This is a genomic window from Bradyrhizobium sp. ARR65 (assembly GCF_000472385.1).
In the GTDB taxonomy this organism is placed as follows: Bacteria; Pseudomonadota; Alphaproteobacteria; order Rhizobiales; family Xanthobacteraceae; genus Bradyrhizobium.
Genome location: NZ_AWZU01000028.1, coordinates 56,739 through 102,006 on the forward strand (window position 1 = coordinate 56,739; position 45,268 = coordinate 102,006).

The 45,268-nt window shown below is 62.9% G+C and carries 42 protein-coding genes (1 of these 42 running past the window's edge); 17 read left to right on the forward strand and 25 right to left on the reverse strand.

From position 1 onward, the window contains the following. From F758_RS0126760 to F758_RS0126775, 4 genes are all read right to left on the reverse strand, one after another. Window positions 1-596, reverse strand: partial view of a beta-ketoacyl-ACP synthase gene (locus tag F758_RS0126760; protein WP_024510761.1) — the 5' end (the start) only. 613 nt of this gene lie to the left of the window's left edge; the window shows 596 of its 1,209 coding nt (coding positions 1-596); the start codon lies at window positions 594-596; the stop codon falls past the left edge of the window. Then, window positions 593-1,063 (reverse strand): 3-hydroxyacyl-ACP dehydratase FabZ family protein, encoded by a 471-nt coding sequence (locus tag F758_RS0126765; RefSeq protein WP_024510762.1) that lies wholly within the window; start codon window positions 1,061-1,063, stop codon window positions 593-595. The genes F758_RS0126760 and F758_RS0126765 overlap by 4 nt, the downstream gene beginning before the upstream one ends. A 10-nt stretch (window positions 1,064-1,073) precedes the next feature. Continuing rightward, window positions 1,074-1,361 (reverse strand): acyl carrier protein, encoded by a 288-nt coding sequence (locus tag F758_RS0126770; RefSeq protein ID WP_024510763.1) that lies wholly within the window; start codon window positions 1,359-1,361, stop codon window positions 1,074-1,076. A gap of 207 nt (window positions 1,362-1,568) precedes the next feature. Next, complete coding sequence (locus tag F758_RS0126775; protein ID WP_024510764.1) at window positions 1,569-1,913, reverse strand: hypothetical protein; 345 nt, start codon at window positions 1,911-1,913, stop codon at window positions 1,569-1,571. A gap of 814 nt (window positions 1,914-2,727) precedes the next feature. Here F758_RS0126775 and F758_RS0126790 point away from each other — a divergent pair. Then, window positions 2,728-3,354, forward strand: a complete 627-nt coding sequence (locus tag F758_RS0126790) for a ParB-like protein (protein ID WP_024510766.1) — start codon at window positions 2,728-2,730, stop codon at window positions 3,352-3,354. Here the strand turns inward: F758_RS0126790 and F758_RS0126795 are convergent, their stop codons facing one another. From F758_RS0126795 to nagA, 6 genes are all read right to left on the reverse strand, one after another. Then, window positions 3,355-4,167, reverse strand: a complete 813-nt coding sequence (locus tag F758_RS0126795) for a carbohydrate ABC transporter permease (protein WP_035723161.1) — start codon at window positions 4,165-4,167, stop codon at window positions 3,355-3,357. 15 nt (window positions 4,168-4,182) lie between these two features. Further along, window positions 4,183-5,070: a carbohydrate ABC transporter permease gene (locus F758_RS0126800; protein WP_024510768.1), complete on the reverse strand. Its 888-nt coding sequence runs from the start codon at window positions 5,068-5,070 to the stop codon at window positions 4,183-4,185. Between the two features lie 56 nt (window positions 5,071-5,126). Further along, entirely contained in the window at window positions 5,127-6,407 is a 1,281-nt protein-coding gene (locus tag F758_RS0126805; RefSeq protein ID WP_024510769.1) for an ABC transporter substrate-binding protein, read from the reverse strand. After that, window positions 6,404-7,525, reverse strand: coding sequence for an ABC transporter ATP-binding protein (locus tag F758_RS0126810; protein WP_024510770.1), 1,122 nt, complete (start codon window positions 7,523-7,525; stop codon window positions 6,404-6,406). Before F758_RS0126810 ends, F758_RS0126805 begins: the two co-directional genes overlap by 4 nt. Window positions 7,526-7,733: 208 nt before the next feature. After that, complete coding sequence (locus F758_RS0126815; RefSeq protein WP_024510771.1) at window positions 7,734-8,096, reverse strand: VOC family protein; 363 nt, start codon at window positions 8,094-8,096, stop codon at window positions 7,734-7,736. Window positions 8,097-8,127: 31 nt separating this feature from the next. Continuing rightward, a complete protein-coding gene (gene nagA, locus F758_RS0126820) occupies window positions 8,128-9,288 on the reverse strand; it encodes an N-acetylglucosamine-6-phosphate deacetylase (protein WP_024510772.1) in 1,161 nt (386 codons plus the stop codon). Between the two features lie 146 nt (window positions 9,289-9,434). On the opposite strand from nagA, the gene F758_RS0126825 reads away from it, so the two are divergent. The 4 genes from F758_RS0126825 to F758_RS0126840 all read left to right on the forward strand — a co-directional run bounded on the left by F758_RS0126825 (window position 9,435) and on the right by F758_RS0126840 (window position 13,531). Then, window positions 9,435-10,367 (forward strand): glucosamine kinase nucleotide-binding domain-containing protein, encoded by a 933-nt coding sequence (locus F758_RS0126825; protein WP_024510773.1) that lies wholly within the window; start codon window positions 9,435-9,437, stop codon window positions 10,365-10,367. A 16-nt stretch (window positions 10,368-10,383) separates the two neighbouring features. Beyond that, window positions 10,384-11,280 carry an N-acetylmuramic acid 6-phosphate etherase gene (locus F758_RS0126830; RefSeq protein ID WP_024510774.1) on the forward strand — a complete coding sequence of 299 codons (897 nt, stop codon included), beginning with the start codon at window positions 10,384-10,386 and terminating at the stop codon, window positions 11,278-11,280. 42 nt (window positions 11,281-11,322) lie between these two features. Continuing rightward, window positions 11,323-12,345 carry an SIS domain-containing protein gene (locus F758_RS0126835; protein ID WP_024510775.1) on the forward strand — a complete coding sequence of 341 codons (1,023 nt, stop codon included), beginning with the start codon at window positions 11,323-11,325 and terminating at the stop codon, window positions 12,343-12,345. 145 nt (window positions 12,346-12,490) lie between these two features. Next, complete coding sequence (locus F758_RS0126840) at window positions 12,491-13,531, forward strand: MBL fold metallo-hydrolase (RefSeq protein ID WP_024510776.1); 1,041 nt, start codon at window positions 12,491-12,493, stop codon at window positions 13,529-13,531. A gap of 3 nt (window positions 13,532-13,534) precedes the next feature. Here the strand turns inward: F758_RS0126840 and F758_RS0126845 are convergent, their stop codons facing one another. From F758_RS0126845 to F758_RS0126860, 4 genes are all read right to left on the reverse strand, one after another. After that, window positions 13,535-14,113: a peroxidase-related enzyme gene (locus F758_RS0126845; protein WP_024510777.1), complete on the reverse strand. Its 579-nt coding sequence runs from the start codon at window positions 14,111-14,113 to the stop codon at window positions 13,535-13,537. Window positions 14,114-14,239: 126 nt separating this feature from the next. Continuing rightward, window positions 14,240-15,622 carry an MBL fold metallo-hydrolase gene (locus tag F758_RS0126850; RefSeq protein WP_024510778.1) on the reverse strand — a complete coding sequence of 461 codons (1,383 nt, stop codon included), beginning with the start codon at window positions 15,620-15,622 and terminating at the stop codon, window positions 14,240-14,242. 87 nt (window positions 15,623-15,709) lie between these two features. Continuing rightward, a complete protein-coding gene (locus tag F758_RS0126855; RefSeq protein WP_245286602.1) occupies window positions 15,710-16,663 on the reverse strand; it encodes a molybdopterin-dependent oxidoreductase in 954 nt (317 codons plus the stop codon). A gap of 237 nt (window positions 16,664-16,900) precedes the next feature. Next, window positions 16,901-18,640 carry an ATP-binding protein gene (locus F758_RS0126860; RefSeq protein WP_035723167.1) on the reverse strand — a complete coding sequence of 580 codons (1,740 nt, stop codon included), beginning with the start codon at window positions 18,638-18,640 and terminating at the stop codon, window positions 16,901-16,903. A 411-nt stretch (window positions 18,641-19,051) separates the two neighbouring features. Between F758_RS0126860 and F758_RS0126865 the strand changes: the two genes are divergently transcribed. Together F758_RS0126865 and F758_RS0126870 are read left to right on the forward strand one after the other, a co-directional pair. After that, window positions 19,052-20,677, forward strand: coding sequence for an FAD-binding dehydrogenase (locus F758_RS0126865; protein ID WP_024510781.1), 1,626 nt, complete (start codon window positions 19,052-19,054; stop codon window positions 20,675-20,677). A gap of 9 nt (window positions 20,678-20,686) precedes the next feature. Further along, entirely contained in the window at window positions 20,687-22,417 is a 1,731-nt protein-coding gene (locus F758_RS0126870) for a thiamine pyrophosphate-binding protein (protein ID WP_024510782.1), read from the forward strand. A gap of 292 nt (window positions 22,418-22,709) precedes the next feature. Here the strand turns inward: F758_RS0126870 and F758_RS0126875 are convergent, their stop codons facing one another. Next, window positions 22,710-23,372 (reverse strand): formyltransferase family protein, encoded by a 663-nt coding sequence (locus tag F758_RS0126875; protein WP_024510783.1) that lies wholly within the window; start codon window positions 23,370-23,372, stop codon window positions 22,710-22,712. Between the two features lie 131 nt (window positions 23,373-23,503). Continuing rightward, entirely contained in the window at window positions 23,504-24,073 is a 570-nt protein-coding gene (locus tag F758_RS0126880) for a TadE/TadG family type IV pilus assembly protein (RefSeq protein WP_024510784.1), read from the reverse strand. Between the two features lie 344 nt (window positions 24,074-24,417). Between F758_RS0126880 and F758_RS44635 the strand changes: the two genes are divergently transcribed. Then, window positions 24,418-25,773 (forward strand): TadE/TadG family type IV pilus assembly protein, encoded by a 1,356-nt coding sequence (locus F758_RS44635; protein WP_035723171.1) that lies wholly within the window; start codon window positions 24,418-24,420, stop codon window positions 25,771-25,773. Between the two features lie 315 nt (window positions 25,774-26,088). Here F758_RS44635 and F758_RS0126890 read toward each other — a convergent pair whose 3' ends face one another. Beyond that, on the reverse strand, window positions 26,089-26,709 hold the full coding sequence (locus tag F758_RS0126890; protein WP_024510785.1) for a TadE/TadG family type IV pilus assembly protein: 621 nt from the start codon (window positions 26,707-26,709) through the stop codon (window positions 26,089-26,091). 223 nt (window positions 26,710-26,932) lie between these two features. On the opposite strand from F758_RS0126890, the gene F758_RS0126895 reads away from it, so the two are divergent. Beyond that, on the forward strand, window positions 26,933-28,141 hold the full coding sequence (locus F758_RS0126895; protein ID WP_024510786.1) for a cytochrome P450: 1,209 nt from the start codon (window positions 26,933-26,935) through the stop codon (window positions 28,139-28,141). A 98-nt stretch (window positions 28,142-28,239) separates the two neighbouring features. Here the strand turns inward: F758_RS0126895 and F758_RS0126900 are convergent, their stop codons facing one another. The 4 genes from F758_RS0126900 to F758_RS0126915 form a co-directional block, all read right to left on the reverse strand. Next, window positions 28,240-28,968 (reverse strand): maleate cis-trans isomerase family protein, encoded by a 729-nt coding sequence (locus F758_RS0126900; protein ID WP_024510787.1) that lies wholly within the window; start codon window positions 28,966-28,968, stop codon window positions 28,240-28,242. Between the two features lie 244 nt (window positions 28,969-29,212). After that, entirely contained in the window at window positions 29,213-29,983 is a 771-nt protein-coding gene (locus F758_RS0126905; RefSeq protein ID WP_024510788.1) for an ABC transporter ATP-binding protein, read from the reverse strand. A 4-nt stretch (window positions 29,984-29,987) separates the two neighbouring features. Beyond that, window positions 29,988-30,833, reverse strand: a complete 846-nt coding sequence (locus tag F758_RS0126910; protein WP_035723174.1) for an ABC transporter permease — start codon at window positions 30,831-30,833, stop codon at window positions 29,988-29,990. Continuing rightward, complete coding sequence (locus F758_RS0126915) at window positions 30,817-31,770, reverse strand: ABC transporter substrate-binding protein (protein ID WP_051387057.1); 954 nt, start codon at window positions 31,768-31,770, stop codon at window positions 30,817-30,819. Before F758_RS0126915 ends, F758_RS0126910 begins: the two co-directional genes overlap by 17 nt. 335 nt (window positions 31,771-32,105) lie before the next feature. Between F758_RS0126915 and F758_RS0126920 the strand changes: the two genes are divergently transcribed. The 4 genes from F758_RS0126920 (at window position 32,106) to F758_RS0126935 (ending at window position 37,572) form a co-directional block, all read left to right on the forward strand. Beyond that, a complete protein-coding gene (locus F758_RS0126920; RefSeq protein ID WP_349543370.1) occupies window positions 32,106-32,780 on the forward strand; it encodes a GntR family transcriptional regulator in 675 nt (224 codons plus the stop codon). A gap of 11 nt (window positions 32,781-32,791) precedes the next feature. Then, window positions 32,792-33,556, forward strand: coding sequence for an aspartate/glutamate racemase family protein (locus F758_RS0126925; protein ID WP_024510792.1), 765 nt, complete (start codon window positions 32,792-32,794; stop codon window positions 33,554-33,556). Between the two features lie 33 nt (window positions 33,557-33,589). Next, window positions 33,590-34,996: a dihydropyrimidinase gene (gene hydA / locus F758_RS0126930; RefSeq protein WP_024510793.1), complete on the forward strand. Its 1,407-nt coding sequence runs from the start codon at window positions 33,590-33,592 to the stop codon at window positions 34,994-34,996. Between the two features lie 188 nt (window positions 34,997-35,184). After that, a complete protein-coding gene (locus tag F758_RS0126935) occupies window positions 35,185-37,572 on the forward strand; it encodes a membrane-bound PQQ-dependent dehydrogenase, glucose/quinate/shikimate family (RefSeq protein ID WP_024510794.1) in 2,388 nt (795 codons plus the stop codon). 98 nt (window positions 37,573-37,670) lie between these two features. On the opposite strand, the gene F758_RS0126940 is transcribed toward F758_RS0126935, so the two are convergent. The 3 genes from F758_RS0126940 to F758_RS0126950 all read right to left on the reverse strand — a co-directional run bounded on the left by F758_RS0126940 (window position 37,671) and on the right by F758_RS0126950 (window position 41,444). Further along, window positions 37,671-38,612, reverse strand: a complete 942-nt coding sequence (locus tag F758_RS0126940; protein WP_024510795.1) for an ABC transporter permease — start codon at window positions 38,610-38,612, stop codon at window positions 37,671-37,673. After that, complete coding sequence (locus F758_RS0126945; protein WP_024510796.1) at window positions 38,578-39,537, reverse strand: ABC transporter permease; 960 nt, start codon at window positions 39,535-39,537, stop codon at window positions 38,578-38,580. The genes F758_RS0126940 and F758_RS0126945 overlap by 35 nt, the downstream gene beginning before the upstream one ends. Before the next feature lie 113 nt (window positions 39,538-39,650). Beyond that, complete coding sequence (locus tag F758_RS0126950) at window positions 39,651-41,444, reverse strand: peptide ABC transporter substrate-binding protein (RefSeq protein WP_024510797.1); 1,794 nt, start codon at window positions 41,442-41,444, stop codon at window positions 39,651-39,653. 810 nt (window positions 41,445-42,254) lie between these two features. Between F758_RS0126950 and F758_RS0126955 the strand changes: the two genes are divergently transcribed. The 3 genes from F758_RS0126955 (at window position 42,255) to F758_RS0126965 (ending at window position 43,589) form a co-directional block, all read left to right on the forward strand. After that, the gene (locus tag F758_RS0126955) at window positions 42,255-42,749 is read left to right on the forward strand and encodes an Hsp20/alpha crystallin family protein (RefSeq protein ID WP_024510798.1); all 495 of its coding nucleotides are present in this window, start codon (window positions 42,255-42,257) and stop codon (window positions 42,747-42,749) included. A 107-nt stretch (window positions 42,750-42,856) separates the two neighbouring features. Next, window positions 42,857-43,096 (forward strand): hypothetical protein, encoded by a 240-nt coding sequence (locus tag F758_RS0126960; RefSeq protein WP_024510799.1) that lies wholly within the window; start codon window positions 42,857-42,859, stop codon window positions 43,094-43,096. A 193-nt stretch (window positions 43,097-43,289) separates the two neighbouring features. After that, window positions 43,290-43,589, forward strand: coding sequence for an HU family DNA-binding protein (locus tag F758_RS0126965; protein WP_024510800.1), 300 nt, complete (start codon window positions 43,290-43,292; stop codon window positions 43,587-43,589). Between the two features lie 79 nt (window positions 43,590-43,668). On the opposite strand, the gene F758_RS0126970 is transcribed toward F758_RS0126965, so the two are convergent. Further along, window positions 43,669-43,992: a YqfO family protein gene (locus F758_RS0126970; RefSeq protein ID WP_024510801.1), complete on the reverse strand. Its 324-nt coding sequence runs from the start codon at window positions 43,990-43,992 to the stop codon at window positions 43,669-43,671. 92 nt (window positions 43,993-44,084) lie between these two features. Between F758_RS0126970 and F758_RS0126975 the strand changes: the two genes are divergently transcribed. After that, on the forward strand, window positions 44,085-45,268 hold a 1,184-nt coding region (locus tag F758_RS0126975; RefSeq protein ID WP_024510802.1), incomplete at its 3' end, for an amidohydrolase family protein.

Genomic DNA, 45,268 nt, shown 5'->3' on the forward strand with positions numbered 1-45,268 from the left:
TCGCTCTGGCCGTCGACGATACGGGCCAGTGCAATGCGCGCTGCATCGACCGCGGCGGTCTCTTCGCCCATGAAGGTCCGCGATGTCCCGGTGACGCCATGGACGATTGCGATGTTGCCGGCGAGCAGGTTGGACAGTTGCGCCAGGAACAGCGTCGGTCGCAAATCGCCCATCAGCCGTTCGTTGAGAAAGTTGGGCGCGACGTTGCCCTTGGCCTGGGCAGTGAGGATGCCCTCATCGACCGCGAGATCGCGCTCGCCGCCGCCGGCAGCCACGATCATGTCCATGCGGGAGAGGATCTCCTTGTTGCCCTTCACGCCCGCGGAGTCCAGCGCTAGCCCAGCGGCATAGGTCCCGATGCGCTGCCAGGCCTCCATCTGCCGTTGATCGCCCTTTTTCGGGATCTGGCTGTCGAAATTGACCGGCGCAAAGGGGTGAACGACATAAGGCGCGAACGTCCTTTCATCGACGTTGACGCGCCGCTCCTGCAAGGCCTGCCAATTGGCATCCAGCCCCTCGCCGAGCGAGGTGGCGAGGCCGATGCCGGTAATCCAGACTTCCGCTGGTCCCGACTTCGCAGAGTTGCTTTCAGTCATGACTGGAGGGCCTGTTGGGGAAAGCCGATCCGCTTAGCCACGGCATCCATGTGCCCGCGCAAATCCGGATTGGGGAAGGGGACGTGGCTGAAGGTGATCGTGGAATTGCACCTGAGTTTGCCGCCGACTTTGATCTTGGCATCCGTGATCGCGTAGCCCGAGCCCTCGTGCACGAGGTTGGCCTCGATCGTAAGCAATTCGCCGGGCGGCACGAAGCCGCGCATCTTGGCTTCCTTGACGGCTGCCAGGAACGGCATGCGCTCGAACTTGAACAGGGCGAGCAGGAGCCAGCCTGAGGTCTGTGCCATCGACTCGATCAGAAGCACGCCGGGCATGATCGGATAGCCCGGGAAGTGCCCCTCGAAGATCGTGCTCTGTTTGGGAACCTGGGCTTCGACCGTGATCGTCTTCTCGTCCAGATTGAGGTCGAGAATGCGATCGATGAGCTGGAAATATTCGAGTTGCATGGCGCCGCGGCTAGGCACCCGCATTCTTGGCGGCGACGAGCTCGTCGATCCGCGCACACAGGTTTTTCAACACAAAATACTGTTCGGTCGTTGCCTTGCCGTCGTTGACTTCCTGGGTCCATTTTTCCAGCGGCAGCTTGATCCCGAACGCCTTGTCGATGGCGAACGCGATGTCGAGAAAATCGAGGCTGTCGATGCCCAGATCGTCGATGGCGTGGCTGTCAGGCGTGATCGTGTCGCGCGGGATGTCGCAGGTTTCGGCGATAATCGTGGCGACCTGATCGAATGTTGAGGACATCACTAAGCCTTTGATATCGTGGAGATAATTTCTGGAACGGCGCGGCGGGCGGGGCGATCCGCGCCTAAAGGGGCCCTGTACTCACCTGCCGACCGGGAGTCGAGAGCCCGTATATCGGAGCGCCGCCGTTAGTTCAATGGAGGCGGAAACGGCCCGATCCGCTGAAATCGGGGGCTGTTTCGGCCCTCGTCGGCCGGCAGGCTCGTCCTAGTTGGGGGAAATGCGGATGCAGTCGTGGCGTCCCATCAGCACGCAATCCTGGGTTTTGCGCAGATCGGCGATGCTCATCGCGAGCCAGATGCCGACCGCGGTCAGCGCCACGGTAAAGGCAAAGGCGGCGATGTTGGCGAGCATGCGATGGCGGAAATCGTCGGGTTGTGGCCGCGGCCGTTCGTAGCGCGACAGGTCCAGCGGCTCGGGCGGGTTGTCCTGATGCCGCGGCTGGACGGCCATGGACTGGTTCCGCAACTGGGGCGAGTGCAGCGCGCTACGCGGCCGGAATGGGAGCACGCGGTGCTCGTCATCTGCTGGGATCGGCCGCTGGGTCTTCACGGCTTCCGGCTCCTAAAATCTAACCAACTATTTAGCACGTGCGCCGCGCCGCTGACAAAAAATGTTGCGAGCGGCACGTCAAATCCAGTGAACCAGCCTTCGAAAGTACCGCGGAACCGGCTGTAGTCGATGCGGACCTGCCCCATCCTCCGTGACGCCAAGGAGATCGACATAGCGATGACCGAGCGGATGGTATGATGCTCGCAAGACTTTCGCGCATGGACCGTTTGCGCCGCAACACATCGTGGCGCGAGGCTACCACCGCCAGCGACGCGTCGGTGGCCTTAAGATCCTCGGCACTCACGCCGTAAAGCGGGCTGTTCTCGCCGAGCGCCCGATGAGCGTCCGGCTCAGGGCAAGCGCAGGGCTCTCATTGCGCAAGAGCGGCAGCTCATCGAAGCGCCGAAACGGCTGGCCCTCGGCGAGGAGACGACATTCTTAAGCATCTATAGCCGCGCGTGGCATTGCCGATGATGCTGTGGCGTTCGTTTGCGAAGCCGATCATCAGGATCGGCATGCCCTCATGATTCGAAATCGCCGGATTCCTGGCGAACAACAGCCGCGCGCTCGCCCGGGGAGGAGGGGAGCGAAGATCAGGCCGGCCATCAATCGAGAGGATGCCGGTAAAGAGTTCGATGGTCGTGATGAATGGCCGGCCCTTAACTGTACGTTCGCTGCGGCCGTTCACCATTATTCGCGTAGCTCTCACAAGTTGCAGGGCCGTCCTGACGTCTTGGCCTTGCGTCAGCCATCATGTCATAATCACTGCATTTTCAAACAAGCAATTTCGCCAGGCAGACACAGAGGTAAAGTCATGCACAGCACGCGCGAACCCAGAGTCCATCCGATCCCTATTCTGTCGCTGCGTCCGACGCAGATGACGGTTGGCATGCGTGAGGTCAAAGAAAAGCGCAAACGCTTCCGCGAGCAGAAATCCGCGAAGAAGCAGCAGGAGATGATCGGCAAGCACATGATCCCGGTGGTGTTCGGGCCGGACGAGCGATACTACGTGGTCGACCATCACCATCTGGCGCGCGCCCTGCACGATGAAGGGATCAAGGATATTCTGGTGACCGTGATCGGCGACTTGAGGATGGTCGAAAAGGACGCCTTCTGGGGCGTGATGGACAACAAGCGATGGGTCTATCCATATGACGCCAAGGGCGAACGGCGGCATTTTAAGGATCTGCCGAAATCGATCGGTGATCTAAAGGACGATCCGTTCCGCAGTCTCGCCGGCGAATTGCGCCGTGCCGGTGGCTTTGCCAAGGATACGACGCCATTCTCCGAATTTTTGTGGGCGGATTTTTTGCGTCGCCACGTGCCGCGCAAGCTTATCGAACAGGATTTTGATCACGCGATGGAAAAGGCGTTGCAAGCCGCGAAGAGCCACGACGCCATCTATTTGCCGGGTTGGTGCGGACCCGCCGGAGACGATTGATCAACGGATGCCGGCGCGCAGAAAACTCTGGATGAAGGCGCGTTGGAAGAGCAGGAAGGCGATCATCAGAGGCGCGGAGGTCATCAGCGCGGCGGCACAGATCACCGACCAATCGATGCCCTGGTCGACGGAGGCGAACACCTGCAACCCGACCGTTAAGGGACGGGTCTCGACCGAATTGGTCACGATCAGCGGCCACAGGAAATTATTCCAGTGATAGCTGACCGAGACCAGGCCATAGGCGACGTAGACGGGCCGTGCGAGCGGCAGATAGAGCCGCCAGATCGTCTGCAGCGTGTTCGCGCCTTCCACGCGCGCGGCATCGTCGAGCTCCTTCGGGATCGACTTGAAGTTCTGTCGCAGCAGGAAAATGCCGAAGGCCGAGGCGACGTAAGGAAGCCCGACACCCGTCAGCGTGTCGATCAGATTGAGATTCTGCAGCGTGCGGTAGTTCTCCAGGATCAGCACGTCGGGCGTGACCATCAACTGCACCAGGATTAGCGCGAACAGGAGCTCGGCGCCGAAGAATTTCCAGCGCGACAGTCCAAAGGCCGCCAGCGTGCAAATCACGAATTGCGCTGCCATGATGCCGAGTACGAGCAGCACCGTGTTGAGGAAATAGCGGGCAAACGGCGCGGCGGTCCAGGCGCGCTCGAAATTCTTCCATGTCAGCGGCGCAAAGAGATCGAAATTGGTCGCGAATGCGGATGGATGAAATGCGGCCCAGATGCCGTAGAGAAGCGGCAAGGCCCAAATGAGCGCGAACAGCCAGACGGTGATCGTCGAGATGAGTTTTGTCAGGCGGCCGGACATGGGCTGAAAATCTCGTCAGCGATAGTGAATTTTGCGGTCGAGCATGAAGAACTGCAGAATCGCGATGATCGCGAGCACCGATAGCAGCACGGTCGAAAGCGCGGCCGCATAGGCCGTGTCCCAGAAGCTGAACGCAACCTGATAAACGTAGAACAGCAAGAGTGTGGTCGCGTTGTTCGGTCCGCCGCCGGTCATCGCGATCACTTGGTCGACCACGCGAAACGCGTTGATCAGGGCATTGATGGCCACAAACAGCGTCGTCGGCATGATAAGCGGCCAGGTGATGCGGCGAAACGTGAGCCAGCGTCTCGCATTCTCCATCCGCGCGGCTTCATAAAGCACCGGCGGGACCTGCTGCAGGGCCGCGAGGAAGAAGATCATAAAGAAGCCGGCCTCCTTCCAGATCGTCACCGCCATCAGCGCGGGCAGGGCGGTTGCGGAGCTGCCGAGCCAATTGACGCTGGCAAACCCGAACAGTCGGCCGATCTGATTGAGTAGGCCATAATCGGGCGTGTAGAAAAACAGCCAGATATTGGCGGCCGCGACCATCGGCAGAATGGTGGGGGTGAAGAAGGCGAGCCGTAGCGCGGCGCGGCCCTTGATCCGACCGTTGACCCAAAGCGCCATCGCCAGCGCCAGCCCAATCGCGATCGGCACGGTGATCAGCGCATAGAGCAGGTTGTTCTTGAGCGCCAGCCAGAAGATCGGGTCGGCCAGCATGGTGCGGTACTGGTCGAGGCCGATAAAGACGGCCGGACGCCGCCCATGCGGGGTCGAAAAGAAGCTGTCGATGATGGTCGAGACCGCGGGCACATGCGTGAACGTCGCCAGCAAGACGACGGCCGGCAACGCCAGGAGCCAGCCTTGCACGTGAATGTTGAGTTGCGGTTTCGTCCGTTCCATCGCTGCATGGCGAGCCGCCCGGTCGAAGAAAGAGGGCGACCGGCCGGCTGCATTTGTTAGTGCTGATAGCTGGCGAGGATGCGGTTGGCTTCCGCCTGCGCCTCGTCGAGCGCCGCTTGCGCCGGCTTGGCGCCGGTCAGGATCGCCTGCAAGGCATCGTTGAGCGCCTTGGTGACGCGCTGGTTCTCATGCGTCGACAGTTCGGCGACAGCATCCTTGAGCTGGTCACGCGCGACCACCGCCGGCGGGAAGTCCGCGGCGTATTTCTTCATCGCCTCGATCTCCCAGGCATCCGGGCGTGTTGCGACATAGCCGGTGGCGATACCCCAGTCGGCCGCGCGCTCCGGCGTTGAGAGGAAGCGGGCGAACTCCAGCGCAGCCGCCACCTTGGCCTTATCGCTGTTCTTGAAGATGTAAATGTTGCCGCCGCCCGTTGGCGAGCCGCCGCGGACCTTCGAGGGCATCGCCGCCACGCCGAAGGCGAATTTGGCATTGTTGCGAACGTTGGTCAGGTTGCCCGTGGTGGTCCACATCATCGCGGTCTTGCCCTCGAAGAAGTCCTTTGGCGTCGTGCCCCAATCGATGATGCCCTTCGGCATGACCTCGTATTTTTGGCTGAGGTCGGCAAAGAATTGCGCCGCCTCGACCACCTTGGGGTCGTTATAGGCGACCTTGGTGCCGGCCTGATTGGCGAGGATGGCGCCGTTCTGAGTCGTCAGCGCCTGAAACAGCCAATAGGGAAATCCGGAGGAGGGAATTTCCAGGCCCCATTGGGTCACCGCGCCGGAGGCATCGTGCTTGGTCAGCTTCTTGCCGAACGCGACCATCTCGTCCCAGGTGGTCGGCGGCTTCTCGGGATCGAGGCCCGCGGCCTTGAACGCGTCCTTGTTCCAGTATTGCACGATGGTGGAGCGCTGGAACGGAATGCCCCAGGTGTGGCCCTCGGCCTGGCTGTTCTCCATGAAGGCGGGATAGAACGACTTGATCCAGGCCTGATCGCCGTCCGATTTGGCGATCGCGTCATACGGCTCGATCAGATCATTATCGATCAGGGTGAACATGTCGGTGGACAAGAGCACCGCGACATCAGGCGCGTTGCCGGCCTTGGCCGCGGTCATCGCCTTGACGATGGAGTCCTGATAGCTGCCGGTGTAGACCGGCTTCACGGTGATATCCGGATGCGCCTTGCTGAATTCGGCGGCATAGCCGTCGACAACCTTGGTGATCGGGCCGCCGACCGCGATCGGATAATAAAACGTGATCTCGGTCGCGGACGCTCCGCCAAGAAAACTGGCCGCCAGTGTTGCAGCAAGTGTAAGCCGGGCAAATCTGTTCATGCGCGAATGCTTCCCTGATTGGAAACGGTGTGTAATTGTGGCGACAGTGATCCGGCGCCGGTTTCGCTGAGACGTCTCCCGCTTGCGGCGTCGAACAGATGACCCGCCGCGGCGTCCCAGACGAGGCCGACTGCGGCGCCAAGGGGTGGGGCGCTATCGCCACGTGTGCGGGCTAGTATCGCGCGCTCTCCGAGCATGCAGGTGACAAGGGCCTCGGCGCCCAGATATTCGACCGCGGTGACAGTTGCATGAAGGCGGCTGCGTCCGCTCACGCTGTCCACGGTCACGTCCTCCGGCCGCAAACCCAGCACACGGCCGCGCCCCGACGCCGTGAGCAACGCAGGTCCCGTCGTCCCAGCNATCACAGCGCCGTGCGGCCCGTCATCGAGGTCGAGGAAATTCATCGGCGCGCCGCCGATGAAGCGGGCGGTGAACAAGGTCGCCGGACGTTCGTAGAGCTCTGCGGGGCGGCCGTTCTGCTCGATGCGGCCGCTGCGCATCAGTATGACGCGGTCGGCCATGCTCATGGCCTCGGTCTGATCGTGCGTCACGTAGATCATGGTGATGCCGAGACGCTGCTGAAGTGCGCGGATCTCGCGGCGCAGATCTTGCCGGAGCTGCGCGTCGAGGTTCGACAGCGGTTCGTCGAGCAGGCAGACCGGCGCCTCGGCGATCAGGGCGCGGCCGAGTGCGACGCGTTGCTGCTGCCCGCCGGACAACTGCGCCGGCTTGCGCTTGAGCAGCGCCTTCAGCTCGAGCAGGCCTGCGATCTTCTCGAGCCGTCGCGCCATCTCCGCCCGTGCAATGCCGCGCACCGAGAGACCGAAAGTGATGTTGTCGGCGACGGTCAAATGTGGAAACAGCGCGTAAGATTGAAACACCATCGCGACGCCGCGCGCGGCGCCGGTCAGGCCGCGGACATCGCGCCCCTCGATTGCAATCGCTCCTCCTGTCGGCTCCTCGAGCCCCGCGATCAGGCGCAGCATGGTCGATTTACCGCAACCCGATGGTCCGAGCAGCACGACGAGTTCGCCCTTGTTGACGGCGAAAGAGACGTCATTGACCGCGAGCGTGTCGCCCCACGCCTTGCTCACCGATCGGACGTCGACGCTGACCATGATTTGAATCCAATAGGCCGACAAACGTCGGCGCTTCCAAATAAAAATGCTGTATGAATGTTATGTGACGCTCGACCTCACTCCTCACAGCGGCGCGGCAAGAGGCAAGAGTATGTTCGCCAACCCCGTCTGCAAAATCTAGCAGAGATCTTTCGACCCCACACTGGAGCTCTGATCCGCTCCGGATCGCCTTGATCCGCCTGCAGCCCTATGCCGCAGGCGACAATGGCCGCGCAAAGCTGAGCTCGTGGCCATCCGGATCGGTCAGGTGAAAGTAGCGTTCGCCCCACCGGGCATCGCACGGCCTGGTCGTGGGCTGGCATCCGGCCGCCAATGCGCGATCGTAAAATGCATCAACGTCGGCCACGTAGAAAATGATGCGCCCCCACCAGGACCACTCCCGCTGCTCAGGCTGGGCAATCAGGTTGAGATAGCCGGAGCCCGCCCGAAAGCTGGTGAATGAAGCGGTTTCGCCGCCGTACCGCATTTCGAAGCCGAGTGAGCGGTAAAATACTACTGCATGCCGCATATCGTGGGTAGCGAGCGTGACTGCGCTGATCCCTTCGATCATCACCGCACCTCCTTCGCGAACTGAAGCGGCCTCACGCCAATAGCGTCGACCGGCCGCCGATCCACGTTTCGACGACCTCAAACCTGCTGTTGAGGGCGACGAGGTCGGCGCGGTAGCCGGGGGCGACGGAGCCAAGCTCCGATGCTAGGCCCAGGAACGTGGCCGGCGTGCGCGAGGCCATGATCAGCGCGTCGGCAATTCCAACGCCGAGCAGTGCGACGGCGTTGCGCACGGCATCGATCATGGTCAGATGGGCGCCGGCGAGCGTGCCTTCGGGACCCGTCAGGCGATCTCGTTCAAGCGTAATCTCCCGGCCTTGCAGCAGGAATCTCCGCTGATGCGTGCCGACCAACGGCATCGCGTCTGTAACCAGCATCAGGCGATCACGTCCCTTGCAGCGGAGCGCGATGCGCAAGCTTGCGGGTTCGACGTGAAGGCCGTCGCAAATGATCCCGGCAAACAGCCTGTCGTCATCGAGCGCGGCGCCGACCACGCCCGGCGCCCGAGCCGTAAGCTGCGACATCGCATTGAACAAGTGGGTGATACCAGTGACCCCATGATCGGCAGCCTGCCTGAGCTGGCTTGCCGCTGCGTCGGTATGCCCTGCCGAAACTCGCAATCCGGCGACGACGAGTTCATCAATCAGCGGCTGCGGCACGCATTCCGGCGCCAGCGTCACAAGCGAGCGACCGCAATTGCCAAATCGCTTCATCGCGGCAAGATCGCGCGGGTCGGGCACCCGAATCTCGGATTCCAGGTGAATGCCCTTGCGTGCCTTGTTGATCGCGGGGCCTTCCAGGTGAAAGCCGAGCACGCCTGGAATCTGCGATGCGCCGGGCGCAATGGCGGCGAGACGCTCCATCACATCAATGCGATCGGTGATCAGCGTCGGCAGACACCCCGTCGTTCCTGCCTTACGGTGCGCTTCGACGATACGGCGTACGCCGGCCGCGGTCGGCTCGTCATTGAGGAGAACGCCGCCGCCACCGTTGACCTGGACATCGATAAATCCCGGCGCCAGGATCGCGTCGGCGGGCAGTGTGATGGCGTCGGGCCGCGCCTGAGTTGCGAATCTGACATCCTCGATTCGTTCGCCGGAGATGGTGACCAGCGCCGGCCCTCGCAGCGCCGCTCCGTCGAAGAGCTGCGGCGTGGCAATCGTGAAGGTTGTGGGAGCACGGGAATGATCCATGATGTTCGTCCGCGCGAAGCCAATGTGCCACAGTTAAATCGCTGCCCATGAACCCTATATCGACTGAACCCGCCAGGTAAGATTTGAACTGAGCTCTGCCGGCGGGTGCCCATGGACCCGGAACCAGGTTCCTGCGTTGGAACGGCATGATGACGAGAGGTGCGCTGTACCTTGGGATTGATGGCGGCGGCAGCCGCTGCCGCGCCCGCATTGAGGATGAAGATGGTGCGGTGTTGGGCGAAGGCGGGTCGGGACCGGCCACGACGCGGCTTGGCATCGATAACGCCTGGCGCTCGATCATGCGTGCGAGCGAAGCCGCAGCCGAGCAGGCGGGATTGCCGCGCGAGGATTTTGCGCGAATGCACGCAGGCATCGGCCTCGCGGGCCTCGGACGTCGCGGGGCCGAAGCGGCCTTGAAGGAGATTGTTCACCCGTTCGCGTCCGTCCGCTTCATCAGTGATGGTGTTGCCGCCTGTCTCGGCGCTCACAGCGGGGCCGACGGCGCCATCGTCGTCGCTGGGACCGGATCGATCGGTGTTGGGCTGATGGGAGGACGCGAGCTCCGCTTCGGCGGCTACGGCTTTCCCATTTCGGACGAAGGCAGCGGCGCCGATATCGGGCTGCAGGCGATCAGGCTCGCGCTCCTCGCTGCCGACGCGCGCGGCGAGCTCTCGCCGCTGCTTGCCGAAGTGCTCGGCGCCTTCGACCACGATCCCAGCCAGGCAGTGGCCTGGTCCGAACAGGCGACTGCGACGGATTATGCAACCTTCGCGCCGATGGTGCTGCGGCATGCCGGCCAGGGCGATCCGATCGGCCGACGCATCGTCGAACGGGCTGCGGACGCCATCGGCGATCTCCTCGACATGTTCTTGCGAAAGGGCATCGAGCGGCTGTCGCTGGTCGGCGGGCTGTCCGAGCCGATCGCGCCCTGGTTGACGCCGGATCTGCGCGACCGCCTCAAACCTCCCGATGGCGACGGTGTTTCCGGCGCGCTGCTGGTGGCGCGGCGGGGCCTGGGCGAGGGGGAGAATGCGCCTGAACGCGCGGCGGCTTCCGGCTGCCCGGTTCCAAATCTCTGACAGGAGCGGATCGCGCATGGCCACAGAAGAAGTCGATCCTCGCTTTGCGGACCTCGACGCCTGGTCACTCGCTTCCGCAATGGACGCGATGTGGGAGGGCCAGCTCGCCGCGGTCGCGGCGATCGGCCACGCGCTGTCCGCCATGACCGCCGCGACACATGCAGCCTACGAAGCGCTGGGGGATCGCGGACGCCTGGTGTATGTCGGCGCCGGCACCTCGGGCCGGGTGGCGGTGCAGGACGGCGCCGAGCTGACGCCAACCTTCGCCTGGCCGCGCGAGCGGCTTCGCTTCATCATCGCCGGCGGAGAGAGTGCATTGGCCACCAGCGTCGAGGGCGCCGAGGACGATGTCGCCGATGCCGTCAAGCAGGTCGATGCGGCAGCGCTCTCGCCGCATGACGTGGTCATTGCCGTTTCGGCCTCGGGCACGACGCCGTTCACGGTGGCAGCGCTGCAGCAGGCCGGCAGCTACCGCGCCGTCACCATCGGCCTTGCCAACAATCCCGGCACGGCGCTGCTTACGTCCGCAAACTATCCGGTCCTGGTCGAGACCGGACGCGAGCTGATCGCCGGCTCGACGCGGATGAAGGCGGGCACTGCGCAAAAGGTCGTGCTCAACCTGATATCCACCGGCATCATGCTGCGCCTGGGCCGCGTCTATCGCGGCATGATGGTCAACATGCCGCCTACCAACGCGAAACTCAAACGTCGCGCCGAGATCATGGTCGCCCGCATCGCCGGTTGCAGTGAGGCGCAGGCGGCGAAAGCGCTCGATCAGGCCGAGGGCGACATCAAGATGGCCGCGCTGGTCGTGCTCGGCTACGACAAGGCGGAAGCCGAAAGCATTCTTGCAGGCCACAAGGGCAATCTTCGGCGTGTGTTTGCCGAGCTCGCCGAGGGCCGCGGCGAGTGATGCGGCGTTCTGGCCGTGCAGGAAAGATGGAGCCCGTGAGCCATGGCTGACGTCGCTTACTCCGCGATGGCGCGCGAGACCTGTGAAAGCGCGGACGTCGTCTCGCGGATCGTGCGCAACCGCGATGGCATTGCCGAGATCGCAAAATGCCTGGACATCGGTACCGCGCCGCTTGCCGTACTATGCGGCCGCGGCAGCTCCGGCCACGCCGGCGTGTTCATGCGCTATCTGATCGAAACGCGGCTGCATTTGCCGGTATCGGCCAGCGCTCCCTCCGTGATCACCGCTTTTCGCAAGCCGCTGACGCTACGCGACGCGTTGTTCATCGTGGTCTCGCAGTCGGGACGCAGCCCCGATCTGGTCGCCGCGACGCAGTCCGCGCGGGCCTCAGGGGCGCGAACGATTGCCATTGTCAATACCGTGCCGTCGCCGGTCGCGGATGCCGCTGAATTCGTCATTCCGATCGAAGCCGGGCCCGAGCATTCCGTCGCCGCCACCAAGACCGTGGTCGGCTCGATGGCCGCAGGGGCTGAACTCGTCTCCGAGCTGGCCGAGGATGCGGCGCTGAGGTCGGCCCTTGGCAGACTACCGGAGCGGCTTTTTCGCGCGGCGACGCTCGATTGGTCCAAGATATCGGATGATCTCGCCCGAGCCTCCGCCGTGTTTGTCGCCTCGCGCGGGCTGGGTCTCGGCTCGGCGCGGGAAATCGCACTCAAGCTCGGAGAGATCCTGCGGCTACCGGCGCTCGGCTTCAGCGCCGCCGAGCTGCAACACGGGCCGCGCGCCGCGGTCTCCACGAAAACGCCTGTTATTCTTATGCGTTTGATGGATGAGACGGCTGCCACAGTGGATCAGGTTGCGGCCGAACTGTCCGAAAGCGGGGCGGCGTTGCATCTGTGCGGTGGCCCCAAGAGCACGCTGCCCTGGCTCGGCGACGATGATCCCGCAACCGACGCCATCACCATGCTCGTTCCGGCCTACCGCTTGATCGAACGCACCGCGCGCGCCTGGGGCTTCGACCCGGATCGTCCGCCGCAGCTTTCAAAAGTGACGGAGACGTTCTGAACGGCTCGGGCGTACTTAGTCTGCAGCCCCGTGAACGGGTTCAACGCGACCGCTCAAATTGTCGGCTTGCGAGACCCTTTCTCCTGGAGGAAGTTGCGCTTTGCTGCCTCCGTCCGGCTCAGTTGCAGACACGGGAGGAATTTCCATGAAACCGATAGGGAGCGTTTTCGCTGCAGCGGCATTTGCGGGCATATTAGCGACGTCAACTCCGGTCGCGAGCGCTGCGGCCGAACCCGGCAACCAAATCACGATCCTCTACGACGCGTTTGGCACCGACGCCACGATGACCAAGGACTGGGGCTTCTCGGCCCTGGTGGAAATCGCCGGAAAGCGCATACTGTTCGACACCGGCGACAACGCCGAAATCTTCGCGGCGAATGTCAACGCGAAAGGCGTCGACCTCACCAAGCTCGACTTTGTCGTTCTTTCGCACCGGCATTCCGACCACATGGCAGGCTTGAGCCATGTCCTGAGCGTCAATCCGACCGTCAAGATCTATGCTCCGAAAGAGGGATTTGGCATCTATGGCTCGTCGCTGCCGTCCAGCTTCTATCGCAAGGACGAGTCACTGCCACCAGATATGCGGTATTACGGCGGCAAGCCGCCGGAGGTCATGAAATTCGGCTCCGCGTGGCCCGACGCTCACTTTGAGCTGATCGATCAGACGACCGAAATCGCGCCCGGCATCACCTTGCTGGCGCTGGTGTCCGATGCGCCCGGGACGAAGGAGCTCAAGGAACTCTCGCTTGCCGTCAACACGTCTGACGGGATGATTCTTGTAGTTGGCTGTTCGCATCCTGGAATCGAGCGGATAGTGGAGGCGGCTGCCGCCATCAACCCGAAAATTCACCTGATCGTGGGCGGCTTCCATTTGGTCGTTGCACCTGACGATGTGATTGCAAAAGTCGTGGACGCACTCAAGGAGCGCTTCAAGGTCGAAACCATTGCGCCAGGTCACTGCACGGGCGAGCCGACCTTCGCGGCCCTGAAGAAGGCCTTTGGCAAGAACTATCTCTACGCCGGGCTCGGTACGTCAATTCCGCTCGGAGCAACTGCGGGCTCTGACGTGAGGCGCGGCGAGGGGCCTGCGCAAGATGACCTCGCCACCTATCGCAAACTTGCCGCTCGCGAAGATCCTTTTGGCATCATGCGGGCGCAACAGGCGCGGTTGGGCGGGAATCTCTGAACGCTATTTCGGCACGCGGCCCATCAAATAGAACTCGTCGTTGGGCCGCATGCCCGTGACGTTTGCCATGCGGTTGGACAGAGCGAAGAAGGCGGCGATCGCCGCGATATCCCAGATATCGTCATCGGAAAAGCCATGGCCGGAGAGCGACGCAAAATCCGTCTCCGACAGCACATGCGCCTCCAGCGCAACCTTCATCGCAAAATCGAGCATCGCCTTCTGGCGCGGCGTGATGTCCGCTTTTCGGTAGTTGACGGCAATCTGATCCGCGATCAGCGGGTTCTTGGCGCGGATGCGCAAGATCGCGCCGTGGGCGATCACGCAATACTGGCATTGGTTGGCGGCGGATGTCGCCACCACGATCATCTCACGCTCGGCCTTGGAGAGCCCGCCTTCCTTGTCCATCAGCGCATCGTGATAGGCAAAGAATGCACGAAACTCGTCGGGCCGGCAGGCAAGCGTCAGGAACACGTTCGGAATGAAGCCGGACTTTTCCTGCACGGCGAGCAGGCGGGTGCGAATGTCCTCCGGCAATTTGTCGATCGGCGGCACGGGAAAGCGTTTTGCGGGCGGCTGGGTCATGGACAGGATTCCGGGTCAGGTCGTGCGAAGGCGTTGCACGAAACCATAATCGATCGCGGCATCGGCGCAACCGGGATCGCTTGCGCCGGCCCTCCGCTCCGGCGGGGTGACCTCCGCGCCTGCGCTTCAATTTTCAACCGGCAGGCCGGCGGCTTTCCACGCCGTCCACGATCCCGGCACATTGGCCACGTGTTCGAAGCCATGTCGCTGCAACAGGCTCGCCGCGATGGAGGCGCGATATCCGGTGCCGCAATAGGTCACGATACATTTGTCGCGAGCAAGCCTGCCGGCTTGCCGCTCCAGATGTGGCACAAAGATGTGCCGCGCGCCCGGCACATGACCGCGCTGCCACTCCTCCTCGCTGCGAACGTCGAGGACGAGCACGTCATCGTCGCGCCGGCGCGCCTCCAGTTCGTGCACGGTCCATTGTGGGGTGCGCGCGAGAGCAAGACCCGCATTTTGCCAGCTCGTCATGCCGTCGTGCAGATAGCCCTCGACCTTGTCAATCCCGATGCGGAAGAGATGAGCCGCCACGGCCTCCAGGTCGCGGACATGCTCGACCACCACCGCAACCCCTGTTTCAGGGTCGAGTACGCGGCCCGCCCAGGTGGGGAATTCCGGTCGCAGCGCCACGTTGAGTGCACCTGGAATGTGGCCGCCCCCGAACGCCAGGATCGAGCGGCAGTCGAGAATCGTTGTTCCTCCTGCCTGCCGCCGCTGCAGCTCCGCCGGTGGCAGCGGCGGGACCGGCGGCACTCCGCCCCGGATCGGCGCGCCCGCCGCATTGAGGTTCTTCAGCCGGGCATAATGAGCCGGCGGCTCCGGCATTCCACTCAAGAGCCAGGTCACGAACTCCGACTGCGAACGATCCTGAAGCGCGGGATTGAACAGACGCTCGTTTCCGATCGTGCTTTGCAGGCGGTCGCCAATGGACTTTCCGCAAGCGGATCCGGCACCGTGGCACGGAAACACCTCGATCCGGTCGCCGAGCGGAAGCAGTTTGCGAAACAGCGAATGGTGGAGATCGGCGGCCAGCTTCTTGTCTGTTCCATGACCCATAAGGTCGGGCCGACCCACGTCCATGTTGAACAGCGTGTCGCCGGTGAAAACACCAAAGGGCTGGTCGCCCTGGTTGCTGTCGAACGCGAGCAGGCTGACATGTTCGGGCGTGTGGCCGGGTGTATGCAGGACGTGCAGGCTTACGCCGCCGAGGCCGATCCGGTCGCCCTCGCGGAGCCGGCGTAGCTTGAACGCGTAATCCCCATCGCCGCCGGCGATGTCCGCGCCCGTGCGGGTGGTCAGCTCATGGGCCCCGGAAACAAAATCAGCGTGGATATGCGTTTCGATGATATGGGCAAGACGCAGCCGCCGGTCCCTCAAGGTCGACAGATACACGTCCACGTCCCGTCGCGGATCGATGACGGCGCCAACACCTGCGGCATTGTCGCCGATGATGTAGGACAGTTGGGCCAATCCGTCGGTTTGAACGCGTTCCAGAACCAATCCCATCCGGGGCCTCCTACCGCAAAACGCGTGGGTGGTCAGGAGGTTCTTCTGTCGCCTGGCAGGAACAAGGCTCGCTGTGAACGTTCACGTTCAGGGGCCGGCGACGGTCACCTTGGTCCTATGCCAGGCGTTATTGACGTATCCCTTGAAGTTCCAGATATCTTCCAGGCGCGCCGGCTGGGTTTGCGCGGCGCTATCCCAGGCGCGGACGACGATTTCATGCTCGCCCGGCGGGAGTTCGAGCTGCGCGTGCCAGATCGTCCAGCTCCAGTGCTGCGAGCTTTTAAGCTCCGCGATCTTCCAGCTTCGTCCATCGTCTCCGGATACTTCCACCCGATCGATCGAACGGCCACCGCTGCTGATGGCGTAGCCGACGACGTTTACATCCCGCGACGCCAGGCGTGAGTGGTCGCTTGGGATGCATATCACGGAATTGACCGGCAACTCCCCCAGCATAAGTCCGGCATGCCAGTCGAGATTCGACTGATCCATGTCGTCGGGGAGCAGCTTGTACGCTTTTTGTTGAAAGAAGTTCGATGACGGCTCCTTCTGAACCGAGATCGTCTGCAGCCACTTGACGCTGCGCGCGCCGATATAGCCGGGGACCACGAGCCTGATCGGGTGGCCATGCTCCCTGGCGAGAGCCGTCCCGTTCATCTCGTACGCGAGCAGCACTTCCCGACTTTTCGCCTTGGATAGCGGAATTGAACCGCCAAAGTTGATACGCTTGCCTTCCTTCTGAACCTCGTCGGCTCCCTCAAACGCGACATGCAGGTCGTCGCCGTTACAGCCTGCCTGCAGCAGAACGTCTGCAAGCCTGGTGCCGCGCCAAACCGCGGTGCCGATCGCGCCCTGTCGCCAGGCCGTTCCCTCCACTTCGTCCACAAAGCTCAGTTCGTCGCGCCGGTTTCCCGCGCATTCGAGCGTTGCGGTGATAACATGCGGTTCGAAGTCGCGGCGGAGGTCTTCAAGCCCCAGTTCCAGCTCCCGTGAGACGAGACCGCAAACCCGAACGCGGTGTTTTGAAGTATCGAGCTCCGGCATCGTCCCATGAGTGCGGACGTAGAATGCTTCCGCGGGTGTCACGAAGGACGAGATCAGGAGATCCAACGGAGGCTCGGCGTTCAGCGGCTCTTGCTTGCGGACGATCAGCCGCGAACCATATGCGATCGGCTTCGGCATGTCCGACACCCCGGCTGCAATGCTCACGACGAGGCAACGTGCGTGGCGGCGCGGGGTTTCAACCCGCTGTCAGACGGAGCACTTCGCCCGGTTGTGGGATCAGCGCAGCGGCTTTTTCAGAAGCGAGAAGCGCTCGGGATCCAGCCCCATCGAGGGCTGCAGCAATGGCGCCTCCGCCGCGGACAGCGAGCGCGCAACGGGGCGTTCCGCGAAACCGGGATCACCGGGCGCGTCGCGATTGGAGGTGGCGCCGCGCCAACGCTCCAGAACCGCGCTGACGAAATGTGTGTCGTGCCCGGCGGCGACCGAGGGCACGGTCGCGATGGTGGCCTCACTGCGCGGCAATTGATGCGGCGGCACCTCCTTGAAGCGCAACCGCGTGGGCAGCGCCACGCCTTCGCCGAAGGCCAGCACCTCGCGGGTGCCGAGCGAGGGCACGAACGACAGCAGATTGGCGGCGGCGTCCGACACCGCCGAGCGCATCAGAGCCTGGTCGCGCTCGTTGGCAAGACGCATCGAAAACAGCGTGTTGCACTGGGAGATGATGGTGGCATCGAGCTCGGCCGGCCGTTGCGTCACCAGCCCCAGATAGACGCCGTATTTGCGTCCCTCCTTGGCGATGCGCGAGATGGCTTTTCGGGTGGGCCCGAACCCGATGTTGCGGTCGGCGGAGGCATAGCGGTGAGCCTCCTCGCAGACGAACAGCATCGGCGAGACCCCGTCGCTCCAGAGGCCGAAGTCGAACGCCATGCGGCAGAGCACCGACACAACGGAGTCTACCACCTCGGCGGGGAAGCCGGCGAGCTGCATCACCGTCATCGGCTTGCCGTTGGCCGGCAGGCGGAAGAGATGGCTGATGACTTCCGCCATGGTGTCGCCGCCGACATTGGCGTTGTCGAACATGAATCCGTAGCGCGGGTCGTTGCGCACGGTTTCGATGCGCGAGATCAGCTTGTGATAGATGATGCGCGAGGAGCGGTTCTCCAGCTTGCCCATCCGCTCGTCGATCAGCGAGATGAGATCGACCAGGCGGTACGGCACCGGCGTGTCGACTGTGTAGCCGACCGCCTTGGGATCGGTGCGCTTCAGGCCCAGCCGGTCGCTGTTCTGATACTGCGTATAGATCGCTTTCGCCTGCGGGATCACTTCCGCGAGGATGTCGAGCTCCTCCGGCACGCCGGGGCGGCCGCCGAACAGCACGTCGACGATCTCCTCGAAATTGAACAGCCAAAACGGCAGCTTCAGATTCCGCGGGTTGAGCACGAGGGAGCGGTTGCCGAAGCAGCGACCATATTCGTTGTGTACGTCGAGCAAGAAGATGCGCAGGTTCGGCCGCGCCAAGAGAATTTCATTGAGCAGCAGCGACACGCCGGTCGACTTGCCGACGCCGGTCGAGCCGAGCACCGCGAAGTGCTTGGAGAGCATCTCCTCGACATCGACGTAGGCGATGACCGAGCGGTCCTGCTGCAGCGTGCCGACGTTGATCTGGTCCGAGCCGGTCGGTGCGTAGATCGTGCGAAGCTCCTGCGCGCTGATCAGTTCGACCGCGTCGCCAATGGTCGGGTAATTGGTCACGCCACGCTGGAACTTCGGCCGGTCGCCAGAAAGAATTTCGCCCAAGAGGTCGACGCCGGCGGTCGCGATATAGGTGTCCGAGACCGGCAGGTCCTCGCAGGAGACGTCGGTGATCATGGCGACGATGGTCGATGAGCCGGACCGGAGGCTGACGAAGCGGCCGACGGTTGCCCGCACTTCACCAAGCGGCATTTGGCTGGCGGTCAATATGCCGACCCGGGCGAAGGAGCCGCGCACCGAAATCACACGTCCAAGAGATGTCACGGCAATCGAACCCGGTATGTCCTTGAGATGAGGTGGGACCACGACTATGCCGGGCTCCGCTGGAGAAACGGTTAAGCCGCCTTAGTAAAATCTCCAGCAATGTTGGTGGTTTATGCTCTCATCCGGCCTATTGGACGAGCCGTTGGCGGCAAAGGGCACGGAAAAACCTGCGAGATTTATTGCTGCGGGCATGCGGGCAGGCGCGTGCCGATTAACCTCGCCTTTACCAATCCTTTCAAACCAGGCCGGTCGGTCCTCCGGCCTGCCGTGGGACAGCGGCCGTGCGATTGATCCGGGCCAATCCACAGCCGGCCCAAAGCGTGCTACGCGCAAGGCGGCGAAGCCGAAGTGCCGGAAGAGTGCTTAAGGCGAGGCCGAGGGAAGCGCAAAGCAGGGGGAGCGGGGCCGGGCATGCCTCATTATCGGAGCGATGTCTTGATTATCGGCGGCGGGATCGCGGGCATCACATGCGCGCTCGACCTGCTCGATGGCGGCAAGACGGTGACGCTGCTCGACCGCGACGAGGAGGGCAGCTTCGGCGGGCTTGCGCGCGAAAGCTTTGGCGGCATGTTCTTCGTCGATTCGCCCGAGCAGCGCCGTCAGGGCATTCGGGATTCCCGCGACCTGGCGCTGCGCGACTGGTGCAGCTTTGCGGAATTTTCGCCTGACGATCACTGGCCGCGCGCCTGGGCCGAGGCATATGTCGAGCGTTGTACCGCTGATGTCTATCGGTGGGTGCGCCGCCATGGCGTGAGCTTCCTGCCCGTCGTCAATTGGGTCGAGCGCGGCGAATTCGCCCCGGGCAATTCGGTGCCGCGCTTTCACATCGCCTGGGGCACCGGCAAGGGCATCGCCGATGCGCTGATCGCGGCCTTGCGGACGCACCCGAACGCCGGCCGGCTCACGCTTTGCTTCAACCACCGCGCCGAGCGGCTCGCCTTGCGGGCCGGCCGTATCCAGGGCGCGGCAGGCATCGACGAGAGGAGCGGCGCGGCGTTCGAGGCCGAGGCCGAACACGTCGTGGTGGCTTCGGGCGGCATCAACGGCGATCTGGAACGAGTGCGCCAGAACTGGAATCGTGATTGGGGCGCGCCGCCGGCCGAGCTCTTGAACGGCTCGCATCGCTTTGCCGACGGGAGGCTGCATGACGCGACGGCGGCGATTGGAGGCGTGCTGACGCATCTGGACAGGATGTGGAACTATGCGGCCGGTGTGCACCATCCGCGGCCCCGCAAGCCCAATCATGGGCTATCGCTGGTGCCGCCCCGCTCGGCGCTATGGCTGAACTGGCGGGGCGAGCGGATCGGCCCGCAGCCGCTCGTGTCCGGTTTCGACACGCGCCGACTGGTAACCGCCATCTGCGGGCAGGAGCGCAAATACTCCTGGCAGCTCTTGAACCGGAAGATTGCACTCAAGGAGCTCGCGATTTCCGGCGCCGAGTTCAACCCGGCGATCCGGGACAAGAACCGGATCGGATTCTTGCGCGACATTCTGTTCGGCAATCATTGGCTGGTGAACGAGATGATCGGTCACTGCCAGGATTTCGTCACCGCGAACTCGCTGCCCGAACTCGTCGGCAAGATGAATGCGCTGCAGGGCGATCAGTCGGTCGAGCTCGGGGCGATCGAGGACGCCGTGCGTCAATATGATGCGACGATCGCGCGCGGCGAGAGCCTGATGAACGACGAACAGCTCCGCCGCATTGCTCATTTGCGCAACTATCGCGGCGACCGCATCCGCCTGTGCAAGTTCCAGCCAATCAATGACGCAAAAGCATTGCCGCTGATCGCGGTTCGTGAATTCATCATCAGCCGCAAGAGCCTCGGCGGCATCCAGACTGATCTGTCGAGCCGGGTGCTTGAAGGCATTGGGCGCCCGATCGAGGGACTGTATGCGATCGGCGAGGCCGCAGGCTTCGGCGGCGGCGGCATGCACGGCCTGCGCGCCCTCGAAGGCACCTTTCTCGGCGGCTGCATTCTCTCAGGCCGCATTGCGGCGGCCGCGATTGATGGCAGAATGTCTTTTCTGAAGGGATGAGGGGACAAGATGAAGAGAACGGGAGCGTGGCTCACGGTTTACGCGCTGGAGCAAATCGGCGCGCGCTTCACCTTCGGCATTCCCGGGGTGCACACCACCGAGCTCTACGACGCACTTAACAACTCCAACCGCATCACGCAGGTGCTGGTCACGCACGAAGGCGGTGCCTCGTTCATGGCGGATGCCATAGGCCGACTCACTGGTTCCGTCGGCGTGCTGACCGTAGTACCGGCCGCGGGGTTGACGCATGCCGCAAGCGGCATCGGCGAAGCCTTCCTCGACGGCGTGCCGATGCTGGTGCTCTCGGGCGGCCCGCGCACCGACACCTCCCATCGCTATCAGTTGCACCAGATGGACACTCACAAATTCATGGGCGGCCTGACCAAGGCGACCTTTCGGGTCACGCGCCATGACGAGGTCGTGCCGACGCTGTTTGAGGCCTACACGATCGCGACCTCCGGCGAGCCGGGCCCGGTGTTCGTGGAATTGCCGGTCAACATTCTTCTGATGACCGAGGACATCGGCGAGCTGCCGCAGTTTCAGCCGCCAAAGCCGCCGGCGATCGAGGCGGGCGCGGAGATCGCGCGGGCGGCGGAATTGCTGCTGGCCGCCAAACATCCCGGCATCTTTGCCGGGTGGGGCGCCCGCGACGCGACGGCCGAGCTGGTTGCATTGGCCGAATGGCTGGAGGCGCCGGTGGCGACGACATTGCAGGGTCTTTCGGTCTTCCCTGGAAACCATCCGCTGCACACGGGCTTTGGTTTCGGTGCGTCGGCTGTACCGGCCGCGCAAAATGCCTTCAAGGGCTGCGATGCCATGGTTGCAATCGGCACCCGTTTTGCCGAGATCGCAACCGGCAGCTATGGCGCTAGCGTGCCGGAGAACCTGATCCATATCGACATCAACCCTGACGTCTTCAACGCCAATTATCCGGCCAAGGTCGCGCTCGCCGGCGATGCATGCGCCGTGTTGAGGCAGCTCTTGGAGGCGCTGCAGGGAAAAGGGGCCGGGCGCGCTCAGGGCGCGCTGCGCGAGCAGATCAGGAAGCACAAGGCCGCCTATCGCGAGAGCTGGTATCGCCACGATGCGAATGGCCTCGTCAATCCCGTGCGCTTCTTTGACGAATTGCGGCGCCAGATGTCCGACGACGGCATTCTCGCCATCGATGACGGCAATCACACCTTTCTCACGGCCGAGCTGATGCCTATCCACGCTCCGAAAAGCGTGATCCTGCCGACCGACTTCAACTGCATGGGCTATGCGGTGCCAGCGGCGATCGGCGCCAAGCTCGCATTCCCTGACCGCTCCGTGCAGGCGATCGTGGGCGATGGCGCGTTCATGATGACCTGCATGGAGATCCTGACTGCCGTCTCCAACGGCCTCGGCATCGTCTATTACGTCTTCAACGACGGCGAGCTCGCGCAGATCGGGCAGGCCCAGGCCATTCCCTATGGGCGCAAGCCCTGCACGACCATCGGCAAGCTGAACATCGAGGGCGTCGCGCTCGCAACCGGCGCGGCCTATGTGCCGATGAACGATAACAACGAAATTGTGGGCGCCATCGCCAAGGCACGGGAAATTGCCAACGCGGGCCGTCCCGTGATTGTTGCAGTCCGCATCGATTATTCCAAGCGCACCGCCTTTACGCTGGGTGCAGTGAAGACCAATTTCGGGCGCTTCCCCCTGAACGAGAAGCTCCGCTTCCTGGCGCGGGCGGCGGTGCGGCACGTGGTGGGTTAGAACGTGATCGCTCGGGACTGAAGCGGAACGTCAATCCCGATCCGTCATCTTGAGGTGCGAGCCGGCGGGTCCGCGCGAAGCGCGGCCCGATGACAGGCTCCACGAGCTGGGATGAACGGCCCCGCTGCAACAGCCGGGCCGTCGCCCTTCGAGGCTGGCTGTCGCGAGCATCTCAGGGTGACGGTCATTGTTGGGAGTTCGTGTCGGGCCGACACAGTCAAGCTCCGGCTAATGACAGAACGATTGTCCATCATCTGGGCCGCCGGCTTAAGGCCGGGGTGGTGAATCGCGATCACATCACGGCGCGAAATTCCACGCCGTGCAGGCGAATGGTCGGTGCCATGCCGAAATGATTGCCGCCGAACACGCGCAGGCGCCGCTCGAGGTCCTCCTTGGTGATGTCGAGCGGGATATCGCAGATCGAGCGGTAGACGCGTCGCGAATATTTGGTGCCGTTCCACTGCAGCTCGGAGACCGGCAACGGCGCGGGATCGCAGGCCAGCCGCTCCGCCAGATTCCAGAACAGCCGCGCCAGGTGCGCATAAGCGAGTCCTTCGAGGCCGAGCACGTCGATGTCCGAAGGGATCGGAAACCGCACCACGTTCAAAATCGGACCCGAGTCCACGCGCTCCGCCATCTCATGCACGGTCACGCCGAATTCGCTGGCTTCTTCGTACAGCGCGAAATGGGCCGGCGCCCATCCGGGATAGCGCGGCGGGCCGGGATGGAAGTTATAGGCGCCAAAGCCGAGACCGTTGAGCACGTGCGCCGGCACGATCACCGTCGTCGCGAAAGCAAGCAGGCGGCTTCGCGCCAGGGTCGCTTCATCGAATTCCGCGAATTGGTCCGGTGTTGCTACGGCATGAATGGTGAGCACGGGATTGTGCTCGCGCAACACGGCCTCCAGCGCCATTTGCTCGGGCGGCTCCGTGACGAGAATGATGCTGTCGAACATCGGCACTCCGGGCGCGCAGAACTCATCTTCGAGTCAAAATGTCGCACGCGGGTGTAAAGATCGCGTCAACCATGGGCCGCAAGACGCGACCAAGCTGTCCCTTTCAAGGCGCCTCGTTTAAAAAAGAGGCTTCAAATTGTGGCGCAAGCCGATCCGCTGTATGGCTCGTTTCTGAAAGCGGCGGTCGCGGTCAGCAGTCTCTTGTTGCCGGCCAGATTTGAGGGATTCCAGCCAAGTCCGGTCACGAACAGCGGCCATTGATAGAACAACCGGACCACCACGATGTCGCAGGCGCCGCCGGGGTTGTATTGCATGTTGCCGCCCTGGAAATTGCCGCTGCTGTCGATCGGATTGTTGATCACGATGCTCGAGAATGAAGGATAGCTTTCGACGTCGATGGAGATGCCACCGCAAGTGAAGAGCGCCGGCACTTGGCTGCAGACGTAGGATGCGAATTGCGATTGTGTGTAGGATGCGGTCTGTGCCTGTCCCGTCTGGATCATCCGCGCTGAATCCTGTGTGATCGTCTCCAGCAACTGCCCTGCAAGAAACATGGTGCCGGCCTCGATGGTCGCAAACAGTAGCGCGAAGAACACCGGAGCGACCAGCGCGAACTCCAGTGCGGCCGATCCTCTGCGGCTGCGCCGAAAGCGGCGCAGTAGCTGGCGATGCGAAACGGCGCATGTGGCGGCTGATGGCATCGGCAATCCTCGGTTTGACGGGCGATCTTGCTCGCGCGAGCCATTGGATTAGCCGAAACTCATTGTCGAAATGTTTCACGTGATAGTTCGAATCCCAAGCATTGGGTTGTCAAAACATTAACCTGACTCATCCTGGCCGCCGGCCCGCGCGTTCAATGACGCTCGTGCACGGCCGCGGCGAATCTGAAACTTAGCGACTAATCCGAAAGAGCGCGTTTACCAGGGATTCTATTTCTGCACCCGCGGCGCAACCGGCCGCTCGCGACTCTCCGATACCATTAATATCCCTTCGACCATTCGTGGCCTATACCGCCCGGACGAAAACCCGACAGAGGTGACCCGCCATGTCCCGAATCCGATCGGCCTTCGTAGAGTTCGCACGCGCGGAGGAGGGCAATCTCGCCGTCATCTTCGCCATCGCGATCCTGCCAATGCTCGTCGCCGTCGGCGCTGCGGTCGACTATTCGCGCGCCTCTCTCGCGCGCACCCAGATGCAGAACGCGCTTGATTCCACCGCGCTGATGCTCGCCAGGGATCTCGCCTCGAACGTCATCACTACTTCCCAGATTCCCACCAAGGGACCAGCCTACTTCTCTGGCCTCTACACCAACAAAGATGCCCAGAACGTCTCGGTTACCGCGAGCTACACGCAAGGCAGCGGCACCACTAAATCGACCGTGCTGGTCACGGCAAAGGCGCAGATCAAGACCGATTTCATGCAGGTCGTCGGGTTTCCGCTAATGAGTTTCGACGCGAGCTCCACCGCTGTCTGGGGCTTCAACCTACTACGCGTCGCGCTGGTCCTCGACAACACCGGCTCGATGAACGACTACAACAAGATCGGCGCGCTCAAGACCGCCGCCAACAACCTCGTCACCCAACTGTCGGGGCTCGCACAGAACAATGGCGACGTCATGATCTCGGTGGTGCCCTTCGAGGTCGAAGTCAACATCGGCAAGTCCTACAAGAGTGCTACCTGGCTGCGGTGGGATCTCTGGGATGCAAACAACACCAATTCTTGGGGCGGGACCTATTGTAGCGGCGGCTCGTGGTTCACCAAGGCCGAGTGCCTTGGCCATGGCTACACCTGGGGCGACACTCAAAGCACTTCCGATACATCGCTGTGGAACGGCTGCGTCAGCGACCGCGACCAGAGCTACGACGTCTCCTCCACGGTGCCGAGTTCAACCGCGACGAACTTCCCCGCGGACCAGGAGCGGTACTGCCCAGTCGCAGCGCTCTTGCCGTTGACCTACAATTGGTCCAGCGTCACCAGCACCATCAACTCGATGACCGCTAACGGCGCCACCAACCAGACCATCGGCTTGCAGTGGGGCTGGCTATCGCTGCTGCAGCAGGCGCCGCTGAACGCGCCTGCCGAAGACCCCACCAAGGTCTATCAGCACGTCATCGTGCTGTTTACGGACGGATTGAACACCGCCGACCGCTGGTACGGCAACGGCTCCAGTACCTCCACTCAGGTCGACACGCGGATGAAAGCCCTGTGCGACGCGATCAAGCAGACCAACACGACGATCTACACCGTCCAGATCGATACCGATGGCGCCGGACAGTCGGCGGTGCTGCCGTACTGCGCGTCATCGGCCGGCAACTTCTATATGCTCACCAACCCGAACCAGATCGCGACGGCATTCGCGGCGATCGGCACCCAGATATCCCAGTTGCGCGTGGCCAAGTAGGCCGCGAACCGCGCGAACGGCGAGGCGCAGCCTGCACAAGTGAGGAGGTTGGCTGCCCGCATCTGTGCATAGCGGATCGCGCTTTTGCTAACTCAATCAAGTTTAGTAGCCGGTTCGTCAATGGTGGACCGCGCCCGAATGCCTCGTCAGGCGCGTAAAATGAACGGCTAGTGTTATGTCTCTGACGGTTCATCCCGTCATTCCGCGGCCCGAGCGGAGCGAAGGAGCGCGGAATCCAAATTACTGTGTAGTTATGTATTCCGGGCTCGTCGTTTCCGCGGCACCCCGGAATGACAGGATGTCGAAGTCACGACCTTACTTCTGAGGGCAGGCTGAGTTCGCGGTCACGTTATATTGGACGCATAGCGACTGGCGCGGGCGCGTGTAACTAGAGTCGGTCAAGGTGACGCCGCTCTTGTTCATGACGTAGCCCACAGCCGGCACGTAGGTGTAGGTGACGCTCGAGTAGATGATGTAGGTATTGGCGACCTGGAGCGAGCTGGGAATGGATACGATCGTTCCAGCGGCGAGGGGCGTCGAGCCGTCACTGTTCTTGGCCCATTGCACGCGGGCCTGTAGCGACGAATTGACCCACAATTCGAGGATGGACTGTTTCACGGCGCTCGGTGAGGGAGGGCACGGGCTTGTCGGCGTAACAAAGGGGGACATAATCGCGCTCGAGGCGCAAAAGAAATTGTTCAGATCAGTATCGTTGAGCGATGACGATTGAGAAGTCAGGTCCGAGATCGCGTGCGCCGTGATCGAGACCTTGCGGTATGCGCTAATGCCGTTGGTGATTTCGACTAGCCCGAAGAACAGCACAAGCATGATCGGAGCGATAACGGCAAATTCTGTCGCGGCGATCCCGCTGCCGTCACGCACCAGACGCGTCACGAGAAGCGACATGCGCTGCCAGCTCTTCGTCTTGCCATTCATCGTAGTTGCCCCGGCTCAACCAAGATCTGGCCGGACTATGCAGCCTCGGGCTTAAGCAAGGTTTAACCCTTGCTCAGACTCTCGGGGTGATCCAGGCGTGAATCGTTTGGCATGGTTCAAGGCCTTTCGCTGGGCAACCCCGCAAAGCAGCGGTTCCGCCTCTTGCGTCGGCATCCGTGCATCCCATGTTCGCTGTGCGGGCTGGTGGTTCGGGAGCGGGCCGATGGAGAGCCGCGTCGATTTCGCAAGCGAGGCGTTTTTTCGTGATCCGGGCGCGGCCATTGCGCGGCTGCGTGCAACCGCCCCGGTGGTTGCGAGCTATTTTCCGATCACGGGCCGGGTCTGGGTCACCACGACCCACGAGGCAACCGCCAAGGTCCTGAAGGATTCGGCGAATTTTACCTTGCGCAAGGACGACGGCGCGGTCGCCGGGCTGCGCTGGTGGATGCCGTCGTCCATCACGGTGCTCGCCAACAACATGCTCACCACCGACGAGCCGGACCATACGCGGCTACGCGGCATCGTGGATGAAGCCTTTCGCCGTCGCGCGGTGCTAGACATGGAGCCGCACATCCGCGCCATTGCCGATCGGCTGGCCGATGGGCTGTTCGCAGACGGCGAGCCGGCGGATGTGGTGGCGCGCTTTGCGCGCATCCTGCCGCTGTCGGTGATTTGCGAGCTGCTCGGCCTGCCGCAAGAAGATCGGCCGCAATTCATTGCCTGGGCCAATGCGCGGTCGCGGCTCACCGGCCCGATCAGCTTCTTTCGTCTGATTTCGGTGGTCAAGAAGATGCGCCGCTATTTCGAGCAGCGGCTGGCATTTGCGCGCGCGCAAGGCGGCGAAGGGCTGATCGCCGAGCTGGTGCGGGTGGAAGGTGAGGGCGGCGGCATCAGCGCCAACGAGCTGGTGTCCATGCTGTTCCTGCTGCTCGTTGCGGGATCGGATACGACCGCGCATCTGATCAGCGGCTCCGTGTTCGAGCTCTTGAAGGATCCGTCGCGGCGGGATTGGCTCGCGGCCGATTGGAGCCGGCTGCATCTCGCCATCGAAGAATTCCTGCGTTTCGTCTCGCCGGTGCAATTCTCCAAGCCGCGCTACGTGCGCCAGGACCTCGAGCTCGAAGGCGTGCGCCTGAAGAAAGGCGACAAGGTCATGGCCATGATCGTCGCCGCGAACCTCGATCCGGCCGCGAACGAACATCCGGAGCAGCTTGACCTGTCGCGCCGGCCGAACCGGCATCTCGCGTTCGGCACTGGGATTCATTTTTGTCTCGGCCATCAGCTTGCGCGCATCGAGGCGCAGGCCGCCCTGCAGGCGCTGTTCACCCGCTGGCCGAAGCTGCGGCTGGCGGCAAAGCCGGCAGACATCCGCTGGCGCCGTCAGCCGGGCCTGCGGGCGATCGCTAAGTTGCCGGTCTCGGCAAGGGCGTGATCAGCGAGAGCATGATCCGGAAAAAGTGTGCAGCGGTTTTCCGTAAAGATCATGCTCAAACAAAAAGCTTAGATCGCGATGACGATTCAAACTTGATCTCATCGCGCTCTAGAAAACAGGCTGCCCCAGCCCTGGATGGCGCGCGGATCGCATCCGGCGAGGCGCAGGCTCTGATAGAGCGTCACAGCCACGGAGTCGTAGACGGGCACGCCGAGCTCGCTCTCCAGCCTGGGCACGATCGGCGCTCCGCGCATATTGGTGCAGACGATGGCGACCGCATCGCATCCCTCCGCTGCCACCGCGCGTGCCATCGCGGCAATCTCCTCAGGGGTCACGGTCGCAAAGGAGAAATTGTCCTGCAAGCCGAGATGCCGCTCCGCCGTGCAGGCAAAACCCGCGGCCGACCAATTGGCCATGATCTTGCTTTGCACGTCGTCCAGATAGGGCGTTACCAGGCCGACGCGCTTGGCGCCGGTTCGCTCAAACACATCGCGGAAAGCAAGGACCGAGGTGCAGGCGGTAATGCCGGTCGCGGCGCGGATGCGCTCGCATAAATGCTCGTCGCGATCAAAGCCGAGCCACGCGGCCGAGGTGCCGTTCCAGGCGATGACATCGACTTTGGCGTGGGCCAGCAGTTCGGCCGCACGGAGCAATTCGGTATCGTCGAACTGCTGCAGCGCCTGATGCGACAGCGCAATTTCGGTGACGCGAAAGCGGGAGAAATGCGCGGTCACGTCCGGAACACCCGCGAGCATCGCCGCCGTCATCGGCTCCAGCACGGTGTTGGACGACGGCGTCAGCATGCCAAGGCGCACGGGAGGGGGCATGGGAGCATCCTATCAGCAATTGTACAGCGTCGAAGCACGATGGTGTTGGGTCGAGCGGACTTCCCCTCTATCACCGTCACCTTGACGGTGCTCGCGAAGCGAGCCTCGAGGGACGACGGCCCAGATGCCGCAGTGGGGCCGTTCATGCTTCGAGGCTCGTGGAGCCTGTCATCGGGCCGCGCTTCGCGCGGACCGGTGGCTCGCGCCTCTGGATGACGGTTTGACACCGCGGCTTTACACGCCCTCACGCCGCTTCCTTGGTGGCGACCTCTTTGATCAGGTTCAGCACGTAGCGCTTCATATCGTTGAATTCCGCTCCCGTCACGTCGCGCGGACGCGGCAAGTCGAACTCGACGAGATCGCGGATGCGCCCGGGCCGTCGCGTCATCACCACGATCTTGTTGCCGAGCACCAGCGCCTCGTCGACGCTGTGAGTCACGAACACGATGGTGCCGCGGTGCCGCTGCCAGATGCCGACCAGCTCTTCCTGCATCTCACTCTTTGTTTGCGCATCGAGCGCAGCGAAGGGCTCGTCCATGAGGATGACCCGCGGATTCATGATCAGCGCACGAGCAATCCCGACCCGCTGGTTCATGCCGCCGGACAATTCGGCCGGGTAGTGCGCCTCAAATCCCTTCAGCCCGACGAGGTCGATGAACGCTTGTGCCCGCTCGCGCCGCTCGGCCTTGCCGACGCCCTTGAGCTTGAGGTGGAAGGCGATGTTTTCCGATACTGTCAGCCATGGCATCAAGGTCGGCTGCTGAAACACCACGCCCCGGTCGGCGCCGGGGGTTTCGACGAACTTGCCATCGACGCTGACGCGACCGCGCGTCGGCTTCTCGAAACCGGCGATGATGTTGAGCAGGGTGGACTTGCCGCAGCCGGAGGGGCCGAGCAGGCAAACGAAGTCATTGCTGGCGATCGAGAGATTGATATCGTCGAGCGCCGCGACGTCCCGGCCGCGCGATTTGTCGTGGAAGGTCTTGCTGATCCCTTCGATGCTGATCTCGGCCATCGCCCTAGCCTCCACGCCCGGCGACGGTCGTCGCCTTCTGCCAGTGCAGCACCGCGTTCATGAGCTGCTTGATCAGGAGATCGGAGGCGAAGCCGAGCACGCCGATCGAGATCATCGCCGCCAGCACGATGTCGTAGCGCAGGAAGTAATAGGAATCCCACAGCACATAACCGAGCCCGCTCTTCACCGCGACCATTTCGGCGGTCACCGTGAGCATCCAGGCCGAGCCGATGGCGATGCGCAAGCCGGCAAAAATGGAGGGCAGCGCGGCCGGCAGCACGATATGCCAGAGCATCTGCCGTTCGGAGGCGCCCATCATCGCCCCGGCCCGGATCAGGTTACGGTCGACGGCCTTTACCCCATGGATGGTGTTCATCAGGATCGGGAAGAACGCGCCGAGGAAGACGAGGAAGATCGCCGGCTTGTCGGCGATGCCGAACCAGATGATCGCCAGCGGAATCCAGGACACCGGCGGGATCGGCCGCAGCATCTGCAAGGTCGGTTCGAGCGTGGCTTCAGCGGTGCGCCACCAGCCGATCGTGGTGCCGAGCGCAATGCCGGCCAGCGCGGCGATGGCAAAGCCGGTGGCCACGCGCCAGGCGGAGGAATAGGCATCATGCAGCCAGTGGGCGGAATAGCTTTGCGTGGTCTGGTCGATGCCAAAGATCCAGTCGGCGAGCGCATGCAGCACGGCGCTTGGCGCCGGCAGCAGCGCTGGCGGCAGAAAGCCCGCACGCGCGAAGGCTTCCCAGCCCGCGAGCAGCAGCGCCGGGACGATGATGCGGTCGAACCGTCGTCCGAGTTTCGGGAGCGCGGCGATACGCCCGGTCAGCTCAATAGCCGAGCTCATTCTTCGACCTCTTCGTCGCGGCTTGGAGGAAGGAATAGTCGGTGGTCTTGTCAATCAGCGCCGTCACATCGGTCGCGACATATTTCAGATCCTTCATCATCTTCGCGATCGCGATCGTCTCCGGCTTGTGGATGGCATAATCCGGGAAGGCATTGTCGAGCGCGGCTTCGGCGATTGTCTTGTCCAGTCCCGTCTGCTTGACGATCACACCGGCCCACACGCTTCTATCGGCCTTGATCTTGTCGACCATGGCGACCACGGCCGCAACCGTTGCCTGAACGTCGGCGCGGCGCGCGGCGATCACGTCGGACCGGGTCACGATGATGTTGGTCAGGTTTCCGGCGGCTTGGTCGTAGGGCAGTACAAAGGAATTGCCCGCGCCGGCCGCGCGGATCTGGGAGGCGAACGGCTCGACCGAGCAGACCATGTCGATCTCACCGCGCCGGAGTGCGGCGATGTGGTCGGAGGGGTTGGGAATGTTGACGAACTGTACGTCCTTGTTGACGTCGATGCCTTGCTTGGCGAACGCCCCGCGCATGTGGATGTCCTGCGCGTTGCCGCGCGATGCCGCGACCTTGAGCGGGGAGCCGGCCGCCTTGCCCTTCTCGATCAGCGCCTTGAAGGCTGCCCAGTCGCCCTTGGGCAGATTGAGTGCCGGCGCGGAGAGGCATTCCGAGCCGCCGTTCACCTCGCCTGAGATGGCGACGACATCAAAACCTTTGTCGAGCGCGGTGACATAGTGGAGATAGGTGACCTGCGCGACGTCGATGCTCTTCGAGACCAGCGCGGTCAGCACATCGTTGCCGGAATTGAAGCCGGTGGCCTCGATGCTCACGCCTTGCGCGAGCCCTGGTGTCAGTGCCATCGGCAGGCAATGCGCGCATTTGGCATAGCCGAGCTTGATCGGCGCGCCGTCCGCCCAGGAGCGCTCAGGCATTGCGCCGAGCAGGCCTGCGACAAGGGCAAAAGCGAAGGCGGCGGAGAGCTTCTTTCGCACGATTAAGAACCTCCAAACGAGCGTGGGTAGAACCGGTGTCGCGTGCGAGCCTCGCAGGAGAAAAATGCACCCGCAAGGATTTTTTGAATGCTGCATACAATTTGTGCCAAGTGACTATGAAACAAACATGTTTTGTCTATAATAAAGGCGAGAAAACCGCGTCTCTTCCTGCAATAGATGAGACTTCGGAGGAATAGGTTTTGGAGCAACAACCGAGGAAACGCGGCCGTCCGCGCAAAAGCAGCATCGATCAAGCATTCGGCCAGAGCTTGCGCTTGCGCCGGGTATCCTTGCACGAGCGCGCCGTCGAGCGGCTGCGCAGACTCATCATTTTCGGCGAGCTCGCACAGGGGACGGAGCTCATTGAGGCCGAGCTGTGCGCGTTGCTCGGACTGTCGCGCACGCCGCTCCGTGAGGCACTGAAGCTGCTCGCGGCCGACGGTCTCGTGGAATTGCGTCAGAACCGCAGCGCCCGCGTCGCGGTGATGAACTCCGAGGAGATCGTCAACCTGTTCGAGGCACTCAGCGGAATCGAGCGCCACGGGGCCGAGCTTGCCGCAGCGCGCATGAGTGCGGCCGAAATCGCGCAGCTCGCCACTATGCAGGAGGAGATGGAGCGCCATTTCGCGGATAACGACATCGATCCCTATTTCAAGCTCAATCAGGCGCTGCATCAGGCGATCATGAGCGGCGCGCGCAATCCGTTGCTCAGCGAGACCCATGCGCGGCTGATCGCGCGTGCCGAATGGGCGCGCTATTCGGCGCTGGGCTCGCGACGGCGCTGGGACGAATCGGTGCAGGAGCATCGCGGGATTCTTGCCGCGCTGGAGGCGCGCGACGCGGAGGCCGCCGGCCGGCTGCTCGCCAAGCACGTCATGAATACCGGCCGGGAGGTGGTGCAGGCGTTGGCCACCGATGCGCGGTCGCGGGCCAACACCGCGGCGGCGTGAGAGGACGCAATATGCGAATCTTGATCTTGAACCCCAATACCACCGAACCCGTCACGGGGCTGCTCACCGCTGCCGCGCGCACGGTGGCATCTCCCGGGACCGAGCTGGTGCCTTTGACGGCGAGCCGCGGGGTTCCCTATCTCGCAACGCGCGCGGAAGCGCAGATCGGCGGCGCCATTGCGATCGAGATGTTGGCCGAACATCACGGCGAAGCGGATGCGGCGATCATCGCGGCGTTCGGCGATCCCGGCCTGTTCGGCGCGCGCGAATTATTCGACATTCCCGTGATCGGCATGTCGGAAGCGGCGATGCTGACCGCGTGCCTGCTCGGTCGGCGCTTTGCCATCATCACCTTCACCGCGGCCTTGACCGGCTGGTACCGCGATTGCGTCGAGATGCACGGGCTAGGTGAGCGCTGCTGCGCCGTGCGTGCCCTTGAGCAGTCGTTTGCCTCGATTGCCGAGGTGCAGGAGGAGAAGGAAGAGCTGCTCGTGGCGCTCGCCAACAAGGCGGTGAACGAGGATGAGGCCGAGGTGGTCATTCTCGGCGGGGCGCCACTTGCGGGACTGGCATCCCGCGTCCGCGAGCGCGTGGCCGTGCCGCTGGTCGATCCCATCGCCGCCGCCGTCAAGCAGGCGGAGGCGCTGGTGACGCTAAGCCCTCGCAAGGCGGTCGCGGGCGCGTTCCGGCGGCCGGCTGCCAAGCCGACACGGGGCCTTCCCGACAAGCTCGCGGCCTGGATCGAGCATCGCGACATCGCCTCCGCCGCCGAATGATCGGCTTATGCTCACAACAGGGTGGATCAGGACATGACATTCGACACCATCATCCGCGGCGGCACTGTGGCGACAGCCTCCGACACCTTCGCTTGCGATGTCGGCATCAGGAACGGGCGCGTCGCCGCGCTAGGCCATGATCTCGGCGATGCCAAAGAGATCATCGATGCCAGCGGTCGCCTGGTGCTGCCCGGCGGCATCGATAGCCACGTGCACATCTCCCAGCCGAGCGGGCCCGGCATCGTCATGGCCGACGATTTCGAAAGCGCGACGCGCGCCGCCGCCTTCGGCGGCAACACCACGGTGCTTCCGTTCTGCTTGCAGGAGCGCGGCCAGAGCCTGCGCCAGGCGGTCAAGGACTATCACGCCAAGGCCGAGGGCAATTGTTATATCGACGTCAGCTTCCATCTCATCATCTCCGATCCCACCGACCAGGTGCTGGGCCAGGAACTCCCTGCGCTGATCAAGGACGGCTACACCTCTTTCAAGGTGTTCATGACCTACGAGGACCTCGCGTTGAGTGATCGGCAGATCCTCGACGTGATGGCAGTTGCGCGCGAAACGCAGGCGCTGATGATGGTGCACGCCGAGAATTTCGACGCCATCCGCTTTTTCACCGATCGGCTCGAGCGGGCAGGGCAGACCGCCCCGCATTTCCACGGCACCTCGCGCCCCATTCCGGTCGAGCGCGAGGCGACGCACCGCGCCATTGCGCTGGCAGAGCTGGTCGATGTGCCTGTGATGATCGTTCACGTCTCCAACCGCGAGGCGATGGAGGAGATCCGTCGCGCCCAGCAGCGTGGCCTGAAAGTGTTCGGCGAGACCTGTCCGCAATATCTTGTTCTCACCGAGAAGGACATGGAAGGCCTCAATATGGAGGGCGCCAAATATGTCTGCAGCCCGCCGCCGCGTGATGCCGCAAGCCAGGCAGCGTGCTGGGAGGGCCTGCAGCAGGGCGTGTTCAGCGTGTTCTCCAGCGATCATTGCCCGTTCCGCTATGACGAAACGGGCAAGCTCGCGCCGAAGGGGCGCACCAGCTTCCGCTGGGTGCCGAACGGCATTCCCGGCATCGAAACGCGGTTGCCGATCCTGTTCTCCGAGGGCGTGGTGAAGGGCCGCATCGATCTCAACCGCTTCGTCGCGCTGTCCTCGACCAACCACGCCAAGACCTACGGCCTCTATCCACGCAAGGGCACCATTGCAGTCGGCGCTGATGCCGACATCGCGATCTGGGATCCCACGCGCGAGGCCACGATCAGTCAGAACGTTCTGCATCACGGCGCCGACTACACGCCCTATGAGGGCCTGCAAGTCACCGGCTGGCCGGTCACGACGCTCGTGCGCGGCGGAATCGTCGTGGCCGACGGCGCGCTGGTGGGCCGCAGGGGCGCCGGACAACATCTCGCCCGCGATGCCTCGCCGTTCGCGAAGCAGTCATAGGATGGCTGGGCCACCGGTCGCGCGAATGCGCGCCCGATGACAGGCTCCGCGAAACCCATCATTCTTCTGCGGTCGCAATGGGTTTTGCTTTCGCTCGATCCATCCTACACGCCAAACCAGCGCCGCGAGGAACCTCCTAGCACGTCCTTCGTTCCGTCTTCGCTTGATGGACGTGGAGTGCCGAAACCATGGCCGATAGGAAGACGGCACGGCGCACGCCGCTGCTCACGCTGACTGTGGTGGTGGTCGCGATCATGGGCATCGCGCTGGTCGCCGGCGGTGCCTGGCTGACGCTCTTGGGGGGCTCCTCTTATTACCTGATCGCCGGCGTTACCCTGCTGCTCACCGCCTGGCTACTGTCCATCCGCCGCGCCGAGGCGCTGTGGCTCTATGCGGCGCTGCTATTGGGAACGATGGCCTGGGCCATTTCCGAGGTCGGTTTCGACTTCTGGTCCCTGGCGCCGCGCGGCGACATTCTCGTCCCGCTCGGGGTCTGGCTGTTGCTGCCGTTCATCACCTCGCATCTCGCGCCCGGCGCTCGTCTCGGCAGACTTGCGCTCGGTGGCGTGCTCGCCTTGGCGCTGGTGGCGCTCGGTCTTTCGCTACGCGCCGACCGCTACGACATCGCCGGCACCTTATCGGCCGAAGCCAATGCTGCCCCGACCAATCCGCCATCAGCGGAGCCCGCGACAGCACAAGCGGACTGGACCGCCTATGGCGGCACCGGCTTCGGCACGCGCTATTCCGACCTCGGCCAGATCACCAAGGACAATGTGAATGATTTGAAGCTCGCCTGGCAGTTCGAGACCGGCGACAAGAAGGGGCCGGACGATCCCGACGAATTCACCAATGAGGCGACCCCGCTGAAAGTCGGCGATCTCCTCTACACCTGCTCGCCGCATCAGATCGTGTTCGCGCTTGATGCGGCCACCGGCAAACTGCGCTGGAAGTTCGATCCGCAAATTGAGCACAACAAGACCTTCCAGCACATGACCTGCCGCGGCGTCGCCTATCACGAGACCAAGCCAGGCGCGGTGACCGCCGACGGCGCACCGGCGCCGAGCGAATGCCCAAAGCGTATTTTTCTGCCGACCAACGATGGCAGGCTGTTTGCCCTGGATGCCGAAACCGGCAAGCCTTGCGACGGCTTTGGCGAGCACGGCCAGATCGATCTGAAAGAGGGCAACGAGATCAAGACGCTCGGCTTCTACGAAGGGACCTCGCCGCCGGTCGTTACTGACAAGATCCTGATCGTGGCAGGCGCCGTGATCGATAATTATTCCGACCGCGTGCCTTCCGGCGCCATCCGCGGCTTCGACATCTATTCCGGCAAGCTGATCTGGGTATTCGATGCCGGTAATCCCGATCCCAACGAGATGCCGTCCGCGACCCACCACTTCGTCCCGGGATCACCGAACTCCTGGACAGTTGCTTCCGTCGACGAAAACCTCGGCCTGGTCTATGAGCCGCTCGGTTCGAGTTCGCCTGATATCTGGGCCGGCAACCGCACGCCGGATAAGGAGCGCTACGACTCGGCGCTGGTGGCGCTCGACATCGCGACTGGAAAACTGCGCTGGTCGTTCCAGAACGTGCATCACGATCTCTGGGACATGGACATGCCCTCGCAGCCGAGCCTGGTCGACCTGCACACCGATCAGGGCGTGACGCCCGCGATCTATATCCCGGCGAAGACCGGAAATATCTTCGTGCTCGATCGCCGCGACGGGCGCCTCTTGGTGCCGGCGCCGGAAAAGCCGGTCCCGCAGGGCGCCGCGCCCGGCGATCACGTCGCACCGACGCAGCCGTTCTCGGACTTGAGCTTCCGCCCGCGCGAGAAGCTCACCGAGGCGCAGATGTGGGGCAGCACGATGTTCGACCAGTTGATGTGCCGCGTCAAATTCAAGCGGCTGCGTTACGAGGGTCCATTCACACCGCCATCGGAGCAGGGGACGCTGGTCTATCCCGGCGATTTCGGCATGTTCGAATGGGGCGGCATTGCGGTCGACCCAAAGCGCGCAATCGCCATCGCCAATCCGCAATCGGTGCCGTTCGTTTCGCGGCTTGTGCCGCGCGGCGAGAACAATCCTGCCGCACCGAATTCCGCGCACCCGCCGGGTACGGAGCTCGGCGTGCAGCCGATGTACGGCACGCCTTATGGCGTCGATCTCGGCGTTTTCCTGTCGCCGCTCGGCATTCCCTGCATGGCGCCGCCTTGGGGCAGCCTCGCGGCGCTCGACTTGAAGACCAACAAGATCGTCTGGCAGCACCGCGTCGGAACCATCCGCGACGAGGCGCCACTGCCGCTGCCGTTCAGGCTCGGCGTGCCCATGCTGGGCGGCCCCATCGTCACCGCGGGCGGCGTGGCGTTTCTCACGGGCACCATGGACGATTACATCCGCGCCTTCGACGTCAATGATGGCAAGCTGTTATGGCAAGACCGGCTCCCGGCCGGCGGCCAATCGACGCCAATGACCTATGAGGTCGGCGGCAAGCAATATGTCGTCACCGTCGACGGCGGCCACGGCTCGTTTGGCACGAAGCTGGGCGATTACGTGCGGGCTTACGCGTTGCCTTGAAGCGCATATAGGATGGATTCAGCGAAAGCGAAACCCATCAAAATGCTGGTGAGAGAAAGGGTGGGTTTCGCGTTGCTCAACCCATCTACGAGCTGACATCACATCACCTTGCGCGGATCGAGCGCATCGCGCAGGCCGTCGCCGATGAAGTTGATGGCGATGACGGTGAGAAAGATTGCACCGCCCGCGAACAGGGCCCAGTGCGGCGCGATGTCGAGATAATCCTTGGCATCGTAGAGCAGGCGGCCCCACGTCGGGATGTCAGGCGGAAAGCCGAGGCCCAGGAACGACAGCGTCGACTCCGCGATGATCGCCGCCGCCACGTCGATGGTGCCGGCGACGATCACCGGTCCCAGCGCATTGGGCAGGATATGCCTGATCACCAGCCTGAGATCGGAGGCACCGAGCGCGCGGGCAGCTTCGACGAACTCCGCCTCGCGCAGGGAGAGGAACTGCGCCCGCACCAGGCGGGCCACTGGCATCCAGCGAAAGGCGCCGATCACCAGCACGATCATGATGAAGACGCCGCCTTCCGGGCCAACCAGGCCCTTGAGGAAATCGCGAAACAGATAGATCACCAGCAATAGCAACGGCAATTGCGGCAGTGACAGGAACAGGTCCGTGATCCACATCAGCGCGGCATCGATCGCGCCGCGCGACATGCCGGCAATGGCGCCGATGATGGTGCCGGCAATCATGGCCACCGCCATCGCGGCAAAACCGACGGCAAGCGAGATCCGTCCGCCGTAGAGCATCCGGGCCAATAGGTCCTGGCCGAGATCGTCGGTGCCGAACGGGTGCTCCCAGGAGGGCGCGCTCAAGCGCGCCGTAAAGTCGATGTCATTGATCGGAATGCGCCAGAGGAATGGCCCGACAATGATCGAGAGCGCGAGCAGTGCCAGGACAACGACGCTGGCCGCCGCGAGGCGATGCCGCCAGAAGCGCCGGAAAGCGTCACGGCCCGGCGAGAAGCGCGGCTCGCGCGTCGCGGCCGGGGCGGTCGCCTCAGCCGTAGGAGATGCGTGGGTCAAGCCAACCATAGATGATATCGGCGAGCAGGTTGAAGACAACGACGAGGCAGGCGAACACGAAAGTGACCGCCATGATGACAGGCGTGTCGTTGGCGAGGATCGCGCTGATCAGGAGCGAACCGATGCCGGGAATGCGGAAGATCTGCTCCGTGACGATGGCGCCACCGAACACACTGGGCATCTGCAGTGCCACCAGCGTCACCACCGGGATCAGCGCATTGCGCAGCACGTGCTTGATGAGGACCTTGGCTTCGCCGATGCCCTTGGCGCGCGCCGCCATGACGTAATCCAGCCTGATCACGTCGAGTACGGCGGATCGTACATAGCGCGTGTAGGAGGCGGCCTGGAACAGCCCAAGCACGGCGATCGGCATGATCGCCTGCTTGAAATACTCCCAATACCAATGCCAGCCGGTGGCAGAAATATCGGCACGATAGACGAAAGGCAGCCAGCCCAGATTGACGGAAAAGATCAGGATCAAAAGCAGGCCGGTGAAGAATGTCGGCAGCGAAAAGCCGATGAAGGCGACGGTATTGGCGAGCTGGTCGAAGATCGAGTAGGGCCGCATCGCCGCATAGACGCCAACCGGCAGCGCCACCGCAAGTGCCAGAAGCTGCGCCGTGCCGACAACGTAGAGCGTCGTGGGAATGCGCTGCAGGACGAGTTGGTCGACATCGACGCGGCTGGCAAAGGAAAAGCCCCAGTCGCCATGCAGCATCGCCGCCAACCAATGGAAGTAGCGGACGAGAATGGGATCATCGATCCCGAATTTCACTCGGAGCGCTTCCCGCACCTCCGGCGGAATGTTCGGATTGCTCGCAAGCTCGCCGAACGGATCGCCCGGGGCGAGTGCGAGCAGCACGAACAGTATGAGACTGATGCCGACCAGGCTGGGAAGCGCGATGACAAGTCGCCTGAGGAGATAGTTTCCCATCACTTCCCCTAGTGAGATTGGATCGAGCTATCGCGGCGGCGCTTTACCTCTCCCCGCCGGGGAAAGGTGGAATGAGTTCGCGGGCGGACCGATCGAGCCAAAATTCATCCGCTTTATGCTTCGCGATACCAATTCGCGATCTGCCAGAGATCATTGTCCCACCCGCTCTCGTGCACCACCATGCCGTTCTTCAGCGCGGTCGGTCGCGGGCGGTTGATTTCCGGCAGGATGTAGTGATCGCCGACGACGAGGTCGTTCATCTTGATGAAGATCGCCGCGCGCTTCACCGGATCAAGTTCGCTCTGGGCCTGACGGAAGAGGTCATCATACTCCTTGTTTTGCCAGCGCGAGATATTGCGGCCCTGCCATTTGTTTTCCTTGGTCGCCACCTCCCAGGAGGTGAATTGATTCATGAAGAACTGCGGGTCGGCCTGCGGCATTGTGGTCTGATACATCTGGGCATCGCAGTAGAAATGCGAGTAGGTGTCGGGATTGGCAGTATCGGAGGAGAAGAACACTGAGGCGACAATCGATTTCAGCTCGACGTCGATGCCGGCCTTCCGGCAAGCCTGCTTGACGATGGCCTGGTTCTTTTGCCGGGGCGAATTGATCGAGGTCTGGAACGCGAATTTGAGCTGCTTGCCGTCCTTGGCGCGAATGCCGTCCGAGCCCTTCTTCCAGCCGGCGGCCTCCAGGATTTGATTGGCCTTCTCGATATTGAACTCGAACTTGGTGTTTTTTGAGCGGAAGCGTTCGGGGTTGTTGAGGAAGTTGGCCGTGGCGATGCCGGCGCGGCCATAGATGAATTTCTGCACCGAGGCGCGATCGATCAGCAGGTTGATGGCTTCGCGCACGGCCGGATCAGAGAACAGCGGATGCCTGGTTTTGATGCTGGCACGCTCGCCGTCCACCTCGACATTCGGATCAGTGACGTTGAGTGCGATATATTCGATGTTGCCGGTGGGAACGATCGAGATCCTGCCCTGGCCGCCGTTTTCCAGTTTCAGCAGGATCTCGTCCTCGACCTGCATGTTCCAGCCATAGTCATATTCGCCGGTCTGCAGCACGGCCCGAGCCGCCGAGACGGCATCGCCGCCGCCCTTGATTTCGACTGTGTCGAAATAGGGCCGGCCCGCCTGGTGGTAGTCGGGATTGCGTTTGCCCGAGACGCTGTCGCCCGGCTTGAAATCGGAGAACAGATAGGGGCCGGTGCCAACCGGCTTCAGATTGGTCGGCGCATCCCGCGATTTGCTCCCCGCATAATCCGCGAACAGATGTTTGGGGATGATCATGCCGTAGGAAGCGACAAAGGCGTCGGCCCAGAACGGAGTCGGCTGCGCGAAAGTCACACGCACCGTATGGTCGTCGACCTTCTCGACCAGCTTGATATCCTTGTAGCTGCCGATGGAGACGGCGGCGGTCTCCGGATTTTTCGCATATTCCCAGTTGAACACGACATCGTCGGCGGTAAAGGGCGCGCCGTCATGCCACTTGACGCCGCGCTTCAGCTTCCAGACGACCGACAGACCGTCCTCGGCTAATCCGTCGTTCTCCTTGCCCGGGATCTCGGCGGCAAGGATCGGCACGAGATTGCCGTCCTTGTCCCACCCGGCCAACGGTTCGTAGAACAGGCGGCATGCTTCCTGGTCCTTGGTTCCCACCGCAAAATGCGGATTGAGCAAGGTCGGCGCCTGCCAGAGCAGCAGCTTGAGCGGACCGCCGCCGCCGGCCTTCGGCGGCTTGTAGGTGATCGACGGCTCGGCCATTGCCACCCCTGATTGGCTCAACATCATGCCGGCCATCGGCGCAGTGAGGCCGAGGGCAACCATGCTGCGCACGAAGGTGCGCCGCGACAGGCGCCCGTCCTTAACCTTCGCGATCAGGTTTCGAAGTTCCCGCTCGTTCATCGGATTGGCTCCACGGTGGTGCTTGATCGTCACATCGTGTCTCCATGCTTGAGCTTGGAGCGGGGCGAAAGTGGATCAGCTTCGACGGGGCCTGTCAAAGCAGAATCCGGGCCAACTCATAGGCCAAAAGCCGAACGCTCTGCCGCGCCGCAACTCGGCCGCGGTCATGGATTTCCGCTCGCGAACAGCGTCGCCTGGTGGCCTTGCCTGACCAACTACTCGGTCAGGTGGGAAACGACACACTCCGTTCCGCCGTCGAGCCGCGGCGGCACGCTCTCGACCAGCGAAGCAATCTGCGCAATTCTCATTCCGTCCTCCGTATGCAACCAGTCTGCGGGTGCTCCGGGGGGCGCTTCTCCGGTTGTCGCCTTTGTGCTGCCGGCCTGGCGGCAGCAGAGCTAAGAACATCAAAGCTCCATACTCGTTCCGGCCGCGTATTTTCCGGGTAGGCGCCGTCTCATCCTTCTTTGCAAGGACGTCCGGGGGCTCTTGAAAGCGCGAGCGCTGCTTCTAAGTTGATGTGCGCGCGCTGGTTTGCAGCCGCGTGCATCGGGCGCCTTTGCAAGGGCTCGGTCGACGGATGCCGGACACGGTGCCGCCGCGCTCGTAACCATGTTGCTCGGAAGGAGAACTTGGTTATGGCCGCCCTTGATCTTGTCCCGCTGTGCCGGTCCTGCAATCCCAACCTAGCGTGCGCGAAGACGCTGGCGGCCTGAGATAGTCCGCTGGCTCTTCATACGTCCGCGGCGTGGCTTTCATAGCGGCCGCGGGCGCCAGCCATAACGCTTTGTACGAGAGAAGGAGAACATGATGGCAATCACTGATCTCATTCCCTGGGGCCGCGGCCGCAACGTGGCCGTACGACGCAACGAAGACTACAACCCGATCCTCACCCTGCATCGGGAGATGAATCGCCTGTTCGACGACGTCTTCCGCGGATTTGATCTCGCACCCTTTGGCGACCGCTTCTTCGATCGCACGATGGGCTGGCCGAGCATCGAGGTCAACGAGAGCGACAAGGACGTGAAGGTCACGGCGGAATTGCCGGGACTGGACGAGAAAGACGTAAAGGTCGAGCTTGCCCACGGCGTGCTTTCGATCAAGGGCGAGAAGAAGACCGAGACGGAGGACAAGGATCGGCTGTTCAGCGAGCGCTATTACGGCCGGTTCGAACGACGCATTCCGGTTGAGGACGTTGACGAGGACAAGATCTCTGCCGCGTTCAAGAACGGCGTGCTGACCGTCACCATGCCGAAGCTGCCGCAGGCGGAATCGAAGGTGAAGCGCATCACCATCAACAAATGACGCTGGCGGGAGCATCTGGTGCTCCCGCGTCACCTGGGCGACCTGGAATGCTGCGCTCATCGGAGCTCGCCTTGAAATCGACGCCTGTCGCAGCTAGGCCCGCCTGCATGAGTTCCAACATCGAGCCCCTGGCCAGAGAAATGGCCGCGCGCATTTGCAGGCGGGAAGGCATGCCCGAACCTGAGATCGGCGCTTGGGTCGATCTGCATTGGCCTTGCGCCGCGGCCATGCTGGAGGCCGGGCTGATGGACGAACGGGGGGAATGGGTGCCTGGTCAAGACCTGGTGCGGGGCTTTGAAGCCTACCGGGAGCGGCTCGAACGCTCGCCCAAACGCTCGGTCGGCTGAGCCTTCGAGGCACGTCAGTTACGGGCGCCGGAGCCTGCCGGGTAGCCTTTAGGCCTATATTTAGGCTCTGAATCTGCTGTGACGCGCAAAAAACCGCGAAAATCCCCGGAAAAAACGCGACAAAGCTGTGTAGAAGGCTCTAGGTTTTTGCCGGTTCGATTATTATCGCATCGGACGAATCAGAGGAGACACAATGGCTACCCAACTGTCCAAATCGCAGCTACTCGAGAGAATCTCGACGGCAACCGAACTTTCCAAGCGCGACGTGAAGAACGTCCTGGATACGCTGACCGATGTCGGTCACAAGGAGCTCAAGAAGAACGGGGTCTTCCTTGTGCCGGGGTTCGCGAAGTTCGTGGTCGTCAAGAAGCCGGCGACCAAGGCGCGCAAAGGCACCAATCCATTTACCGGTGAGGAAATGATGTTTAAGGCCAAGCCCGCCCGCAAGATCGTCCGGGCAAGGCCGGTTAAAGCCGCGAAGGACGCAGTCTAAGATAGGGACGCAGTCTAAAATAAAGGCCCCCGAAATGGGGGCCTTTTGTTTGAGGGCTGGCGCTGCAGCCTGTCGGGTCCTAGTCGGAGATCACCTCCAGCGGATACACGTCGATCGCGGGCTCCTCATAAGGATGCGCTCTTCGGATAGCCTGCAGAACTTCGCGCAGTCTCTCTTCGGTGCAGACGGTCTCGATCCGCTCCTCGTCCACCTCTTCAAGCTTGCCGACTTCGCCAATCGAGGGGTTCGCGCCCGCATTGGGTTTGAAGCGGCCGACCCCTCTGGTGGTGAAGGAGCAGTGGGAGTAGTTGCCGATCTGTCCGGCGCCGGCTTGCGCCATTGCGTCGCGCACCTGCTCTCCGTGCGACGCCGGCACAAACACGACGATCTTGTATTGTCTCATCGGAAGCCGCTCGCATGCGATCGCCCTGCCGGCGGGCCGCCGGCGGCATTCTTCTTGCTTTTGCCCCGGCGATCGATTGGAGGCAAACCACAATGTCCGCAACGGCCGACATAATTATCAAAAATGCGCGTTTGCTGGGCCGCGCCGATGGCGTGGTGGACATTGCGATCTCCGGCGGCGTCATTCTCGCTGTGAATGAGCGACTTGCCGTCGATGCTCCCGCGATCGTCGACGCCGAGGGCCGTCTGGTCACACCGGCCTATGTCAATCCGCATCTGCACCTCTGCAAGGTCTGGACCCTGCCGATGATGTCGGAGGCCGCGCTGGAGGCGTATCAGGGCGCCGGCATGAGCGAGGCGGCAAAGGCGATCGATCTCGCCGCCGCGGTCAAGGCCAAGTACGACACGTCCTGGATCATTCCGAATGCGCGGCGCGCCATGGCGCTGGCAGCGCTCCACGGCAATCTCCATGTCCGCGCCTTTGCCGATGTCGACAGCAAGGCGCGGCTGGAGGGTGTGAAAGCGCTGCTCGCGGTCCGCGACGAATTTCGCGGTATCGTCGACATCCAGGTCGTTGCTTTCGCGCAGGACGGAATCCTGCGCGAGCCGGGCACCGAGGCCTTGATGCGCGAGGCGATGGCGATTGGCGCCGATGTCGTCGGCGGCATCCCCTGGATCGAGACGAGTGAGACCGATCAGCGCAAGCACATCGAATTCTGCTTCGATCTCGCTGCCGAGTTCAATGCGGATATCTCGATGCTGCTCGACGATGTCGGTGATCCTGATATGCGGACCTTGGACATGATGGCGCGAGCGGCGATCCCGCGCGGGTTCGAGGGCCGCGCGCTCGCGCACCATTGTCGTGCGATGGCGCTCTATCCTGCAACCTATTTCGGCGAACTGACCGCGCTGTTGCGGCAGGCACGGGTCTCGATCGTCAGCGATCCCCATACGGGTCCGCTGCATGCCCGGGTCAAGGAATTGCTGAATGCGGGCGTCAATGTCTGCCTCGGCCAGGACGACATCTCGGACGCGTACTATCCGTTCGGCAGAAACAACATGCTGGAGGTCGCCTTCCTGGCCTCGCACCTGCTGTGGATGACCAAACGGCGCGAGATCGAGGCTTTGCACGAGATGATCACGACGCGTGCNGCCAAAGCCATCAACCTCGGGCGATACGGCCTGGAAGCCGGCTGCGAGGCCAATCTGGTGGTCCTCCATCAGTCCGATGTCGCCGACGCGCTTCGCTTCCACGAGCCGCCGCGCCTCGTCGTCAG

What these genes read in the sequence shown, in the direction of transcription:
- F758_RS0126765 (WP_024510762.1), bottom strand. Translation starts at nt 1,063, where the DNA reads ATGCAACTCGAATATTTCCAGCTCATCGATCGCATTCTCGACCTCAAT.
- F758_RS0126770 (WP_024510763.1), bottom strand. Translation starts at nt 1,361, where the DNA reads ATGTCCTCAACATTCGATCAGGTCGCCACGATTATCGCCGAAACCTGC.
- F758_RS0126790 (WP_024510766.1), top strand. Translation starts at nt 2,728, where the DNA reads ATGCACAGCACGCGCGAACCCAGAGTCCATCCGATCCCTATTCTGTCG.
- F758_RS0126795 (WP_035723161.1), bottom strand. Translation starts at nt 4,167, where the DNA reads ATGTCCGGCCGCCTGACAAAACTCATCTCGACGATCACCGTCTGGCTG.
- F758_RS0126800 (WP_024510768.1), bottom strand. Translation starts at nt 5,070, where the DNA reads ATGGAACGGACGAAACCGCAACTCAACATTCACGTGCAAGGCTGGCTC.
- F758_RS0126805 (WP_024510769.1), bottom strand. Translation starts at nt 6,407, where the DNA reads ATGAACAGATTTGCCCGGCTTACACTTGCTGCAACACTGGCGGCCAGT.
- F758_RS0126815 (WP_024510771.1), bottom strand. Translation starts at nt 8,096, where the DNA reads ATGATCGAAGGGATCAGCGCAGTCACGCTCGCTACCCACGATATGCGG.
- nagA (WP_024510772.1), bottom strand. Translation starts at nt 9,288, where the DNA reads ATGGATCATTCCCGTGCTCCCACAACCTTCACGATTGCCACGCCGCAG.
- F758_RS0126825 (WP_024510773.1), top strand. Translation starts at nt 9,435, where the DNA reads ATGATGACGAGAGGTGCGCTGTACCTTGGGATTGATGGCGGCGGCAGC.
- F758_RS0126830 (WP_024510774.1), top strand. Translation starts at nt 10,384, where the DNA reads ATGGCCACAGAAGAAGTCGATCCTCGCTTTGCGGACCTCGACGCCTGG.
- F758_RS0126835 (WP_024510775.1), top strand. Translation starts at nt 11,323, where the DNA reads ATGGCTGACGTCGCTTACTCCGCGATGGCGCGCGAGACCTGTGAAAGC.
- F758_RS0126840 (WP_024510776.1), top strand. Translation starts at nt 12,491, where the DNA reads ATGAAACCGATAGGGAGCGTTTTCGCTGCAGCGGCATTTGCGGGCATA.
- F758_RS0126845 (WP_024510777.1), bottom strand. Translation starts at nt 14,113, where the DNA reads ATGACCCAGCCGCCCGCAAAACGCTTTCCCGTGCCGCCGATCGACAAA.
- F758_RS0126850 (WP_024510778.1), bottom strand. Translation starts at nt 15,622, where the DNA reads ATGGGATTGGTTCTGGAACGCGTTCAAACCGACGGATTGGCCCAACTG.
- F758_RS0126855 (WP_245286602.1), bottom strand. Translation starts at nt 16,663, where the DNA reads ATGCCGGAGCTCGATACTTCAAAACACCGCGTTCGGGTTTGCGGTCTC.
- F758_RS0126865 (WP_024510781.1), top strand. Translation starts at nt 19,052, where the DNA reads ATGCCTCATTATCGGAGCGATGTCTTGATTATCGGCGGCGGGATCGCG.
- F758_RS0126870 (WP_024510782.1), top strand. Translation starts at nt 20,687, where the DNA reads ATGAAGAGAACGGGAGCGTGGCTCACGGTTTACGCGCTGGAGCAAATC.
- F758_RS0126875 (WP_024510783.1), bottom strand. Translation starts at nt 23,372, where the DNA reads ATGTTCGACAGCATCATTCTCGTCACGGAGCCGCCCGAGCAAATGGCG.
- F758_RS0126880 (WP_024510784.1), bottom strand. Translation starts at nt 24,073, where the DNA reads ATGCCATCAGCCGCCACATGCGCCGTTTCGCATCGCCAGCTACTGCGC.
- F758_RS44635 (WP_035723171.1), top strand. Translation starts at nt 24,418, where the DNA reads ATGTCCCGAATCCGATCGGCCTTCGTAGAGTTCGCACGCGCGGAGGAG.
- F758_RS0126890 (WP_024510785.1), bottom strand. Translation starts at nt 26,709, where the DNA reads ATGAATGGCAAGACGAAGAGCTGGCAGCGCATGTCGCTTCTCGTGACG.
- F758_RS0126895 (WP_024510786.1), top strand. Translation starts at nt 26,933, where the DNA reads ATGGAGAGCCGCGTCGATTTCGCAAGCGAGGCGTTTTTTCGTGATCCG.
- F758_RS0126900 (WP_024510787.1), bottom strand. Translation starts at nt 28,968, where the DNA reads ATGCCCCCTCCCGTGCGCCTTGGCATGCTGACGCCGTCGTCCAACACC.
- F758_RS0126905 (WP_024510788.1), bottom strand. Translation starts at nt 29,983, where the DNA reads ATGGCCGAGATCAGCATCGAAGGGATCAGCAAGACCTTCCACGACAAA.
- F758_RS0126910 (WP_035723174.1), bottom strand. Translation starts at nt 30,833, where the DNA reads ATGAGCTCGGCTATTGAGCTGACCGGGCGTATCGCCGCGCTCCCGAAA.
- F758_RS0126915 (WP_051387057.1), bottom strand. Translation starts at nt 31,770, where the DNA reads ATGCCTGAGCGCTCCTGGGCGGACGGCGCGCCGATCAAGCTCGGCTAT.
- F758_RS0126925 (WP_024510792.1), top strand. Translation starts at nt 32,792, where the DNA reads ATGCGAATCTTGATCTTGAACCCCAATACCACCGAACCCGTCACGGGG.
- hydA (WP_024510793.1), top strand. Translation starts at nt 33,590, where the DNA reads ATGACATTCGACACCATCATCCGCGGCGGCACTGTGGCGACAGCCTCC.
- F758_RS0126935 (WP_024510794.1), top strand. Translation starts at nt 35,185, where the DNA reads ATGGCCGATAGGAAGACGGCACGGCGCACGCCGCTGCTCACGCTGACT.
- F758_RS0126940 (WP_024510795.1), bottom strand. Translation starts at nt 38,612, where the DNA reads ATGGTTGGCTTGACCCACGCATCTCCTACGGCTGAGGCGACCGCCCCG.
- F758_RS0126945 (WP_024510796.1), bottom strand. Translation starts at nt 39,537, where the DNA reads ATGGGAAACTATCTCCTCAGGCGACTTGTCATCGCGCTTCCCAGCCTG.
- F758_RS0126950 (WP_024510797.1), bottom strand. Translation starts at nt 41,444, where the DNA reads ATGAACGAGCGGGAACTTCGAAACCTGATCGCGAAGGTTAAGGACGGG.
- F758_RS0126955 (WP_024510798.1), top strand. Translation starts at nt 42,255, where the DNA reads ATGGCAATCACTGATCTCATTCCCTGGGGCCGCGGCCGCAACGTGGCC.
- F758_RS0126960 (WP_024510799.1), top strand. Translation starts at nt 42,857, where the DNA reads ATGAGTTCCAACATCGAGCCCCTGGCCAGAGAAATGGCCGCGCGCATT.
- F758_RS0126965 (WP_024510800.1), top strand. Translation starts at nt 43,290, where the DNA reads ATGGCTACCCAACTGTCCAAATCGCAGCTACTCGAGAGAATCTCGACG.
- F758_RS0126970 (WP_024510801.1), bottom strand. Translation starts at nt 43,992, where the DNA reads ATGAGACAATACAAGATCGTCGTGTTTGTGCCGGCGTCGCACGGAGAG.